At 40.9% G+C, this 57671-nt stretch carries 58 protein-coding genes and 1 pseudogene (2 of these 59 running past the window's edge); all 59 read right to left on the bottom strand.

The features are described 5' to 3' along the window. On the bottom strand, positions 1–261 hold the 5' end (the start) of the coding sequence (locus V3595_RS12755) for a M16 family metallopeptidase (protein ID WP_485907506.1). Its footprint begins 966 nt before the window's first position; only the first 261 of its 1227 coding nucleotides appear in the window; its start codon is at positions 259–261; its stop codon lies beyond the left edge, outside the window. A 46-nt stretch (positions 262–307) separates the two neighbouring features. After that, positions 308–1267, bottom strand: coding sequence for a polysaccharide deacetylase family protein (locus V3595_RS12750; protein WP_352921399.1), 960 nt, complete (start codon positions 1265–1267; stop codon positions 308–310). Between the two features lie 157 nt (positions 1268–1424). After that, a complete protein-coding gene (gene pnp, locus V3595_RS12745; RefSeq protein WP_485907504.1) occupies positions 1425–3542 on the bottom strand; it encodes a polyribonucleotide nucleotidyltransferase in 2118 nt (705 codons plus the stop codon). Between the two features lie 319 nt (positions 3543–3861). Further along, the gene (gene rpsO / locus V3595_RS12740) at positions 3862–4131 is read right to left on the bottom strand and encodes a 30S ribosomal protein S15 (protein ID WP_053345367.1); all 270 of its coding nucleotides are present in this window, start codon (positions 4129–4131) and stop codon (positions 3862–3864) included. Between the two features lie 135 nt (positions 4132–4266). Next, positions 4267–5217, bottom strand: a complete 951-nt coding sequence (ribF, locus tag V3595_RS12735; protein WP_485907502.1) for a bifunctional riboflavin kinase/FAD synthetase — start codon at positions 5215–5217, stop codon at positions 4267–4269. Positions 5218–5250: 33 nt separating this feature from the next. Next, entirely contained in the window at positions 5251–6171 is a 921-nt protein-coding gene (truB, locus tag V3595_RS12730) for a tRNA pseudouridine(55) synthase TruB (RefSeq protein ID WP_350302028.1), read from the bottom strand. Between the two features lie 169 nt (positions 6172–6340). After that, on the bottom strand, positions 6341–6700 hold the full coding sequence (rbfA, locus tag V3595_RS12725) for a 30S ribosome-binding factor RbfA (RefSeq protein ID WP_101224680.1): 360 nt from the start codon (positions 6698–6700) through the stop codon (positions 6341–6343). Positions 6701–6717: 17 nt separating this feature from the next. Then, positions 6718–6999 carry a DUF503 domain-containing protein gene (locus V3595_RS12720; RefSeq protein WP_057913375.1) on the bottom strand — a complete coding sequence of 94 codons (282 nt, stop codon included), beginning with the start codon at positions 6997–6999 and terminating at the stop codon, positions 6718–6720. Continuing rightward, positions 6996–9146 (bottom strand): translation initiation factor IF-2, encoded by a 2151-nt coding sequence (infB, locus tag V3595_RS12715; protein ID WP_101224678.1) that lies wholly within the window; start codon positions 9144–9146, stop codon positions 6996–6998. Before infB ends, V3595_RS12720 begins: the two co-directional genes overlap by 4 nt. Before the next feature lie 19 nt (positions 9147–9165). Continuing rightward, on the bottom strand, positions 9166–9471 hold the full coding sequence (locus tag V3595_RS12710; protein WP_034313614.1) for a YlxQ family RNA-binding protein: 306 nt from the start codon (positions 9469–9471) through the stop codon (positions 9166–9168). 4 nt (positions 9472–9475) lie between these two features. Next, positions 9476–9751: an RNase P modulator RnpM gene (rnpM, locus tag V3595_RS12705; protein WP_061462443.1), complete on the bottom strand. Its 276-nt coding sequence runs from the start codon at positions 9749–9751 to the stop codon at positions 9476–9478. 16 nt (positions 9752–9767) lie between these two features. Beyond that, on the bottom strand, positions 9768–10898 hold the full coding sequence (gene nusA / locus V3595_RS12700) for a transcription termination factor NusA (protein WP_076366463.1): 1131 nt from the start codon (positions 10896–10898) through the stop codon (positions 9768–9770). 43 nt (positions 10899–10941) lie between these two features. Then, complete coding sequence (gene rimP, locus V3595_RS12695; RefSeq protein ID WP_048684765.1) at positions 10942–11415, bottom strand: ribosome maturation factor RimP; 474 nt, start codon at positions 11413–11415, stop codon at positions 10942–10944. A gap of 193 nt (positions 11416–11608) precedes the next feature. Next, the gene (locus V3595_RS12690) at positions 11609–15931 is read right to left on the bottom strand and encodes a PolC-type DNA polymerase III (RefSeq protein WP_485907499.1); all 4323 of its coding nucleotides are present in this window, start codon (positions 15929–15931) and stop codon (positions 11609–11611) included. Positions 15932–16096: 165 nt separating this feature from the next. Next, positions 16097–17797 (bottom strand): proline--tRNA ligase, encoded by a 1701-nt coding sequence (locus tag V3595_RS12685; RefSeq protein ID WP_485907497.1) that lies wholly within the window; start codon positions 17795–17797, stop codon positions 16097–16099. Between the two features lie 266 nt (positions 17798–18063). After that, positions 18064–19332, bottom strand: coding sequence for an RIP metalloprotease RseP (rseP, locus tag V3595_RS12680; RefSeq protein ID WP_101224674.1), 1269 nt, complete (start codon positions 19330–19332; stop codon positions 18064–18066). 7 nt (positions 19333–19339) lie between these two features. Beyond that, entirely contained in the window at positions 19340–20500 is a 1161-nt protein-coding gene (gene dxr / locus V3595_RS12675; RefSeq protein ID WP_485907495.1) for a 1-deoxy-D-xylulose-5-phosphate reductoisomerase, read from the bottom strand. 43 nt (positions 20501–20543) lie between these two features. Next, positions 20544–21341 carry a phosphatidate cytidylyltransferase gene (locus V3595_RS12670; protein WP_485907493.1) on the bottom strand — a complete coding sequence of 266 codons (798 nt, stop codon included), beginning with the start codon at positions 21339–21341 and terminating at the stop codon, positions 20544–20546. A 25-nt stretch (positions 21342–21366) separates the two neighbouring features. Beyond that, positions 21367–22140, bottom strand: coding sequence for an undecaprenyl pyrophosphate synthase (uppS, locus tag V3595_RS12665; RefSeq protein WP_485907491.1), 774 nt, complete (start codon positions 22138–22140; stop codon positions 21367–21369). A gap of 399 nt (positions 22141–22539) precedes the next feature. Beyond that, positions 22540–23097, bottom strand: coding sequence for a ribosome recycling factor (frr, locus tag V3595_RS12660; protein ID WP_101224671.1), 558 nt, complete (start codon positions 23095–23097; stop codon positions 22540–22542). A 3-nt stretch (positions 23098–23100) separates the two neighbouring features. Continuing rightward, positions 23101–23823 carry a UMP kinase gene (pyrH, locus tag V3595_RS12655; protein WP_034313639.1) on the bottom strand — a complete coding sequence of 241 codons (723 nt, stop codon included), beginning with the start codon at positions 23821–23823 and terminating at the stop codon, positions 23101–23103. 125 nt (positions 23824–23948) lie between these two features. Then, positions 23949–24833 (bottom strand): translation elongation factor Ts, encoded by an 885-nt coding sequence (gene tsf / locus V3595_RS12650; protein WP_485907489.1) that lies wholly within the window; start codon positions 24831–24833, stop codon positions 23949–23951. Between the two features lie 309 nt (positions 24834–25142). Beyond that, positions 25143–25856, bottom strand: a complete 714-nt coding sequence (gene rpsB, locus V3595_RS12645; protein WP_034313644.1) for a 30S ribosomal protein S2 — start codon at positions 25854–25856, stop codon at positions 25143–25145. 154 nt (positions 25857–26010) lie between these two features. Next, positions 26011–26649: a hypothetical protein gene (locus tag V3595_RS12640; RefSeq protein ID WP_485907487.1), complete on the bottom strand. Its 639-nt coding sequence runs from the start codon at positions 26647–26649 to the stop codon at positions 26011–26013. A gap of 204 nt (positions 26650–26853) precedes the next feature. Then, positions 26854–27618, bottom strand: coding sequence for a FliA/WhiG family RNA polymerase sigma factor (locus V3595_RS12635; RefSeq protein WP_101224668.1), 765 nt, complete (start codon positions 27616–27618; stop codon positions 26854–26856). Positions 27619–27738: 120 nt separating this feature from the next. Beyond that, positions 27739–28242, bottom strand: a complete 504-nt coding sequence (locus V3595_RS12630) for a chemotaxis protein CheD (RefSeq protein ID WP_485907485.1) — start codon at positions 28240–28242, stop codon at positions 27739–27741. Next, a complete protein-coding gene (locus tag V3595_RS12625) occupies positions 28235–28873 on the bottom strand; it encodes a chemotaxis protein CheC (protein WP_485907483.1) in 639 nt (212 codons plus the stop codon). Before V3595_RS12625 ends, V3595_RS12630 begins: the two co-directional genes overlap by 8 nt. Positions 28874–28877: 4 nt before the next feature. After that, positions 28878–29333, bottom strand: a complete 456-nt coding sequence (locus V3595_RS12620) for a chemotaxis protein CheW (RefSeq protein WP_485907481.1) — start codon at positions 29331–29333, stop codon at positions 28878–28880. 108 nt (positions 29334–29441) lie between these two features. Further along, positions 29442–31484: a chemotaxis protein CheW gene (locus tag V3595_RS12615; protein ID WP_485907479.1), complete on the bottom strand. Its 2043-nt coding sequence runs from the start codon at positions 31482–31484 to the stop codon at positions 29442–29444. Between the two features lie 21 nt (positions 31485–31505). Then, positions 31506–32603, bottom strand: coding sequence for a protein-glutamate methylesterase/protein-glutamine glutaminase (locus tag V3595_RS12610; RefSeq protein ID WP_485907478.1), 1098 nt, complete (start codon positions 32601–32603; stop codon positions 31506–31508). 10 nt (positions 32604–32613) lie between these two features. Beyond that, positions 32614–33480 (bottom strand): MinD/ParA family protein, encoded by an 867-nt coding sequence (locus tag V3595_RS12605; protein ID WP_485907476.1) that lies wholly within the window; start codon positions 33478–33480, stop codon positions 32614–32616. Continuing rightward, the gene (gene flhF, locus V3595_RS12600) at positions 33464–34621 is read right to left on the bottom strand and encodes a flagellar biosynthesis GTPase FlhF (RefSeq protein ID WP_485907474.1); all 1158 of its coding nucleotides are present in this window, start codon (positions 34619–34621) and stop codon (positions 33464–33466) included. The genes V3595_RS12605 and flhF overlap by 17 nt, the downstream gene beginning before the upstream one ends. After that, the gene (gene flhA, locus V3595_RS12595; RefSeq protein WP_485907472.1) at positions 34618–36654 is read right to left on the bottom strand and encodes a flagellar biosynthesis protein FlhA; all 2037 of its coding nucleotides are present in this window, start codon (positions 36652–36654) and stop codon (positions 34618–34620) included. Before flhA ends, flhF begins: the two co-directional genes overlap by 4 nt. A gap of 41 nt (positions 36655–36695) precedes the next feature. Further along, positions 36696–37778: a flagellar biosynthesis protein FlhB gene (gene flhB, locus V3595_RS12590; RefSeq protein ID WP_485907470.1), complete on the bottom strand. Its 1083-nt coding sequence runs from the start codon at positions 37776–37778 to the stop codon at positions 36696–36698. 1 nt (position 37779) lies between these two features. Next, complete coding sequence (fliR, locus tag V3595_RS12585) at positions 37780–38556, bottom strand: flagellar biosynthetic protein FliR (RefSeq protein ID WP_485907468.1); 777 nt, start codon at positions 38554–38556, stop codon at positions 37780–37782. Positions 38557–38559: 3 nt separating this feature from the next. Continuing rightward, on the bottom strand, positions 38560–38829 hold the full coding sequence (fliQ, locus tag V3595_RS12580; RefSeq protein ID WP_101224658.1) for a flagellar biosynthesis protein FliQ: 270 nt from the start codon (positions 38827–38829) through the stop codon (positions 38560–38562). Between the two features lie 14 nt (positions 38830–38843). Further along, positions 38844–39509 carry a flagellar type III secretion system pore protein FliP gene (gene fliP, locus V3595_RS12575; protein WP_485907467.1) on the bottom strand — a complete coding sequence of 222 codons (666 nt, stop codon included), beginning with the start codon at positions 39507–39509 and terminating at the stop codon, positions 38844–38846. After that, on the bottom strand, positions 39510–40169 hold the full coding sequence (locus tag V3595_RS12570) for a flagellar biosynthetic protein FliO (RefSeq protein WP_485907465.1): 660 nt from the start codon (positions 40167–40169) through the stop codon (positions 39510–39512). A gap of 15 nt (positions 40170–40184) precedes the next feature. Beyond that, a complete protein-coding gene (gene cheY, locus V3595_RS12565; RefSeq protein ID WP_485907463.1) occupies positions 40185–40547 on the bottom strand; it encodes a chemotaxis protein CheY in 363 nt (120 codons plus the stop codon). A 17-nt stretch (positions 40548–40564) separates the two neighbouring features. Next, positions 40565–41782, bottom strand: a complete 1218-nt coding sequence (fliY, locus tag V3595_RS12560; protein ID WP_485907461.1) for a flagellar motor switch phosphatase FliY — start codon at positions 41780–41782, stop codon at positions 40565–40567. Next, entirely contained in the window at positions 41772–42770 is a 999-nt protein-coding gene (gene fliM / locus V3595_RS12555) for a flagellar motor switch protein FliM (RefSeq protein ID WP_485907459.1), read from the bottom strand. Before fliM ends, fliY begins: the two co-directional genes overlap by 11 nt. Before the next feature lie 52 nt (positions 42771–42822). Continuing rightward, entirely contained in the window at positions 42823–43251 is a 429-nt protein-coding gene (gene fliL, locus V3595_RS12550) for a flagellar basal body-associated protein FliL (RefSeq protein ID WP_485907457.1), read from the bottom strand. Next, entirely contained in the window at positions 43248–43463 is a 216-nt protein-coding gene (locus V3595_RS12545; RefSeq protein ID WP_241591309.1) for a flagellar FlbD family protein, read from the bottom strand. The genes fliL and V3595_RS12545 overlap by 4 nt, the downstream gene beginning before the upstream one ends. 49 nt (positions 43464–43512) lie before the next feature. Next, positions 43513–44772, bottom strand: coding sequence for a flagellar hook protein FlgE (locus V3595_RS12540; protein WP_485907455.1), 1260 nt, complete (start codon positions 44770–44772; stop codon positions 43513–43515). 72 nt (positions 44773–44844) lie between these two features. Then, positions 44845–45192: a TIGR02530 family flagellar biosynthesis protein gene (locus tag V3595_RS12535; RefSeq protein ID WP_485907454.1), complete on the bottom strand. Its 348-nt coding sequence runs from the start codon at positions 45190–45192 to the stop codon at positions 44845–44847. Positions 45193–45242: 50 nt separating this feature from the next. Continuing rightward, positions 45243–45878: a flagellar hook assembly protein FlgD gene (gene flgD, locus V3595_RS12530; RefSeq protein WP_485907452.1), complete on the bottom strand. Its 636-nt coding sequence runs from the start codon at positions 45876–45878 to the stop codon at positions 45243–45245. 8 nt (positions 45879–45886) lie between these two features. After that, the gene (locus V3595_RS12525; RefSeq protein WP_485907451.1) at positions 45887–47194 is read right to left on the bottom strand and encodes a flagellar hook-length control protein FliK; all 1308 of its coding nucleotides are present in this window, start codon (positions 47192–47194) and stop codon (positions 45887–45889) included. A gap of 25 nt (positions 47195–47219) precedes the next feature. After that, complete coding sequence (locus tag V3595_RS12520; protein WP_485907450.1) at positions 47220–47837, bottom strand: MotE family protein; 618 nt, start codon at positions 47835–47837, stop codon at positions 47220–47222. Positions 47838–47841: 4 nt separating this feature from the next. Then, positions 47842–48288 carry a flagellar export protein FliJ gene (fliJ, locus tag V3595_RS12515; RefSeq protein WP_485907448.1) on the bottom strand — a complete coding sequence of 149 codons (447 nt, stop codon included), beginning with the start codon at positions 48286–48288 and terminating at the stop codon, positions 47842–47844. A 2-nt stretch (positions 48289–48290) separates the two neighbouring features. Further along, entirely contained in the window at positions 48291–49610 is a 1320-nt protein-coding gene (gene fliI, locus V3595_RS12510) for a flagellar protein export ATPase FliI (protein WP_485907446.1), read from the bottom strand. A 2-nt stretch (positions 49611–49612) separates the two neighbouring features. Next, positions 49613–50203: pseudogene (gene fliH / locus V3595_RS12505) on the bottom strand (flagellar assembly protein FliH). Positions 50204–50369: 166 nt separating this feature from the next. Continuing rightward, positions 50370–51389: a flagellar motor switch protein FliG gene (gene fliG, locus V3595_RS12500; RefSeq protein WP_485907444.1), complete on the bottom strand. Its 1020-nt coding sequence runs from the start codon at positions 51387–51389 to the stop codon at positions 50370–50372. Between the two features lie 13 nt (positions 51390–51402). Continuing rightward, positions 51403–53001, bottom strand: coding sequence for a flagellar basal-body MS-ring/collar protein FliF (fliF, locus tag V3595_RS12495; RefSeq protein WP_485907442.1), 1599 nt, complete (start codon positions 52999–53001; stop codon positions 51403–51405). Positions 53002–53095: 94 nt separating this feature from the next. Further along, on the bottom strand, positions 53096–53404 hold the full coding sequence (gene fliE, locus V3595_RS12490; RefSeq protein WP_485907440.1) for a flagellar hook-basal body complex protein FliE: 309 nt from the start codon (positions 53402–53404) through the stop codon (positions 53096–53098). Positions 53405–53427: 23 nt separating this feature from the next. Then, positions 53428–53886: a flagellar basal body rod protein FlgC gene (gene flgC / locus V3595_RS12485; RefSeq protein ID WP_485907438.1), complete on the bottom strand. Its 459-nt coding sequence runs from the start codon at positions 53884–53886 to the stop codon at positions 53428–53430. Beyond that, positions 53886–54281 (bottom strand): flagellar basal body rod protein FlgB, encoded by a 396-nt coding sequence (gene flgB / locus V3595_RS12480; protein WP_402900280.1) that lies wholly within the window; start codon positions 54279–54281, stop codon positions 53886–53888. The genes flgC and flgB overlap by 1 nt, the downstream gene beginning before the upstream one ends. 759 nt (positions 54282–55040) lie before the next feature. Next, positions 55041–55820, bottom strand: coding sequence for a GTP-sensing pleiotropic transcriptional regulator CodY (gene codY, locus V3595_RS12475; protein ID WP_057278408.1), 780 nt, complete (start codon positions 55818–55820; stop codon positions 55041–55043). A 107-nt stretch (positions 55821–55927) separates the two neighbouring features. Next, on the bottom strand, positions 55928–57337 hold the full coding sequence (gene hslU, locus V3595_RS12470; RefSeq protein WP_048684871.1) for an ATP-dependent protease ATPase subunit HslU: 1410 nt from the start codon (positions 57335–57337) through the stop codon (positions 55928–55930). A gap of 12 nt (positions 57338–57349) precedes the next feature. After that, positions 57350–57671 carry the 3' portion of an HslVU peptidase proteolytic subunit gene (gene hslV, locus V3595_RS12465; protein WP_048684874.1) on the bottom strand. Its footprint extends 206 nt past the window's final position, so only the last 322 of its 528 coding nucleotides appear in the window; its start codon lies beyond the right edge, outside the window; its stop codon occupies positions 57350–57352.

The raw sequence follows: 57671 nt of genomic DNA, 5'->3' as shown, positions 1-57671 counted from the left end.
ATAATAGCATGTATACTCTTTTGAAGTGAATGCATTCACCTGTCCGCCAATACTATCGAATGACTCGGCAATTTCACGCGCATTTCTCTTAGCTGTCCCTTTGAAGAACATATGCTCCAAGAAATGTGAAACCCCATTCAATTCCGGTGTTTCATTTCTTGAGCCTGTTTTGATCCATACTCCAATTGCTGCAGAGCGTACAGTTGGAATATTTTCCAATACAATTCTAACTCCATTTTGACACGTGTATTTCTTAATCAACTAACATTCCTCCCAATCATTCTATGCTGCTATCTTAACCAATACATTATGGATTCGATCGCTCTTCATCTACTGCTTCCGAAACGGTAACAACATCTAAGTCTTTCTTTTTTATTTCAATTATTAACGTTTCCAATGATTTTGCAGTAGATTCTGTCGGATGCATCAATATAAATGCTCCTGGGTGTACCTTAGAAAGCACTCTTTGTTGAAGGACTTCAGGGCTTGGCTTTTGCCAGTCGATCGTATCCACACTCCACATGACGGTCTCCATACCGAAAGAATCCGCGATTTTCACCGTTTCGTCCCGGTAGCTTCCACTTGGTGGTGCGAACCATTTCATTTTCAAACCCGTCACCGCTTCAATGACTTCGTTCGTTTTTCGAATTTCCTCACGTGTAGCTTGTGCGGAGATGTTTTTCATATCGGGATGTGAATAAGAATGATTTCCAATTTCATGTCCGCCACCCTTAATCATTTTGGCCAAATCTGGGTTTTTCTTGGTCCAATTGCCTTCTAGGAAAAAAGTGGCCTTGACATTATACTTTTTTAACACGGCCAACATATCTTGTAAGTATTCATTCCCCCAGGCCACATTGATTAAAAATGAAACGACTGGCTTTTCGGGATGGGCCCGGTAAATCGGAGCCGGATCCAGATCCTCCATATGTATCTTCGCAGGAACCTGCTGAAACACCAGCTTATCCTTATCGAACACGCCCTCCTTCTTCATGGCTTTATACGAATCATCAATATTTACCTTCAGGCCGTTATATGCAGGAACGGTTTTCCAGACAGAATCTATTCGTGCATCCTGTGGTGCAATCTCATATTTTTTTGTTGATTCTTTTATTTGTAAAAGAAGCTCGTCTTCTTGCTTCATTGAAGCAACTGAATCATCGGTTAATTGGGTCAAATAAATTTGTGTATATGGATTTTGCACTAATAACCATGATATACCTGCAATGGCACTTATCGCAACTATCTGCTTCCATTTATTATTCATTTTTTACGCCCCCTTCATACCAAAATGTATGAAGAAAACGGACAAGGTAGAACTTGACATCCTTTTAACGCCATTCATACTATGGATATTTCCATACTTTTAAACAAAAAAAGCATGCAGATTCACAAGGAACCGCATGCCGGATTTTCATTTTTCATTACGATTGAGAAGGGTTGGCTGCCTCTTTTTGCTCTTTCAAGACCGCTTTACGGGAAAGGTTTACCCTTCCTTGCTTATCGATCTCAGTAACTTTGACCAATAATTCATCGCCAAGTGAAACGACATCTTCCACTTTTCCGACTCTTTCTTCAGCCAGTTCAGAAATATGTACCAAACCGTCTTTACCGTTGAAGATTTCAACGAAGGCACCGAACTTTTCGATACGTTTAACTTTACCTAAGTATAGTTCGCCCACTACGACTTCACGTACGATATCCTCAATGATTTTCTTCGCTTTTTGAATCATTGGTTCATCAGTAGAAGATATGAATACCGTTCCATCTTGTTCGATGTCGATTTTCACGCCAGTTTCTTCAATGATTTTGTTGATATGTTTTCCGCTCGGTCCAATCACATCACGGATCTTATCCGGATTTATGGACATTGTAACGATTTTTGGAGCATATTTGGATAACTGCTCACGCGGTTGATTGATTGTTGACATCATTGATTCCAAAATATGCATCCGGCCATGTTTGGCTTGAAGTAAAGCTTCTTCAAGGATTTCTCTTGAAAGACCCTCAATCTTAATATCCATTTGTAGGGCAGTAACACCTTTTGAAGTACCTGCGACTTTAAAGTCCATGTCTCCCAGATGGTCTTCCATGCCTTGAATATCCGTTAAGATTGTATAGTGCTCACCTGATTTGACAAGACCCATGGCAATACCGGCAACTGGAGCTTTCAATGGAACACCTGCATCCATCATTGCCAACGTGCTTGCACAGATACTTGCTTGTGATGTTGAACCGTTTGATTCAAGCACTTCAGAAACAAGTCTGATTGTATAAGGGAAGTCTTTATCGTTTGGAATAACAGGCTCCAATGCCCTTTCACCAAGTGCACCATGACCGATCTCACGGCGTCCTGCCCCACGGATAGGGCCAGTTTCACCGACACTGAAATGCGGGAAGTTATAGTGGTGCATAAAACGTTTTGACTCTTCGGTCCCAAGTCCGTCCAGAATCTGCACATCACCAAGTGCACCTAATGTACAGATGGATAGAGCTTGGGTTTGTCCGCGTGTGAACAATCCGGAACCATGTGTACGTGGCAGAATGGTAACTTCTGATGATAATGGTCTGATTTCGTCAGGATTACGGCCATCCGGACGCACTTTTTCTTCCGTGATTAAACGGCGGACTTCGGATTTGACCAATTTATTCAGGATTTCTTTGATTTGCTTTAATTTTTCTTCATCAGTTTCTTCTGCATAATGACCCAATACACGATCTTTTACTTCTTTGATCGCGTCTTCACGAGCATGTTTTTCCTGAACTTGTACAGCTTTGTTCAAGTCTGCTTCACATAGGCCTTTCACTTCTGCTTCCAGTTCTGCATCCACTTGATATAAAGTGACCTGCATTTTTTCCTTGCCGATTTCAGCAACGATTTTCTCTTGGAATGCAATGATCTTCTTGATTTCATCATGTCCAAACATGATTGCTTCAAGCATCGTTTCCTCTGGTACTTCATTTGCTCCGGCTTCAACCATGTTGATAGCATCTTTAGTGCCGGCAACCGTCAGATTGATGTCACTTTTAGCTAGTTGGTCGACAGTAGGGTTAATAATGAATTCATTATTGATCCTCCCCACTACAACTCCGGCAATTGGACCTTCGAACGGAATATCGGAAACTGAAAGTGCAAGTGAAGAACCTAGCATAGCTGCCATTTCCGTAGAGCAATCTTGATCGACACTCATGACCATGCTGATGATCTGAACATCATTCCTGAAGCCATCGGCGAAAAGCGGACGGATTGGACGGTCAATCAAGCGGCTTGCAAGAATTGCCCTTTCACTCGGTCGTCCTTCACGTTTAATGAAGCCTCCCGGAATTTTACCGACTGCATAAAGTCTTTCTTCGTAGTTGACTGTCAAAGGGAAAAAGTCGACATTTCTAGGTTCCTTCGAAGCCGTTGCTGTACTTAATACAGCAGTTTCTCCATAACGGACTAAAACTGCCCCGTTCGCTTGTTTGGCCAATTGCCCTATCTCTACCGTTACATTACGGCCGGCCCAGTCAAATGAATACGTATGTTTTTCCTGTCCCATTTATTAAACCCCTCTCTGAATCTTCACTTAGAGGCTTAGTTTACCTAAACCTTTATTGGATAAATCATTTATATGTGAAAAGTAACTGAACTCGAGTTAAAACCAAACTATTCCTATTATGCACGAAAAAAACAAGCATTAACAGTAAAATGAATAAAAATTTCATTCATTTGATTATGTATATCCCGATCATTTATAAATGGAAAAGGACCCGGCTCCTGCCGAGTCCCAAGGACGAAGGCCCAGCCTTAAGTAGAATACGTCCAAATCATTTGATTAACATCAAAAAAGCGGGAAATTTCCCGCCTTCCTGAAAAAATTATCTACGTAGACCTAATTTGTTAATTAGTGTACGGTAACGAGTAACGTCTTTGTTACGTAGGTAAGTTAAAAGGTTACGACGTTTACCTACCATTTTTAGAAGACCGCGACGTGAATGGTGGTCTTTTTTGTGTGTGCGTAAGTGACCGTTCAAGTTGTTGATTTCTTCTGTTAATACTGCGATTTGAACTTCTGGAGAACCAGTGTCAGTATCGTGAGTTCTGAACTCAGCGATAAGTTCGTTTTTGCGTACTTGTGTAATTGCCATGTTATTATTCCTCCTAAAATTCTGTAAAATCACCTATTACCGAGCCAGCGTCGGAGTCTCGACTAGCCAAGCAATGGTTATTTTCATACATACAATAGAATACATGTTTTTCATTAAAATTGCAAGTCTTGTCTTTTATCCTTCAAGCTTTGCAAAATAGGCTATGGCATTTTGCTTATCCGTTTCGATCTGAGCAACCAATGCTTCAAGTCCGGAAAATTTCTGCTCACTCCGAAGTCTTGTATGCCATTCAACCGAGACCTGGTTGCCATAAATATCTCCCGAGAACTCCAAGGCATGAACCTCTACAGTCGGATATTTAGGTTTTTCTTCGTGGAATGTAGGTTTGTAGCCGACATTGCAAACCCCTTTATACCATTTACCGCTTATTTTGATCCTGACGGCATATACGCCTGCAGCAGGAAAAATATAATCATCACCCACTTCAATATTAGCGGTGGGGAAACCCAATTTCCTGCCCCGCTTTTCACCGTGAACGACATGACCTTTCGTTAAATAGCGGCGGCCAGCCAAATGATAAAAGTCGATAAAGCTGCCATTACCGAGAGTTTCCCTGATTCTTGTCGAGCTAACCTTTTCATCTTCAATTGTCTGTTTTGCGACGACTGTCTGTGAAAATCTGCCCTGTGCATAAACAGGCAAATCTTCCATCGATCCTTGACCATAGCGACCATACGAATAATCAAAGCCTGCAACTACGTGACGGACATTCAGCCCGGCAATGTATTCGTCAACGAACCGTTCCGGCAGTACCGAAGCAAACTCCTTGCTGAAATGGACAATGAATAAATAATCTATCTCCATCGACTCTATGATATCCACTTTATCTTCAAGTGGAGTGATATAGCGTATATTTTCCGTTTTCCTACCCAGTACTGCAGAAGGATGCGGGTCAAATGTCATTACTGCTGACTTAAGATTCATTTCATCGGCTTTTTGCTTGGCGGTCTGAATAACAATCTGATGACCTTTATGTATACCATCAAAAAATCCAAGCGCCATTACAAGCTCGGGAAAATCATCCGAATTAAATTGATGAGGATGCTCTATTGCGATCACTTTCACCTTTCAATCTCCTCTTTCCGGCGGTAAAACGGTCTATAATTCTTGTGCCAATACTTTTACAGGTTTAATTAATCCCTCTTTTGTCGGATGTATTTGATAAATGGCAATGGCCTTATCTGCAGGGTCGACCATAACAAAAGGCATCCCTTTATCAACAACAACATCCTTTGTTTGTTCCAATACCGCACCGTTAAGTACTTTCTTTGCTACTTTATCACTAATCTGAAATTTGGGCAAATGAAATAATCCCCGTTCCAAAGGCAGCAGAAATTTATCCGTTTGTCCACTTTCCATGAAGTCTTCCACTTCAGAAAATGTGAAACAATCCTCCTGCTTAAAACCTGCTGATTCAATACGTGTCAAGTCTGACATATGGGCAGGAAAACCCAATTCTTCCCCCATCATGACTGCAAGCGTCCGAATATATGTTCCTTTGCTGCATTTGACGCGAAACCGAAAAGAAATGGTTTCCCCTTTAAATTCAGAACGATCATCGAGAAGGGTAATATCATAAATGGTGACCTCCCTTGTCGGCCTCTCCACTTCAACCCCTGCACGGGCATATTCATATAACTTCTTCCCGTTTACCTTTACTGCTGAATACATTGGCGGCGTCTGTTCAATCTTTCCAGTCAGTGATTCCAGCACTTCCAGAATCCGTTTACGCTGAATCACTTGATCAACCTTTTTCTCTTCCACTTTTTCACCGCTTGCGTCTTCAGTTGTTGTGGAAAAACCAAGGGTAACTTCCCCTTCATACGCTTTACCGGCTTCTGTCAAATATTCGGCTATCTTGGTTGCCCTACCAATACAAATAGGTAAAACCCCTGTTACATCAGGATCTAGAGTACCTGTATGCCCAACCTTTTTTGTCTTTAGGATCTTTCTTAATTTAAAAACACAATCATGGGATGTCAATCCCTTGGGTTTCCATAATGGAAGAATACCGTTCACACTTTCACCTCATCATTTATAAAACACCCTAAATTACTATCATAAAGCAAAATGAATTCCAATTCCGATAGGTGTTTTTCGCTTTTTTACATATCCATTTTTCAAAAAAAAGAGACCGACTTCAAGAAGTGCAAAGCACTTATTGAGTCGGCCACCTTTTACTGCTTGCTTATTCCTCGTCTTTTTCAGCCGGTTTATTGATTTGGGAAATCAACGACTCGATACGATTACCATAATCGACCGATTCATCAAATTCAAAAAACAGCTCAGGGGTTTTGCGGAGGCGGATCCGCTGCCCAATTTCTGAACGCATGAATCCTTTCGCCTTAGCTAGACCTTGCAGGGTTTTCTCCCTTTGTTCCTGGTCACCCAAAACGGAAATATAAACTGTTGCCTGTTGTAAATCGCCTGTAACCGCGACATCCGTCACAGTAACAAATCCGATTCTTGGATCTTTAATTTTTCGGCCGATAATTTCACTCAGCTCTTTTTTCATTTGTTCGCCAACACGATTTGAACGAAGGCTCATAATATCACCTCGATAGCCTAAAGCCAGTCTATATCTGTTATTGTTCGCTCTAGTTCCGGAAAAGAATCTAGAAATTTAAGGGCATTTTGAAGTTCCCGTTCAGTAGCCTTCCTCGAGGATGTTACGGTAACGATAGTAATCTTTGTCCGCTGCCATAAATCCTGAAAATCGGTTTCTGCTACAGAAATATTGAACTTCTGCTTAAGCCGTGTCATGACACGCTGAAGCACGGCCCGTTTTTCTTTCAAAGAATGGGTGTCATGGATGATGCATTCACATTGGACAGAGCCAACGATCATTTACGTTCAATCTCTTCCATAACATACGCTTCAATTACATCGCCTTCTTTAAGGTCGTTGTAATTTTTAATCGTAATACCGCACTCATAGTTCGTTGCCACTTCTTTTACATCATCTTTAAAGCGTTTCAATGCATCAATTTCACCTTCGAAAATGACGACACCTTGACGAATTAAGCGAATTCCGCTGTCACGGGTAATTTTTCCTTCTGTAACGTAAGAACCGGCAATCGTACCCACCTTGGATACTTTGAAAGTCGTACGGACTTCAGCCTGACCGATAATTTTTTCTTCGAATTCAGGGTCAAGCATCCCTTTCATAGCCGACTCGATCTCTTCGATCGCTTTATAGATGATGCGGTGAAGGCGGACATCAACATTTTCTGATTCAGCTGCACGCTTCGCATTCACGTCAGGACGGACATTGAATCCGATGACGATTGCATTCGAAGCTGTAGCAAGGATGATGTCAGACTCTGTGATAGCACCGACGCCAGTGTGTATGATTTTCACTTTAGCGCCTTCCACTTCTATTTTATTCAGGGAAGCGGCTACTGCTTCCGCAGAACCTTGAACATCAGCCTTTAAAATGATGTTCAATTCTTTTATTTCCCCTTCTTTCATTTGCTCGAACAATGTATCTAGGGTTACACGGGATTTTTCATTACGTTGTGAAGCAAGTTGCCTTTGTGCACGCACTTCCCCAACTTGACGGGCCGTTTTCTCATCTTCAAAGACAATGAAACGATCGCCGGCCTGTGGCACTTCGTTCAATCCAGTGATTTCAACCGGTGTTGATGGACCTGCATCCTTAACACGGCGTCCAAGATCGTTAACCATAGCACGAACACGTCCGAATGTATTACCGATAACAATCGGATCGCCGATTTTCAACGTTCCGTTTTGAACTAGCAAAGTGGCAACCGATCCGCGCCCTTTATCCAAACGTGCTTCGATGACAGTTCCATTTGCTTTACGAGATGGATTAGCTTTATACTCTTCCACTTCACTGACAAGAAGAATCATTTCAAGCAAGCTGTCGATGCCTTCACCGTTTTTAGCTGAAATTGGTACGAAGATCGTGTCTCCGCCCCATGCTTCAGAAACTAAACCGTGTTCTGTCAATTCTTGCATGACACGGTCCGGATTGGCAGCTTCTTTATCCATCTTATTGACAGCGACGATAATTGGAACTTCTGCCGCTTTAGCATGGTTGATCGCTTCAATCGTTTGAGGCATAACGCCATCATCCGCAGCGACGACAAGGATAGTGATATCGGTAACTTGTGCACCGCGGGCACGCATTGTTGTAAAAGCAGCATGGCCTGGTGTATCCAGGAATGTTATTTTCTTATCGTTAACTTTAACTTGATAAGCACCGATATGCTGAGTGATTCCGCCCGCTTCGCCTTCAGTTACTTTTGTATGGCGTATAGAATCAAGCAATGTCGTTTTACCATGGTCAACGTGACCCATGATCGTCACGACAGCCGGACGTTCGATCAAATCTTCAGAAGCGTCCTCAGTGACAAGTGATTCCAGGTCTGTTAGGTCGATACGAATCTCTTCTTCGGCCACTACACCGTATTCCGCACATATCAATTCAATTGCATCTTTATCCAAAGTCTGGTTGATTGTTGCCATAACACCAAGCATAAAGAGCTTTTTAATGATTTCAGAAGGTTCACGGTGAAGTTTTTTTCCAAGTTCCATAACCGTCAAAGACTCATAAAACGTAATTTTCTCTGGAAGTTCCCTTTCTTTACGTTTTGTTACAGGTGCCTGAGGCGCTTGTTGTCTTTGTTTATTATTTTTATTCTTGTTATTGCGACCTTTGTTGAACTGACCTGTTGGTTTTTTCGTCCCTACAGGTTTAACTGGTGGTTTCTTCTTCAGTTTTTCTTTATTGACTGTGCTCTTTTCATCCGCTTCAGCTTCGTACTTCGCAACCGTAGCGTTAGCTTTTGGTTCTTGGCTTTTATCTTCGTTTTTAGGTTTGATTGAATCGTTTAATTTATTTACAGTTGAATCGTCTAATGCTGTCATATGGTTTGTTACCTCTATATTCATTTCTTTAAGTTTATTTATTACATCCTTGCTTGAAACGTTCTTTTGTTTTGCATATTCATATACACGCAATTTTGTCATACGTTCACCCCCGTAAAATTTAATCGAGCAGCGTTCGGAGTTTTTGTGCAAAACCTTCATCCAGAACTGCGACGGCAACTCTAGCATCCTTGCCTATCGCATGGCCGAGCAATGACCTGCTTTCGACTCTTTTTAAAGGAACCTGATAAAATGCGCACTTATCAGATATTTTTTTTTCAGTGTTTTTTGAAGCGTCCGCGGATAAAATAACAACTTTGGCATTACCGCTTCTAATCTCTTTAACCACTAATTCTTCACCCGAAATTAGCTTGCGTGCTCGATTGGCCAAACCTAATAGAGACATCCATTGTTGTTGTTGGGTCATGGTGTTAGTTTTTCTCCTTATTCACTAATTCAAGCAATTGTTCATAAAGGGAAGAATCGATTTGGGTACTAAGGTGATTAGCCAGCACATTTTTCTTTTTGGCCAGCTCGATAACATCCCGATCAAGAGTCAAATAAGCTCCCCTTCCAGATTTCTTTCCGGTAGGATCCAGGCTGACTTCCCCTTCTTTAGATCGAACGATGCGAATGAGTTCTTTCTTCGGCTTCATTTCGCCTGTAGCCACACATTTACGCATCGGGATTTTTTTTCGGCTATTCATCTTTTTTCACCTCGAATTACTCGTTATCCTCTTCGAAATCTGTTTCCTCTTCAGTAACATAACTATCTCTGCTCAAAAGGAATTCCTGTTCTTCCACAGGATAAATACCAGCTTCGCGGGCTTCCGTTTCACTCTTGATATCAATTTTCCAGCCTGTAAGCTTGGCAGCTAAACGGGCATTTTGTCCACGCTTACCAATTGCCAGGGAAAGTTGATAATCCGGAACGATTACAGTCGTCGCCTTTTCCTCTTCTTTAACAATAACTTCAAGTACTTTTGAAGGGCTTAAAGCATTCGCAACGAAAATGACCGGATTCTCCGACCATTTAACGATATCGATTTTTTCACCTTTCAATTCATTGACGATAGCCTGGACACGCTGTCCTTTTTGGCCTACACAAGAACCGACTGGATCTACTTCTTCGTTATCGGAGTGCACGGAGATTTTTGAACGGTCGCCTGCTTCGCGGGCAACTGACTTAATTTCTACTGTACCATCAAAAATTTCAGGCACTTCAATTTCGAATAAACGTTTTAAAAGACCAGGATGTGAACGGGATACAAAAATTTGCGGGCCCTTGGAAGTCTTTTCAACTTTAGTGATGAAAACTTTAATGCGATCATGTGGCTTATACTGTTCATTCGGCATTTGCTCATTCACCGGGAGCAAAGCTTCGATTTTACCTAGGCTCACATAAATGAATCGGGAATCCTGGCGTTGAACGATGCCAGTCATGATATCCTCTTCACGATCGATGAATTCGGCATAAATGATGCCCCGTTCCGCTTCACGCACCCTTTGAGTGACGACTTGTTTTGCTGTTTGTGCAGCAATACGGCCGAAATCCTTAGGTGTTACTTCCATTTCGACAATATCCTCTAACTGATAGTTGGGATCAATTGCTCTTGCTTCTTCAACAGAAATTTCCAGACGTGAATCGAACACTTCGTCAACAACGTCTTTTCTGGCAAATACACGCATAGTTCCTTTACCAAGATTCAAGTCGATACGTACATTTTGTGCTTGGTTAAAGTTACGGCGATATGCCGATATAAGGGCAGATTCAATCGCGTCGATCAAAACCTCCCTGGAAATTCCTTTTTCGTTTTCTAAAATATAGAGAGCATCCAATAACTCATTGCCCATGGTGATCCCCCTTACGGATATTTAAATTAATGATTTGCTTGACTTAAGCGAAGGTAATCGCCAATCTTGCTTTCGCTACCTTTTCGAATGGTATGACGATCGTTTTCTTTCTTGTCTTGATTCTGACTTCGAGTGTCACTTCTTCACCATCGAAACTGGTTAAGATTCCTTCGAATTCTTTTTCATCTAAAATGGGCTCGTATGTTTTTATGTAAACATTTTTACCGATAGCATTAAGGAAATCCTTCTCTTTTTTCAGAGGCCTTTCAGCTCCGGGTGATGAAACTTCGAGAAAATAATTTTGTGGAATCGGATCAACCTCATCAAGCTTTTCACTGAGTTTTTCACTCACATTTCCGCAATCATCAATATCTACGCCTGTTTCTTTATCAATGTACACTCGAAGGAACCAGCTTTTACCTTCCTTCACATACTCCACTTCGACTAATTCAAGCTGCAATTCTTCAAGAATTGGTAATGCTAATTCCTCTACGACTTCCGTTACCTTTTTACTCATTTGTTTCCTCCATACGTGCGTTGTATGCGCTTGGTTTCGGATTCAAAATTAAATGGTCAATACAACACGAAAGAGTGGGTTTCCCCACTCTTTCCATTGGTTCCTCTTAGTATTTCCAATAAAAATATACCATAATCAAGATATTTATGCAAATATCATGTCTGTTTCTTCCTTTTTGAAATCAGTTTCCCCTTTAAAATAATGATAACTGATTTTGTTCAGGCAATGATTCCAGACAGCCTTGTTTATCAAGGTATTCAAGGATGGTCTTCGAAACCTTCCCACGTTGCTGAAGGTCTTCTTTGGAGAGGAATTCACCATTTTTCCGTGCATTGACAATATTGATCGCAGCATTCGTCCCAAGACCCGGTATCGAATTGAAAGGAGGTATCAAAGTATTTCCTTCAATTAAGAATTGATCTGCACTGGATTTGTACAAGTCAACTTTAGCGAAGGAATATCCGCGTTCACACATTTCCAAAGCAAGTTCGAGAACCGTCAATGTATTCTTTTCCTTGGTGGATGCATCCAATCCCTTTACCATGATTTCTTCCATTTTTGATTTGATGGCCTGCGATCCCCGTGTCATGGCGTCGATTTCAAAATCATCAGCACGCACTGTGAAATAGGCTGCATAATACAATAAAGGCAGATGGACTTTAAAATAGGCAATCCGGACAGCCATTAAGACGTAAGCTGCAGCATGGGCTTTCGGGAACATGTATTTAATCTTCTTACATGAATCGATATACCATTCGGGTACCTCATTTTTCCTCATTTCCTCTTCGAATTCCTCAGAGAGCCCTTTCCCTTTACGTACAGATTCCATGATTTTAAACGCCAGGGAAGGATCAAGACCTTGATAAATCAGATAGACCATAATATCATCCCGGCAGCCTATAACCTCACTTAGTGTACATATCCGGTTGTGAATCAGTTCCTGCGCATTGCTCAGCCATACATCCGTACCGTGGGAAAGCCCCGAAATCTGAACAAGCTCGGAAAATGTCGTAGGTTTCGTATCTTCAAGCATTTGCCGGACAAAACGCGTACCAAATTCCGGGATGCCAAGCGTACCCGTTTTACACATGATCTGTTCTTCGGTAACTCCTAAAGATTCAGTGCTGCTGAATATTTTCATTACTTCTGGATCATCGGTAGGAACGGTCTTTGGATCGATGCCGCTTAAATCTTGAAGCATCCGGATTACAGTCGGATCATCGTGTCCAAGTATATCAAGTTTCAAAATATTATCGTGAATGGAATGGAAATCAAAGTGAGTAGTTTTCCACTCGGAATTCCTGTCATCCGCAGGGAACTGAATAGGTGTGAAATCATAGATATCCATATAATCCGGAACAACGATGATTCCGCCCGGATGCTGTCCTGTCGTCCGTTTCACACCAGTACAGCCGGCAACAAGGCGATCAGTCTCGGCTCCACGCATATGGATGTTATTATCAGAGGAATACCCTTTTACATATCCATAAGCCGTTTTTTCAGCGACCGTACCAATCGTTCCGGCACGATATACATATTCTTCACCGAATAAGACCTTCGTATAGTTATGGGCCTTCGGCTGATATTCACCTGAGAAGTTCAAGTCAATATCCGGAACCTTATCCCCTTTAAATCCAAGGAAAGTTTCAAATGGGATATCATGCCCGTCTTTTGTATAAGCGATGCCACAATCGGGACAGTCTTTATCGGGCAGGTCAAACCCGGAACCTACAGAACCGTCATTGAAGAATTCGGATTTCTTGCACTCAGGACATACATAATGCGGCGGAAGAGGGTTCACCTCTGTAATTTCAGTCATGGTGGCAACGAAAGATGATCCAACCGATCCCCTTGAGCCAACTAGATAACCATCATTCAATGATTTTTTAACAAGCTTGTGAGAAATTAAATAAATAACGGCAAAACCGTGGCCGATGATGCTTTTCAATTCTTTCTCAAGACGGGCTTCCACGATTTCCGGCAGGTTTTCTCCATAAATCTTCCTTGCCATGCCATAACTCATTTCACGCATCTCTTCATCTGCACCTTCAATTTTAGGTGTGTATAACTCATCCTTGATTGGCTTGATTTCTTCAATCATATCAGCGATTTTATTCGTGTTGGTTACCACGACCTCTTTGGCTTTCTCGGAACCGAGGAAGGAAAATTCCCGCAGCATTTCATCTGTTGTCCGAAAATGTACGTCAGGAAGCTTATGACGATTCAGCGGGTTTGCGCCGCCTTGTGAATTCACAAGGATTTTACGGTAAATTTTATCATTTGGATCCAAATAATGCACATTTCCCGTGGCTACGACTGGCTTGTCCAGCTTTTCACCAAGCTTGACGATATTGGAGATGATCGTTTCTAATGATTTATCATCCCGTACATATTCAAGCTCAATCAAATGCTGATACACTTCCTTCGGATGGATTTCAAGATAATCGTAGAATTCGGCGATATCGACGACTTCCTCAAAGCCCTTCTGCATCATCCCTTCAAAAACTTCCCCTTTATCACATCCCGATCCGACCAGGATTCCTTCACGATACTTTTTAAGTTGTGAGCGCGGTAATCGCGGCACACGATAGAAATAATCGATGTGTGATATTGAAATTAATTTAAAAAGGTTTTTTAAGCCAGCCTGTGTTTGCGCGATCAACGTACAATGGGACGGCCGGGAACGCTGGTAAGCATTTCCTTTACCCATATTGTCATTAAGTTGATCATGATGGGTAATCTCCTTTTCCATTGCATCCTTCAGCATCTTCAGCATAAGGTACCCTGTAGCTTCGGCGTCATAAATGGCCCTATGATGCTGGGTCAAATCAATATCGAACTTTTTACATAATGTATTTAACCGGTGATTTTTAAACTCCGGATATAAGAAACGGGCAAGCTCCAATGTATCAAGCACAGGATTGGAAGCTTTAGGATAACCCAAGTTTTTATAACCTATATTCAAAAACCCCATATCGAAGGCTGCGTTGTGGGCAACCAGGATCGCATCGCCCGCCCAGTCCTTGAACTTTTCCAGCACTTCCGAGACTTCTGGAGCATTTTCTACAAGATCATCAGTGATTCCAGTCAATTCTATCGTCGTATTGGATAATGGGTGATGCGGATTAGCAAATGACTCGAATCGATCAATGATGTCACCGTCACGGATTTTCACTGCAGCAAATTCAATGATCGTATCATAAACGGCTGACAGACCCGTCGTCTCTACGTCAAACACAACATAGGTGGCATCTGCCAAAGCGATATGCGCCTCATTATAAACGATGGGTACACCATCATTTACAAGATTCACTTCGACGCCATAAAGGATTTTGATACCATTCTTTTTCCCGGCACTATAAGCTTCAGGGAATGATTGTGCTCCCGCATGATCTGTAATGGCAACAGCCTTATGCCCCCACTTTGCAGCCTGGGCAACAAGCGCTGAAGTAGGTGTCACTGCATCCATCGAGCTCATTGGGGTATGCATATGCAGTTCTACACGCTTTTCTCCTTCTGGGGCCTTATCCTGCCGTCCTTGTTTAGAAATTTCATTAATATCATTTGCGATCATTACAAGGTCACGTACGAATGTATCATTTTGGATGCTGCCTTGGGCACGTACCCACATCCCTTTTTTCACGCGGGCAAGTATGGCAGCATCTTCTTTATCACGCGAAAACATTTTGACCAATATCGAGCTCGTATAATCCGTGACTTTAAATGTCAACAGGCTTCGTCCGCTTCGCAACTCACGCACTTCTGCATCAAATACGAAGCCTTCGATAGCAATCCTGCGCTCTTCATCGATAATTTGTTCGATTCTGCGGAAATCCGCATCTTCTTTAATCGTATAGCCAATTTTAACCGGTCCTTCGTAGACGCCATCGTCGCCGCCTTTTTCCGATTCTTTCTTCTGCATTTCCACTAGCGCAGCAAGTCCTTTTTCCGCGTCTTCCTTTTGTTTCTCTTCCAAAAACTTTTGGTAATCAGGATTCGACACCGTTTCCTTCACTTCCGCTTCAAGTGTCAACGGAGGAAAACCGAATGTTTGGTAGATATTTGAAATGATGCCGGAGTATTTTCGTTTCAGCTGACCAGCTTCCGTATCATTTCGGGCGCTTACGATAAGCTTATATCCATTCACCGTTGGCACTTGTTCATTCAGGAGCGATAACAGTGCTGGAGACATGCCTTCAAGCTCGCCAATGCAGTTTTTCCAATACTCTTTTACCAATTGTTCGGTCACTTGCGGATTGGCCACATTCAAGTTGAATGTGACCTTTGCAATATGGGAAAACGTACTTGCTAGATGAGTAGCAAGTCTTGTATGAACACTGCAAGGAATCAATGCAGGTATATTAAAGACAAAATGCCATGTTTTGGACTCCCTCTCGATTGAGAGTTTATCAATTTCGGCACCTATGAAATAATTCACAAAGGCATCCTCGGTCAAGTCCATTTGCTGGAGCAAGAGTTGAAATCTCTCTCTACCGCTATTTGGATTTTGATCCATTCCCTCTCTCCCCTATCTACTATCTCTTTAGATATTATTCACTATCATTTTCGTTTTGATATCAGAGGCTATTATAACATATCATGAATGTTTCACTAGTATCCAAATCCATGAAAAGGAAAGGCATCATCCAATTGAATGATGCCTAGTTCCCCCATTTTTAAATTATCCCAGTATTTCGTGAAGCTTTTGAGTTAGTTCAGCTCTTTCAAGTTCAAGAACCTCACCCGTTTTGCGGATTTTCACTTCGACAATTCCGTCGGATGCCTTTTTACCAACAGTCACCCTGACAGGAAGACCGATCAAGTCGGAGTCTGCGAATTTTACGCCCGCACGTTCTTGACGATCATCCATTAGAACTTCCATGCCTTGTGCCTTTAAATCTTTATATAAATCTTCTGCCAGGGCAGCCTGAGCCTCATCCTTCATATTGATTGGAATCAAATGGACTTGGTATGGCGCTAAATTCTCTGGCCAGACCAATCCTTTTTCATCGTTGAATTGTTCAGCGACAGCTGCAAGTGTACGGGAAACCCCAATACCATAACATCCCATGATCATTGGCTGCGACCGTCCATTCTCATCCAGGAATGTCGCATTCATTGCTTCGGAATATTTTGTTCCTAGTTTGAATACGTGGCCTACCTCAATCCCTTTGGCAAATTTAATTTTTCCGTTTCCGTCGGGTGATGGGTCACCCTCTTGGATGAAACGAAGATCTATATAATTGGCCACGTTAAAATCACGAGCGGGATTCACGTTCACATAATGGTGGTCTTCCTCATTTGCACCACAAACTCCATTAACCATGGCTTCGACGGCAAGATCCGCAATCACTTCCACTTCAGAAGTGACATTTATTGGTCCAAGAGATCCAATTGCACATCCCAAGATTTCCTTCGTCTCATTTGGATCGACCAAATCAACGATTGAAGCGTTATAGAAATTCTTCAGCTTGATATCATTGACTTCATGATCTCCTCGTACCAAAACTAGCACATACTTTTCATCCACTTTAAACAATAATGATTTTATTAGTTTCGCTGCATCAGTATTCAGGAATGACGAAACTTCTTCTATCGATTTTTGACCTGGTGTATGAATTTTTTCAAGTGCAATTTGTTCTTCGGAGCTTTTTTCATATTTTACATTCACAGGTGCCATTTCAATATTGGCTGCATAATCGGAAGTATCCGAATAAGCGATGGTATCCTCCCCTATTTCAGACAGGACCATGAATTCATGTGTATCCTTACCACCCATCGCCCCAGAATCGGCAATGACGGCACGGAAGTTCAACCCACAACGGCTAAATATATTCGAATATGCCGCATATAAATTTTTATAAACAGCATCCAGGCTTTCTTGATTGGCATGGAAAGAATAAGCATCCTTCATGATGAACTCACGTCCACGCAGCAATCCGAAACGCGGTCTTTTTTCATCACGGAATTTGGTTTGGATTTGGTAAACCGTTAATGGAAGACGCTTATAGGACTTCACCTCATCACGAACTAAGCTGGTTATAACTTCTTCATGTGTGGCACCAAGCGCAAATTCACGGTTGTTGCGATCCTTAAGCCGCATCAATTCTGGACCATAGGTATACCAGCGTCCAGATTCCTGCCAGAATTCGGCTTGTTGTAAAGCCGGCATCAACAATTCTACTGCACCAGCATTTTCCAGCTCTTCCCGAACGATCGCCTCAACCTTTTGAAGCACCTTTTTTCCAAGCGGCATAAAACTATAAACACCGCTGGAGTTTTGTCTCATAAATCCTGCACGTAATAGCAGCTGATGGCTTTTGATTTCAGCATCTGCAGGCACTTCCCTCAATGTAGGGATCAACGTCATACTTTGTTTCATATCTGCACCTCTTCAATATTTCCTTTAAATTACTTGCAGCTACGGTAAATTTAATCCCGCAACATTAATACGGTCATTTCATACAAAAAAGACTTTCCGCGTTATTCAGAAAAGCTAATTTAATATACTCATTCTCGATTATACTTACGATTTCCCTAGAAAACAAACAATTTCCCCAAAACGGTTAAAAAACTAGTAAATCCTTCAGATAAGAAAACGGCCAACAGATAAATCTGCTGGCCTGTTTTGCATTATCCAAACATGTCTTACAGGAAGAAGCGCTGGATGTCATTCCATGTGACGACAATCATCAATAACATCAGCAAAGCAAAGCCGATGAAGTGGACCATTCCTTCTTTTTGACGATCGATCGGTTTCCCTCTCAAGAATTCGACCACAAAGAATAACAGTCTTCCTCCATCCAATGCCGGTAGCGGAAGCAGGTTCATGATTCCCAGGTTAATGCTGAGCAGCCCTGCCCATTTCATTAACGTGAATAAACCTTGTTTCGCCACTTCCTCAGTTGATTTATATATTCCTACAGGACCAGATAAACTGTCGATCGTAAACCCACCCGTTACGAGGTCACCAAGGATGATGAAGATTTGTTTTGTCCAAAAATACGTTTCTGTAAAACCATATTGTATAGCTTTAATCGGTGCTTTTTCAACCGGAGGGTAGACACCGATAATCCCGATTTTCTTCCCTTCCCTCTCCACTTCTTGCGGAACAACCGGAACTTCTAATGTTTTCCCGTCCCTGTCAACGACGAACTCGATCTCTTGCCCAGGGTTCTTTTGAATGCTTTCCTGAACATCTCCCCAAGTGGAGACTTCCGTCCCTTCTATGGATTGAATGACATCCCCCGATTTTAAACCGGCATTTACAGCCGAGCCATCCGGTGTCAACTCACCAAGTTTCGCTTCATCCACCACGACTCCTTGAAACAAGCCGATCAATACAAAAATAACAAAAGCCAAAACGAAATTCATTGCCGGTCCAGCTACAATCGTTAGAAAACGGTGCCCAAGCGACTTTGAGGCAAATTGCCGGTCAAAAGGAGCAATCTGGTTCTCTACACCATTTTCAACGATCACCGCTTCTTTATGAATGGCAAACGTTTTTAGTGTTTCTTCCTCTCCCTCTTCATAACCAGTAAGGATCAGTTTATGATCAAGGTCGATCACTTCAACTTCCACAAGACGAATATCAGGATATTTATCTTTATTGTTCAAAATGATTTTTGTAACATTCTCTTCATTATCAAACATTAATCCCACTCGATAGCCGGGCTTCAATTCTATATTCTCTGCGTCTTCACCAGCCATACGCACGTAGCCGCCAAGAGGAAGCAATCGAATGGTATAAACGGTTTCTTTCTTTTTATATGTGAATACTTTTGGCCCGAAACCGATTGCGAACTCACGGCATAAAATTCCTGCTCGCTTTGCAAACACTAAGTGCCCAAGCTCATGGAAAAATACTAGAGCTCCAAAAATGATGATGAACGCTATAATCGTTTCTAAAGTCTGCATGTTCCGGTCACCTATCTTTCACTAAAGATTCTATATACTGCCTTGTCATATTATCAACTTCCTGAATCGTTTCTAAATCTGGTAGGGCTATGACGGAATGCTGATTCAGCGCTTTTTCAATCAATGTTTCAATATCAAGGAAGGTTACCTTTCCAGATAAGAATGCAGAGACTGCGGCTTCATTGGCGGCATTTAGCACAGTAGTCATCGTTCCGCCCATTTTACCCGCTTTATAAGCGAATTGCAAACAAGGATATCTGGTGAAATCCATATCGCTAAAATGCAGTTTGCCTGCTTCAGCAAGGTTAAGCCGTTTGCGCCCTGCCAGCGGAACGCGGTCTGGATAAGTAAGTGCATATTGTATCGGCACCCGCATATCCGGTGTCCCCAGTTGTGCTATCACGCTGGAGTCATGAAACTCAACCATGGAATGGATGATGCTCTCCTTATGTAGCAATACATCAATTTTATTGTAGGGAAGATCGAATAGCCAGTGGGCCTCAATTACTTCCAATCCTTTATTCATCATTGATGCCGAATCGATCGTGATTTTAGCTCCCATTGACCAGTTCGGATGGTTCAGTGCCTCTTCCACCGTTACATCCTTCAATTCTTCCCTGGTCCGATCTCGAAAACTGCCTCCTGAAGCAGTAATGACAAGTCGTTCTATATTTTTTTCCTTTTCACCTTGCAATGCCTGAAAAATAGCGGAATGCTCACTGTCAACCGGCAGCAATCTAACCCCCGCTTTTTTTGCTTCACTTATGACCAAATGACCTGCCGTCACCAAAGTCTCCTTGTTGGCGATAGCAATATCTTTTTTAGCCTTTATTGCTTGAAGTGTAGGATAAAGACCCACGCTTCCGATTACGGCATTGACCAATATCGTCGCTTGACCATAAACGGCAACAGCAGTCAAACCCTCATCCCCATACATGAATTCGATATCTTTGCGGCTGGAGAATTCACTTTTCAAAACATGATAATCTTCTTCCGTCTGGACTGAAACCAGTTTCGGTTCAAACTCTTTTATATAAGTCCTGACCAATTCTATATTCTTTCCAGCAGAAAGCGCCACGATCTTGAATTGATCTGGATGGGACCTTACTACATCCGCTGTTTGTTGACCAATCGATCCTGTCGCGCCCAAAAGGCTGATATTTTTCAAATTGTTCATCTCCTAATTCAGATAACACTTGCCTATATTTATATTATAAAACGTTCAATAAATGCAAAATCGGTAAAATGAATATCACGCTATCAAGCCTGTCCAAAATTCCACCATGTCCCGGGAGAAGCGTTCCTGAATCCTTAACGCCATAATGCCGTTTATACGCCGATTGGACGAGATCGCCCAATTGGCCGAATACCCCAATGATTAATGAAATCAATAATAATTGTAATAACGTGTAATCAAGGCTGGAGAAGGCGTAAAATAGAACCCCCACTACCATCGCGGAAAATAACCCGCCGATAAATCCTTCCACCGTCTTGTTTGGACTTATTTCTGGCCATAGCTTTCTTTTACCAAGCGATTTACCAATGAAGTAGGCCCCGGAATCGGTTGCCCAGATCGTAAATAGGGTAAGCAGGATATAGATCAGCCCCAACCCCAATGAGTCACGTGTTTCAAATAGGTAATAGAAGCCTATCCCCAAGTATAGGATTGAAATCACTAGAAAGCCTGCGTCATCAAAAGTAAAACGGTTTTTTGAAACGACTGTATAAAGCAACAGCAGCAAAACCCCGATTAAGAAGACTTGAACTTTATCGTAATTTATTTCTGCTAAAAAAGCGGTATGCTCATTAGGCAATAAAAGCACCCACAATAATATGTAGGAAAGAAATGCTTCAAAAGACAGTACACGTAACTTTTTCATTTTCATCAGTTCATACAAACCAATTGACCCTAACAGATATACCGTCAGTAAAAAGGGAGTGCCCCCTAAAATGACTAGTGGAATGAAGATAGCGGCAACTACGACCGCCGTAATAATTCGTTGTTTCATTATTCCATTTTCCTCGCCTTCTACATTAAACGCCACCGAATCTTCGTGAACGCTTTTGATACTCCTCAACTGCCTGCAATAAATGCTCTTCACTAAAATCCGGCCATAGCACCTCAGTAAACCACAGCTCAGTATAAGCCGCCTGCCAAAGCATGAAATTACTTAAACGGATTTCACCGCTTGTACGGATCAGTAAATCAGGATCCGACAAATGTTTGGTCATCAGGTAACTGGATAGCATTTCCTCAGTTACATTTTCCTTTATTATACCATTCTTAGCATCATTCAAGATGCTATTCACTGCAGATACAATCTCCCCACGGCTTCCATAGTTCAGGGCAAAATTCAGAATCATTCCATCATTGTCTTTCGTGTCTTCCATTGCCCGTTTAACGGCACTTTGAGTATGTGACGGAATGATTGACAAGTCCCCTATCGTTTCAACTCTTACATTTTCTGAAATGAGCTCTGGTAAAAATGTCCCTAGAAATTCCTGGGGAAGCTTCATCAAAAAGTCGACTTCACTTTTCGGACGTTTCCAATTTTCAGTGGAAAACGCATAGACTGTCAAAGTTTTGACCCCTAATTTATTGGCAACTTTCGTAATTCTACGAACGGTTTTCATTCCTTCATGATGACCCGCCACACGTGGCAATGCACGCTTTTTGGCCCAACGGCCGTTCCCATCCATAATGATGGCGATATGCTGAGGAACATCAAACTGTTTAATATGCTGAATCCTATTTGTTACATCGGAAGAAGCATCTTTTTTAACGAAACGCTTCCAAAGTGAATACATATGTTAGTCCCCCATCAGGTTGTACTTATCTCTCTACAAAGGCAAAGTTTTCGTGCACTATGTATATCAAGCTTTCTGCCGCTTAAAAAGAATCTATATTATAATATCAAAAAAAAACTGGTTCTCATATTATTAATATGAAAATTATTTCTTCATTAGAAGCTAGAAAGGGAGAAATCATTACTTCTTTTTTTCTAAAACCGGTTATGATTACCATGAAAAATGCAAAAAAAGGACCACCTCCAACGTTTGCATGCAACATACTAACTCAAGGAGTAATCATTATCGGAGAAACCTTATTATAACAGTTTTCTCCTTTAAGCACACCTATATGTTAGAACCAAGACATGACCCAGTATGGATTCGGCCCTCTTTATTTAATCAATTCTTCAGTGGGAATTATACTTCCATAATTTCTTTTTCTTTATCTTTTGTAATTTCATCGATTTTCGTGATATTGCCATCTGTCATCTTTTGGATGTCATCTGCATAGCCACGTAAATCATCTTCGGTGATTTCACCACTTTTTTCAAGCTTTTTCAAATCATCATTAGCATCACGACGCACATTACGGACAGCTATTTTCGCTTCTTCCGCTTCTTTTTTAACGACTTTCACAAGCTCTTTTCTGCGCTCTTCCGTTAAGGCTGGGATGGCTATCCTGATGACCGATCCATCATTAGAAGGATTTAATCCCAAGTCTGATTTCAAAATCGCCTTTTCGATTTCACCCAAAACCGTTTTATCATATGGTTGAATGACTAATAGTCTAGCTTCCGGGACAGAAATGCCTGCCACCTGATTGACTGGTGTCGGCGATCCATAATAATCGATCGAGATTCTATCAAGCAATGAGGCATTTGCCCTTCCGGCACGGATGCTTGCTAATTCACGTGTGTACGCTCCAATGGCTTTTTCCATTTTCGTTTTCGCATTCGAAATAACTTGTTTCGGCATCTTTTATTTCCCCCTTACAATAGTACCAAGCGTTTCGCCTAATACGGCCCGTTTAATATTACCTTTTTCCATGATCGAGAAGACAATCAATGGAATATCATTGTCCATGCATAGTGAGGACGCAGTTGAATCCATTACTTCTAATCCTTCTTTAATCACATCAAGGTAGGAAAGTTTATCATACTTCACTGCATTTTTGTCCTTAACCGGATCTGCATTGTATACGCCATCCACATTATTCTTCGCCATCAAGATGACATCAGCTTCAATTTCAGCAGCACGCAGGGCGGCAGTGGTATCCGTTGAGAAGTATGGATTACCTGTACCAGCTGCAAAAATCACTACTCTCTTTTTCTCTAGATGCCTGATAGCACGGCGTCTAATGTATGGCTCTGCGACTTGCCTCATCTCAATGGAAGTTTGCACGCGCGTTTCAATTCCAAGCTGATCAAGGCTGTCTTGTAATGCCAATGAGTTCATGACTGTAGCCAGCATACCCATATAATCGGCATTAGCACGATCCATGCCCATTTCACTGCCTATTTTCCCGCGCCAAATGTTTCCGCCGCCGACAACAACAGCCACTTCCACATCAAGCTCAGCCACTTCCTTGACTTGTTCAGCAATAGATTTAATTACTGCAGGGTTAATTCCAAATCCTTCTTCACCGGCTAATGCTTCGCCACTTAGTTTTAAAACGACACGTTTATATTTAGCGTTACTCATGAGAACCTCCAACTATGTAATCTTTTCATTCGTTCATCATGCTTTCTTGCAATACTACCAAAAATTCATGACATTTCAAAAAATAGGGAACACCAGAGTGTTCCCTATTATTAATTATCTGACAATTAGTCTTTTTTAACTTGGTTCATTACTTCTTCAGCAAAGTTTTCTTGACGTTTTTCAAGACCTTCCCCTACTTCATAACGAACGAATGATTGGATTTTTCCGCCTTTTGATTCAACGAATTGTCCCACTTTTTGATCTGGGTTCTTAACGAAAGCTTGTTCGTTAACACAAATTTCTTCGTAGAATTTATTGATACGTCCTTCAACCATTTTTGCAACGATTTTTTCAGGTTTGCCTTCATTAAGCGCTTGTTGCGTAAGAACTTCGCGTTCGCGTTCTAATTCGCTAGCATCTACTTGGTCGCGAGAGATATATTTAGGGTTGATTGCAGCGATATGCATTGAAACGCCTTTAGCTGCCTCTTCGTCAGTTGTACCTTCAAGAACTGATAGTACGCTGATACGCCCACCCATGTGAAGGTATGCACCAAATGCGTCGTTATCTGTTTTAGAAACGACTTGGAAACGGCGAAGAGTTAATTTTTCCCCGATTTTAGCAACAGCAGCATTGATATGATCTGCAACTTTTGCTCCATTTTCCATTGTTTGCTCAAGAGCTGCTTCAACGCTTTCAGGTTTGTTAGCAAGAAGGAATGCAGCCAATTCTTTAACAAGAGTTTGGAAGCCTTCGTTTTTAGCAACGAAATCAGTTTCTGAGTTCACTTCAAGAATAACCGCTTGGTTTCCTTCTACAACGATTGAAGTTAAACCTTCAGCAGCAATACGGTCGCCTTTATTAGCAGCTTTTGCAATTCCTTTTTCACGTAGGAAATCGATTGCCTTTTCCATATCGCCTTCTGTTTGTACAAGTGCCTTTTTACAGTCCATCATACCGGCACCAGTTTTTTCACGCAATTCTTTAACTAATTGTGCAGTGATTGCCATAATATATATCCTCCTCAAATTAAATGCAGTTTATTCAATCTTTACCCATTATTGCCAAAAAATACTTGTTATCCTCAAAGAAAATAACGAGCCTTGACAATATTTCAGAAAAAACATCCACTTTTTCAGTCAATTTGACGGTACTAAACCAGCTGATGATTTTCATCCCTTAAAAATCGCCCATACCTTTTAAAAAAGACATTACGTACAGCGATTTTATGTATGTTTATTTAGTGCAAAAAAAAGGGATAAAAGGCATTATCCTCTTATCACCTTTTTTCTTACTGAATAAGCAACCTTTTTTACTTATTAAGCAGTAGTTGTTTCAGTTGCTGTTTCTTCGCCTTGTTTAGCTTCTAAGATAGCATCTGCCATTTTACCTGTTAATAATTTAACAGCACGGATTGCATCGTCATTCGCAGGAATAACTACATCGATTTCATCCGGATCACAGTTTGTATCAACGATACCAACAAGTGGAATGTGTAATTTGTGTGCTTCCGCAACAGCAATACGCTCTTTGCGTGGGTCGATAACGAAGATCGCATCTGGAAGAGTCTTCATATCTTTAATACCGCCTAAGAATTTCTCTAAGCGATCCCATTCTTTTTTAAGTTGGATAACTTCTTTTTTAGGAAGTACTTCGAAAGTTCCGTTTTCTTCCATTTTTTCGATATCTTTAAGACGAGCGATACGTTTTTGGATTGTTTCAAAGTTTGTTAAAGTTCCACCTAACCAACGTTGGTTTACATAGTACATACCAGAACGGATAGCTTCTTCTTTAACAGATTCTTGAGCTTGTTTTTTAGTTCCGACGAAAAGAACAGTACCACCGTTAGCAGCTAGTTCTTTCACGAAGTTATAAGCTTCTTCAACCTTTTTAACTGTTTTTTGAAGGTCGATGATGTAGATGCCGTTACGCTCAGTGAAGATATATTTCTTCATTTTCGGGTTCCAGCGACGTGTTTGGTGTCCGAAATGCACACCAGCTTCAAGCAATTGTTTCATAGAAATGACTGACATTTTAGTTCCTCCTAAATGGTTTTGTTTTTCCTCCGCACCGATCATTTTCATACAGAAACTGTGGTAACAGCACCATCTGCAAGAATCACGGGGCGTGTGTATTAACACCATTTCATAATATATCATAATGACTCTGCACAATCAAGAGATAACTTTATCTATTCATGCGAAACTTTAGTAATAGCTCTATCTCCGTTTGACCGCGACCTAACTTTTTGGCGATTTCCTCTACTGAATTCCCTTGATCCGCTAACATATCCACTTTTTCATTTAATGACCGTTCATTTAACGAAGCCTGCAGCATGTCCGAAAATTCCATGCCAGCCGGCTTCCCTTCGTTTTTTGGAGAAGCGGCTGCCGATGAAAACTCCAATTTGTCCTCGACTTTTACTGGTAATGCATTGGTTTCATTTTCTTCAGGCATAATTTTATAGGCGTTGATCGCCTGCTTTTTAGCAGCGGCGCGGCTTCCCTCTTTATACTCTAGCAGCATGTTTTGTTCTTGTTTTTCTTCTTTATCTTCCTTTGTTTCTTTGATCGAGCCATGTACTTGTCCTTTTTGACCATGCTCATGATCCATTGCCACCGAATTGGTGAATGCCTTTACCAATGTCTCGTTATCCTCTTTCATCTCCATTAAATAACCAGACAAAAGTTGTTCCATTTCTCCAATGATGGCTTTTTGGTCTTTTTCCAACTTACTTAAACGATTTTGCCGAAGATATAAAACGATGATGGCGAAAATGGTGATTATGTTTAATACAAACAACAGAAATATAAAAAATGCTGTCATGCTGCCTCCTAATTAACCGGAATAGTCAATCTGTTGTTTTGCTCTTATTGACTAAGTACAGTTCAAACATTCTGTGATTTCGCAGCATTTATTGATGCGGGTACCCGTATCAATTCTTTCAAGCTGGCAGGGGGCTTTCTTCGTTCAATTGGGATTTTATGCTTCCTAGACACCGTAGCCCTCTTCAATAAAATATCATCATGATTAATTTTTTTGATCTTGCATCGTGTTTCTTAATTTATATATCGCTTTTGAATGAATTTGGGATATCCGGGACGTAGACAGGCTCATCACTTGCCCGATTTCGGTCAATGTTAGTTCTTCTTTATAAAAAAGCTGTAAAACCAACTGTTCTTTTTCATTAAGGGTTTCTATGACTTTGGCTAATTCAACATACAGTTCATCCCTTAATACATGTTCCTCAGGTAAATCCGCCTTTTCATCTTTAATATGAAAATTCGCGCTTTCTTTATCGTCTTCTTGGGGATTTTCATCCATTGATAGTACATTGGCAAAGAAGTTCTCATTTAATGCTGCGTATACTTCATCTTCCGGAATATTCAATTCAGCGGCAATCTCGTTTGGCGAAAGGTTCCTCATGTATTGCTGCTCCAGCTTTTCTATTGCAGCTTCAATTTTCTTAGCTTTATCTCTTGCGCTCCGCGGAAGCCAATCCTCTTTTCTTAATCCATCTAAAATAGCACCACGTATTCTAAATGATGCATATGTGTCAAACTTCAGGTCACGCTTCGTGTCAAAACGTTCCAGGGCATCGAATAACCCCATCATCCCTAAACTCCTTATATCATCCCGGCTCACATTTTTAGGAAGACTTACTGAAATGCGTTGAACATGATACGATACGAGAGGTATGTATTTCTTCACCAAAATGTCCCCGGCTAGCGGATCTCTGCGATCCACCCAATTCTTCCAACATAACTGCTCTTCTTCGATGGTCAGATGAGACATTGGACATCCTCCTAACATTGTTATACGATTTGTGATCGATACGGCCCCTAAAGCCATAAATGCAATAATAATTCGATTGCAACTGTCATAATTTTGGCTTTTCAAAAGCCAAATCCGATCCTATATGTTTTTAGTCCCTTTTGTAACGGTCCGTATATTTAGCAAACAATCACTTAAATTGAATTCAATCGTTCTTCCGCTATTCCCGCCAACATCTTCGGCAACGACTCTAATGCGCAAGTCAGATAACTCTTTCCGGACAGCTTCCACATTCCGGGGTCCTATTCTCATTAAATCTCCTCCGGAGGCAAATTGAAACATTTGTGCTCCGCCAGCCAACTTCGCTTTTAGGAATGGCATTCTTGCGCCTACTTTTACTAAGAGCTGCACTAATTCCTTTATCGCCGTATCTGCAAATTTGGCAACGTTGATCTGCCCCGATTTAGCTAGTGAAGAGTCAGGCAGCATAATATGTGCCAAACCTGCAATTTCTTTTTTCTCATCATAAATTACAACACCAACACACGACCCCAACCCGGAAGTGCGAATCGTATAGGGAGGCTTTATTATATTCATATCCGCTATTCCAACCTTAACAACCTGGACCTTTAACAATTCAGTCATTAGGTGACACTCCTAAAGCGGAAAAAATGATATCAAAAAATTCGGGATCAGGTAATAAAAAGAAATGACCATTAATGGAGTCAGCGAAAAGCTGGTCTTTTTCAAGCACAGTATCAATGACGATGGCTGCGTCACTTACTATGGATAATTCCAATAATCCGTAACTGATCGTTGCCCCTACCATATCGATGCTCAAGGATGGAACCGATGGATAGATATTCAATCGGGTGAAATCAGCAAGGGAAGAGAGATAGGATCCCGATAAGATATTCCCTAATTCCTGAAGGCAAGAAAGCGCCAATTCAGTATAGGGTGCGGATTCCATCAAAAAGGTCTCATTACCAGTCATTTTACGAATCAAGTATTCAGCTACAGGAAGCGAAAGGATAAAAAACATACTCCCTGAAGCATCACCTTCTATTCTAAGGAAAACGCTGGCAACGACGTGATCTGCCCCGCCAGCCATTTCCATCATTTCATCAAAGGAAACGATTCGGACATTAGGAACATTCATATCAATTTTCCTATTAAGGATGGCAGAAAGCGCAGTTGCTGCGTTCCCTGCACCTATATTGCCGATTTCCTTCAAAATATCGAGTTGAAAAGGGTTGATTTTCTCAATGAACGACATATGATTATCCTTCTCTTAACATATTTTCAGTCATTTCCAGACTTAGAGCCTTCTCCAAATTGATTAGGACGAGCAGTCGCTTTTCAATTTTAGCCACTCCGCTAATGTATTCTGAAGCCAGATGTCCCACAACTTCAGGCTGAGGTTCGATACTCTCCACTGGAATATCCAAAACATCATTGGCAGAGTCCACTATTAACCCAACTTCCATATCATCCAGAATGACGATGATAATCCTTGTTGATTCATCGTATTCCACCTCTTTGAAACCAAAACGCACCCGTAAATCAATAATTGGAGTGATTACATCTCTTAGATTTATGACTCCCTTAACAAACTTTACAGCCTTTGGAACTCTGGTAATATGCAGAATCTTTTCGATACCGCTGACTTTATCCACTGGAATTGCATATTCTTTATCTTTAATTTGAAATACGATTACTTTCATATCCTCCGACATCTATTCCTCTCCTTTTAATAAACTCATGATTGTTGTGCAGTCTTAACGAAAACCTGAATCGAAACGGTTGAACCAACGTCTCATTCCCCTGCCCCATTTATCTATCATTCAATGAATCAATGTGTTGCAATCTATGATTAAAGCAACTTGCCCATCACCAAGAATCGTTGCCCCCGATATTGCAAATGCGCTATTTAAATAATTACCTAGTGATTTCATAACGATTTCCAGCTGTCCGATGAATGAATCAACGACTAATCCGGCTAATTTATCGCCTTTTCTTACAATGACCACAGAGAGGGACTCTTCTTCTTCCTGACTGATAGGCACTTCAAATATATCTTTCAAGAACAGAAGCGGCAGAATCTTCCCCCTGAAGTCAATAACCTGTTGATTATGGGCATTCAAGATATCTGCTTTTTTTATGATTGCTGTTTCTATTATGGAAGAAAGCGGTATGGCATATTTTTCGTTTTGGATTGCAACCAGCATGACAGAGATAATGGACAATGTAAGCGGAAGCTGAATAAGGAAGATGGATCCTTCATTCTCTTTGGAATCGATCGTGACAGATCCACCGAGAGACTCAATAGTATTTTTAACCACATCCAGTCCAACACCGCGCCCCGATACATCTGAAATGGTTTCCGCTGTTGAGAAACCAGAAGCGAATATCAATTCATAGATTTGCTTATCCGTTAGGGTGGCGGCAGTTTCCTTGGTTAATATCCCATTGGATAGCGCCTTGTTCAAGACTCGATCTTTATTGATTCCTGCACCGTCATCCTCGATTTCAATGAAAACATGATTGCCGCTGTGGTAGGCTTTTAACAGGATTTTACCTTCTTCATTCTTTCCTTTCACCAAACGTTCTTCAGGTGTTTCAATTCCATGATCCATGGCGTTTCTTAATAAATGGACGAGAGGATCACCGATTTCATCAATGACTGTACGGTCAAGTTCCGTTTCAGCACCGTTGATTTCCAAATTGACTTTCTTGTTTAAATCCCTTGCTAATTGACGAACCATTTTAGGAAAACGATTGAATACAGTTTCAATGGGCACCATCCGCATATTCAAAACGATTGTTTGTAAATCACTTGTTATACGGGACATTCTTTCTACTGTTTCATGCAATTCTTGATTATCCAAATCACTGGAAATTTGGTCAAGTCTGCCTCTATCGATTACTAGTTCCTCGAATAGGTTCATTAATATATCAAGCCGCTCAATGTTCACCCGAATGGTCTTACTTGATGCCGGCTTAACGGGTGCCTGTTTTTTCTTATCATCATTATCAGTTGGAAGCACGGCTTTATTTGTCTCTTGTTCCGGTATTTCAGCAACTTGATCCTCTATAGAATTGGCTGCATGCCTCAAGCCCTCAAGATCAAGGGCGTTTACCACAACTTGATCCACTTCGGAAACCTTCATGATTTTTTCCTTTATCTCATCACTCGATTCTGTTGTTACCATCGTGACCGTAAATTGCTGATCGAATTGCTCTTCTTCTAAAAGTTCGACTTGTGGGTTTGACTTGATTACTTCACCTGACTTTTCAAGCACCTCGAAAACCATAAACACCCGGGCAGCTTTTAAAAGACAGTCCTCACACAACCCTATCGAGATTTCGAAGCTGTTGAAGCCTTGATCTTTGGACTGCTGAAGCACTGTCCATTCAAATTCATCGTACTCTCCCGCAGTCATTTCCTCTTTTTCAAGGACGGCAGAAGCTGCTGCAATCTCTGCAATGGTGAAAGAAACGGGCGACTCCCCTTTTTCAATCATTTCCAGCTGATGGACAACCTCCTCCACATTTCTTTTTCCATCTCCTCCTTCAGCAATGGACATGACCATCGCTTCTAAATCATCAACCGCTAAAAATATCACATCAAATAATTCTGGAGAGAGAGCGATTTGACTATTTCGGATCGCATCCAACACATTCTCCATTTTATGAGTTAAATTGGTTAGATCCTCATACCCCATAGTCGCCGACATCCCTTTTAAGGTATGGGCGGAACGAAAGATTTCGTTTACGATCGAGAGGTCTTCCGGGTTCTTTTCGAGTACCAGCAACTGTTCGCTGCACGTTTGAAGATGTTCTTTACTTTCTTCTATAAAAACCTCTAAATACTGATTCATATCCATACAATCTCACACCTCCACGTGTTAACAATAGCTTATTATCGCTTTAGCTATTTTTTCTACATCCTCTATGCTATCTATTAACTTGGTATTGATTGCCGCCTTAGGCATACCAAAAACGATTGATGTCTCCTGTGATTCGGCTATCGCTTTTGAAGGACCCTCCTGTTTAAGCTTCATGAGTCCCATCGACCCGTCCATCCCCATCCCGGTCATGATAACGGCTATTTTCGCAGAATCATTCATTTGACTTACCGATTCAAATAGCACATCAACCGACGGGCGATGTCCATTACGCAATTCGGATTGATCCAAAAGGATTGCCCAGCTCATTCCGACTTTCCTCACTTTCAAGTGAAAACCTCCAGGTGCGATATAGGCGACACCTTTTTGAATCAGTTCCCCTTCTTCAGCTTCCTTCACTTTAATCTTGCATAATGAATTCAGGCGTGTTGCCAAGGATTTTGTGAAACCGGGGGGCATATGCTGGACAATGAGTATGGGAGCATCAACTTCTTCCGAGAGTCCTGCCAAGACGGTCTGCAGAGCTCTCGGGCCTCCTGTTGATGTACCGATGACTATTATCTTTTTGTATCCATAGGACCATTTTTCTTGATTTTTTTCAATTTTCGACGATTCTTTTGAATCTATTTTACTATATTTTTCCCAAACGGATGGGCTTCTTTCAATATTCATCGCATTTTTTTCTAGTTTGTGAACATTTGCCCTGCTGGCAGCCATAACTTTTTCATGGAGTTCTTTCTTGATTTTATGTAAATCCAATGAAATGGCACCCGAAGGTTTAGCCACAAAGTCAAAGGCTCCACTGTTCATGGCGGCAAATGTATTTTCCGTTCCTTTTTTCGTTGTGCTTGATAACATGACTACAGCGGTTGGACATTCATTCATGATCCGGCTTAATGCTTCCAACCCGTCCATAATCGGCATTTCCACATCCAAAGTCACGACATCGGGTTTTAAAGCCTTTATTTTGTCTATGGCATCTCTTCCATTCCTGGCAGTCCCGATGACTTCCATCCTGCTATCTTCTGCTAAAAACTCTGAAATTAACTTTCTCATAAACGCAGAATCGTCCACTAACAGCACTTTTACTTTACTCATATAAGGAGACCTACTTTCCCAAAAAATATCTCTTCATATTTTGGAGGAAATGGCTTTTTTGCAAAGTCAATTCTTCCCCAAATGAATGATTTGCATATCTCGAAGCAATGTCCATAATGGCTTTGGATACATCGGCTTCAGAATCGAAAAGGAGAAAGGGGATTTGTTTGGTAACAGAATTGGGTACGGTTCTATCATCTGGCAAATACCCAAGAGCTACAGTTTCCAGTCCCAAAAATTTCACTAGTGCATTTTGGAGGCGCTTAATCGTTTCTTTGCCGTCCTTACTCGTGAAAACCCGATTGCAAATCAGGAACAATGGAATCTCTTTATTTACTGAATGGATATATTTCATTGCGGAATATGCATCCATGATAGAAGTGGGTTCAGGTGTCGTGATAACGACTAATTCATCCACACATAACAGGAATTTCATGGAATCCTGAGTGATGCCTGCACCCATATCAAATAAGATATAATCGTAATTCGCCAACAATAAACTGAATTCCTCATTAAACCGGGTATACTTTTCTTCATCAAGTGAAAAGAGATTCGTCAACCCCGTTCCACCTGTAATGATTGAAATGTTTCCCGGTCCTGCCATGATGATATCCTTCAAACTACAATCGTTTTCAAAAAAATCAATAATGCTGCTGGGAGATTGTTCCCCGATCAAAATATCAATATTCCCCATACCGATATCCATGTCGAACAACAGTACTTTTTTGCCTCTTTGGGATAAGGCAATCGAAAAATTCAAAGAAAAGTTTGATTTTCCCACTCCACCTTTCCCGCTTAAAACGGCAATCGTTTTGGCCATTGATCGATTTTGGCGGGCTTCCAATCTTCTTCGTAAATTCTCAGCTTGATCTTTCATATTTACTAGCCTCAATAGCCATTTTCAATAACTGTGATGATGTAGCTATTTCAATATCGTCTGGTACATTCTGTCCATCTGTTATATAGGCGGCTCCTAATTTATGAGTGTGTATAAAATTGAATATCTGCCCGAAAGTGGAGGTTTCGTCCGCTTTTGTAAAAATGACCTGTTTAATAGGTATGGCAGTAAACTGTCGATAAATATCTTCCATATCCTTTTGTTTAGAGGTCAATGACAATACTAAATAGGTTTCCATCTCATCTGTAAAATGGATGATTTCATTAAGATCCTTGACATATTGCGGGTTACGGAAATTCCTTCCGGCCGTATCAATAAAAACAAAATCATAATGGGAGAAGCGTTCAGCAGCCCTTTTGAAGTCTTCCAAATTATAAGCGACTTCAATTGGAACGTTTAAAATCTTGGCATATGTCTTAAGTTGATCTATTGCAGCAATCCTGTACGTATCCGTCGTAATGAAAGCCACCTTTTTATCATGCTTCAACATGGTTTCCGCAGCTACTTTTGCCAAGGTCGTTGTCTTTCCCACACCTGTTGGGCCAACAATATTAATATATTTTTTTTGCAGCCCGGGTTTTCCGTTTTCAACCTTTTCCAAAATCCCGAGCATGGCTTCTTCCAACCAAACTTGAACCTCTTCATCAGTGGATTGCTGTTTAAAAACGAACCATTTTTCAAGCAATTCATCCATGATTTGGGACCGAAGTGATATATCCACTTCCTGCTCGGTTAGGTATTCGTGGATTTTCTCCAGCTTCCCCGGATATTTTTTATCAGTTGAATAGATTTGCAAACTCTTTATCATATCTTTCAAGCCTTCGATTTCTTTTAATAAGTCAGCACTTTCCCTATTCCCTTCATTAGGTTCAGGGGCATGACTTGCCATTTCCAGCTTTGATGGCAACTTCTTCGATTTTTGCTTGGTTACGGCTTGGATAGGCTGGGACACAGGGTCTATGGCTGCAATGACTTCAATATTCCTCTTTTTGAATAATCCTAAGAAACCACCATTATATACAGCCTTCGAACTTAAGATTACTGCATCACTGCCTAGTTCCGCCCTTATTCGCTTCATTGCCTCGTTCATTGATGGCGCCAAATATTTCTTTACCTTCAATCGATATTCACCACCCCTACACTTTGTACTTCTACATTCGATTCGAGTTCATTGTATGAAAGAATCGGTACATTAGGAAAATAACGTTCAGTTAATTGCCGGGCATACATCCTTACTGCTGGAGAGCAGAGTAAAATCAGTTGGTGATCCATTAGGGTCAGCTCTTCCAATTTGGCTGCAACTGCCTCCAATATGGATTGCGATAGAGTTGGATCCAATGATAAAAAATTACCATGTTCGGTTTGCTGCACACCATCCGCGATGGTCTTTTCAACTTTCCCCGATAATGTTATGACTTTAATTCTATTTTCATCCGAAATAAAAGAATTCGTTATTTGTCTGGCTAAGTTCTGCCTTACATATTCAGTAAGCAAATCTGTGTCAGTCGATAACTTGCCATAATCAGCAAGCGTTTCGAAAATGATCGGTAAGTTCCTTATCGAAACTTTTTCCTTCAATAATTTTGCCAATACCTTTTGTACATCTCCTATAGACAAGGGATTCGGAGTGACTTCCTCTACTAGTATAGGTGCCGATTCGTGGAGATGATCGATCAATTGTTTCGTTTCCTGCCTGCCCAATAATTCCTGCGCATTGGACTTTATGACTTCCGTCAAGTGGGTGGATACAACACTTGGGGGGTCGACAACTGTATAACCCAGCATCTCGGCATGTTCTTTCATATCATCCGTAATCCACTTGGCCGGTAAACCGAAAGACGGTTCTATCGTATCGATTCCTTCTATTGAATTATCCTCCATCCCTGGACTCATGGCCAAGAAATGATTAAGGAGCAATTCCCCCTTTGCCATGACACTTCCCTTAATCTTCAGCCGATACTCATTAGGATTCAACTGAATATTATCACGTATTCTGACGACAGGGATCACGAGACCCAACTCAATTGCAAGCTGCCGGCGGATCATGACGACCCGGTCCAGTAGGTCTCCCCCTTGATTGGCATCCGCAAGCGGAATCAATCCATATCCAAACTCAAATTCGATCGGGTCGACACTTAAAAGGTTAACAACGCTTTCTGGACTTTTCATTTCATCGGTTTCCAGCACTTCTTCCATTTCTTGTATTTCACTTTCGTCCTGCTTCGGTATCCTTGAAATTGTATACCCTCCAACGACTAATAAAGCAGCGATCGGAATGGTGAACAAGTCGGAAATGGGAGTGAATAACCCTAAAAGGAAAATGGTTGCTGCTGTTAGGTAAAGCATTTTGGGAAATTGAAATAACTGTTCAACAATATCCGCTCCGAGGTTTCCATTCGAGGCTGCCCGGGTTACGACAATTCCCGTAGCTGTAGAAATCAATAAAGCTGGTACCTGACTCACGATACCGTCACCAACCGATAACATGGAAAAATGGACGGCTGCTTCTCCAAAGCTCATGTCCAATTGCATGACGCCAATGATCATACCGAAAATCAAGTTAATGATGACAATGATGATGCCCGCTATGGCGTCCCCTTTAACAAACTTACTCGCCCCATCCATGGATCCATAAAAGTCTGCTTCGTTACTAATTTTTTCCCTTCTGGCACGCGCTTCGTTTTCGGAGATCATCCCAGCATTTAAATCTGCATCGATGGCCATCTGTTTCCCCGGCATCGCATCCAGCGTAAACCTTGCCGCTACCTCCGAGACCCGTTCGGAACCTTTCGTGATGACGATGAAATTGATGATGACCAAAATGATGAATACAACTAATCCTACAAGCACGTTACCGCCGACTACAAACGACCCAAAGGTTTCTACAACTCCCCCAGCATCACCATAGGTCAAAATGGCACGAGTCGTCGAAACATTCAACCCCAGCCTGAACAATGTCAGTAAAAGGAGCAAGGAAGGAAAGATTGAAAATTCGAGAGGTTCTTTCATATTCATCGTAGTCAATAGAACCAGCAACGCAAGAGAGATATTTAAAAGGAGTAAAATACTTAACAACCATGTTGGCAATGGAATGACCAACATGGCAACAATCATGATGACGCTCGATATAACAACTAAATCTCTTGCTCGCATGTTTTTTTCTCTCCTAACTAGCGGGTTACCCTATTACTTCTTTACAGTTTACCTTTGGTTTTATATACAAAGGCCAGTATTTCAGCGACCGCCTTAAAGAACTCTTCAGGTATCGCCTGGCCTAATTCAGCTTGATCATATAAAGACCTGGCCAAAGGCCGATTTTCCACCATGATCACATCGTTTTCTTTGGCAATGAATTTAATTTTCTGGGCAACAAAATCAACGCCCTTTGCCACTACATACGGAGCCTCAGATTTTTCTTCATCATATTTTAAAGCAATAGCAAAATGCGTCGGGTTAGTGATGACGACATCCGCATTGGGAATTTCCTGTATCATTCTTTGAGCGGCCATCTGCCTCTGCTTTTGCTTTATCTTGGATTTGATGAGCGGGTCCCCTTCGGAATTTTTATACTCATCCTTAATATCCTGTTTGGACATCCGGATGTTTTTTTCAAAGTCATATTTTTGATACAAATAGTCTAATAGAGCAATGAACAATAAAGCCACGGCAGCATAAAATCCTACTTTAATCGTAATATCCGCCAATGTTGCCATCGCTTCTTCCACAGAAATCTGTGATAAAATCATAATCTCGTCCATGCGCTGCCATAGTACATAAAAGGCAACAAAACCAACAAATGATATTTTAAGAATGGATTTCAATAATTCAACAATAGCCCTCATTGAAAAAATACGTTTGAATCCTTTAATGGGATCCAATTTATCAAGTTTGAACTGTATGGATTCAGTCGAAAACAAAAACCCGACTTGCATGACATTAGCCAATATCCCAGCCACTATCGCTGCTGCAAAAACGGGTCCTAGGATAAGGCCCATCTCCTTTAAAACCTCTATCATGATAATTTGCATATTCTCCTCACTGAATCCAGCCAAGGTAAAATGCTGCAGATATTCTTTCATAAGACCGAGCAAATGATTATGCATGTACGGTCCCATAAGCAATAACACTGAAAACACTGCAATTAAATTGACAGAGGTATTTACATCCTGACTCTTTGCCACCTGACCTTTTTTCTTCGAATCCTGACGTTTTTTGGGAGTCGCCTTTTCGGTCTTTTCTCCAGCGAAAAACTGCAAATCCAGCTGAAACCTCTCCATATCAAATGCCTCCAATCAACTGCATTAGGTGACGCATGGTCAAAAGCAAGAAATTGAAGAGTTGGGTAACAACCGTCATCATCATCCCCATTACCAGTATGATAACCGCTAATCCGGCAATGATTTTCACTGGAATCCCAACAACAAACACATTTAATTGAGGAACTGTCCTGGCAAGTATTCCTAGCGTGACATCCACTAAGAAAATACTTCCCACCACAGGTATGGACATTTGAAAAGCAATCATGAAAGCTTTGCTGAAAGCTTTGGCCAAATATTCTATCAGCGCATGATCTCCGAATGGTACAAATAATTGGTCAATCGGGATGAACTGATAACTATAAAAAATTCCATCCAAAAGCAAATGATGGCCATTAGTACTCAATAGGAATAATAAAGCGATTGTATAAAGGTATTGTCCCATCAACGGGCTTTGTGCCCCCGTTTGGGGATCGATGACATTCGCTATTGAAAAACCCATTTGAAAATCAATCAATCCGCCAGCGATTTGAACGGCCGATAAAATCATATACGCTGCAAACCCAATGAAAAGGCCAACAAGCGCTTCCTTCATGATCAATAAATAAAATGTGACATCCAATTCCAGAACCGGAGCATCAATGGTGTAGTACATGATCCAGGCAAGGAAGATTCCAAGCCCGACCCGATGTTGTACCGGTATTGAACGGTACGAAAAAATCGGCATGGCCACGAAAAACGTAGTGACCCGGACCACAATTAATAAAAAGGCGGGAAAGTGCGGAAACAATTCCTCCATGCCCTACCCTACAAATCGATTCAGATTACCGAATATTTCATTTGCATATGATAATAGGTGGCTCAACATCCATGGAGCCAATAAAATGAGTCCCAATAAGACTGCCACGATTTTCGGAACAAATGCCAAGGTTTGTTCCTGAATCTGTGTAGTCGCCTGAAAGATGCTTACTAATAGTCCTACAATAAGAGCGATTACCATCAATGGGCCAGCGATAATCAAAACCATATAAATTCCTTTTTCTGCTATATCAATAACAAAATCTGCACTCATTTTTTCTCACCTACTTAAAAACTCTGTAATAAAGACTTCACCACTAAATACCATCCGTCTACAAGAATGAAAAGGAGGATTTTAAATGGCAGGGAAATCATGACTGGCGGCAACATCATCATCCCCATCGACATCAGGACACTTGCAATGACCATATCAATAACCAAAAAGGGAATGAAAATCATGAAACCTATTTGAAAAGCTGTTTTGATTTCACTGATTGCAAAAGCTGGTACAAAGGCAGTCAAGGGAATGTCCTGTATCGTTTCAGGCTTATCCACCTTGGCATATTCCAAGAATAGCTCAAGGTCCTTCTGCCTTGTATGGGCACTCATGAATTCCTTAAATGGTATCGAGGCCTGTACATATGCTTCTTCTAAATCTATCTCTTCATTAAATAACGGGGTTAATGCCTTTTCATTCACTTCCTGTAAAGTCGGTGCCATTATGAAAAATGTCATGAAAAGTGCCAGGCCGACCAACACCTGATTCGGCGGCATCTGCTGTGTAGCTAGCGATGTTCTCACAAAGCTCAGGACAATGATGATTCTTGTAAAACAGGTCATCAAGATCAATATGCTTGGAGCCAGCGATAAGACAGTCATCAGTAGAACAAGTTTGACGGAAGTAGAGACATTAGTGGGATCACTGTTATTAAAAAACTCCATGAACTCATTCATTCATTCATTGTCTCTTCCTTTCCTATCAAGCTCCTTTAACAGCTTTTTCCTGCTATCAGACAATTGATCAAGTTGACTTTTGAACTCTGCAGAGAAACTGGCGGTTTCGGATCCGCTTTTCTTCAACCACTTATTTTTCAACTTCATTGCAAGTTCCCCAGGCTGGATCATTTGATCGATCTTATCGTTGTGATCTTTCAAAAGCTGTTCATATTCCTCGGGATCATCTATTTCTTTCAAGAGCTGAATATTTTCACCGACCCCGATCACCAATATTCTCCCGCCGACTTTAACAAGCTGGACAGAACGATTTGCGCCAAGGCCCGTACCGCCTAAATTCTCCACTGAATTTGCCTTTTGATACGACTTACTTTTTTTATTGATGAACTTTAATAGGATATATAGAAGGGCCACTACAAAAATAGTAGCAAATATCATCCTCAGAAACTCCCAAACGGTTATCCCCACTTTGTCAGGATTCGTTGTCTGTTTGGTAAATTTCGAGCCTTTTGATTCACCTTTATCCACCTTTAAATCATCTGGCTGTTCATAAACATCCTTCACTGTTTTTTCAAGATCTTCCGCATGGGCCTGTATGGCCCCAGAGAAGAATACTGCTATCATCAGTGAGACCTGAAGCCATTTTTTAATTAAAAACAATATGAAGACACCCTCTTAACTTAATACTTTATTTATGGCTTCCAAAACACGGTCTGCCTGGAATGGCTTCACGATAAAGTCTTTTGCACCCGCCTGGATCGCATCAATGACCATGGCTTGCTGTCCCATCGCTGAACACATGATGACCTTAGCTTGAGGATTTACCTTTTTAATTTCCTTTAATGCTGTAATTCCATCCATTTCAGGCATGGTAATATCCATCGTTACAAGATCCGGATGAGTTTCTTTATATTTTTCCACTGCTTGGGAGCCATCTGCTGCTTCCCCGACTATTTCAAAACCATTTTTTGAAAGGATATCCTTAATCATCATTCTCATAAATGCTGCATCGTCCACAATTAAAATTCTATTAGCCATAATTTTCGTCCCCCAAATTATCTTATTTTATTTAATCGGTCACTTTGACTCATGATATCTGTAACACGTACTCCAAAGTTTTCATCAATCACCACTACCTCGCCTTTTGCTATCAAGCGGCTGTTTACTAGGATATCCACTGGCTCTCCCGCTAACTTATCCAATTCGATGATCGATCCGGAGGACAGCTCCAAAATATCCTTGACGGAGCGTTTCGTTCTTCCAAGCTCCACTGTTACCTGCAAAGGGATATCCATCAGCATGCTGAGATTTTTCGTTTCAGACTCCTGAAGCTGATAAGGCTGAAAACTGGTGAAACTGGCAGGCTGAACATTTACCGGCTGTCCTGTTGGTACGGATGAAACTCCAAAATGTTGTGGTACATTCGGTATTTGGTTCTTAGATTGGGTTTGGTGACCTCTTTGTCCATAAGTTTCATTTGACGATCGATCAGACCGGGTGTCCTGGAATTGTGCCGGCTCCTGAGTTGGAATGTTTGTTACTGGTTCACTTAGTACGTTTTGCGTTTTCATCTCGGCAGGATCGCTTTCGCTCGTCCCATTTAATAATTCAGAAACTAACCCTTTAGCAAATTCTATCGGCAGCAATTGCATGATACTGGAATCAATTAAGCTGCCGACACGGAGACGGAATGAGATTTTTGCAAATAAATCCTCGTCCGGTATCGCATTTTCACCTTCACCATTTAAAAAGTTAAGTAAATCTATGCTAGGTGGAGAAATATCCACTTTTTTACTGAAAATTGTCGACATGGATGTCGCAGCAGAACCCATCATTTGGTTCATGGCTTCCTGGACAGCACTCAATTGAATTCCCCCAAGCAGGTCAGAAGGATTCTCCCCATCTCCGCCAAGCATCAAATCCGCAATGATAGCAGCATCGCTCTGCTTGATGACCAGCATATTTATACCTGAAAAACCTTCTGTATATTGCACTTGAATCGCTACATACGGATGCGGGAATTCTTCCGCGATCTGTCCCCTTTCAATCAATGTAACCGTCGGAGTGGTGATATCCACTTTCTGATTCAACAAAGTGGATAGGGCAGTGGCCGAACTTCCGAAGGAGATATTACCGATTTCACCGAGGGCGTCGAGTTCCATCATCGATAAATAATCGTCAATCGAGAGAGGGTACACCTCATCTTCTATATCACTTGTACCTTTTAAAAGGGCATCTATCTCGTCTTGTGAAAGCATTCCATCACTTACCATCTTCGTCTCCCCCTTTCAAACTATCAAGAATCTGGATAGCATGTTTTTTTCCTACTTTTCCTGGCTGCCCGCTGTATTTTGGGATCCCTCCAATGGTAATCGTCAAAGGTTCATCGATTGCCTTATTTAAATCGATGACATCGCCAACATCAAGCAGCAAAAAATCCTCGATGGTGATGTCTGTGGAACCAAGTTCGGAAATAATGGGAAGATCTGCGTTTCGGATACGCTTTTCCAAAATCATGATTTCCTCCGGGATTTTTTCCTTTTGGGAATTTTCCATCCAATAATGAGCGGATAACTTTGGTATGATCGGTTCCAATACGACGTGAGGAATGCAAACATTAATCATTCCGATCGTTTCGCCGATTTGTGTATTCAAGGAAATGACCACAACAGTATCGTTGGGTGAAACCAGTTGTAAAAATTGTGGATTCACCTCGAACTCTGTCATCACCGGTTCGATTTCAACAATCGTTCCCCAAGCCTCCTGTAAATTTTCAAAAGCCTTCTCGAATAAATTCGACATGATTTTCGTTTCTATTTCAGTTAAACTATCCACCTTATTCACGCTTATGCCCCGCCCGCCCAAAACGCGATCCATCATGGAATAAGCGATATTCGGGTTGACCTCAAGAATGATTCGGCCATCCAAGGGCGGCACCTCAAAAACATTCATGATGGTCATTTTAGGAATCGATCGGATAAACTCTTCGTAAGGAAGTTGATCTGCCGAAGCAACGGATATTTGGACATATGTTCTAAGCTGAGCAGAAAAGTATGTGGTCAGCAGCCTTGCAAAGTTCTCGTGTATCCTGGTCAAACTCCGGATTTGATCCTTAGAAAACCGAAGCGCCCTTTTAAAGTCGTATACTTTCACTCTTTTTTCTACTTCTTCTTTTTTTAAATCATCTGCATCCATTTCACCTGTGGAAATGGCCGATAACAAAGCATCGATTTCATTTTGCGATAATATTTCCCCGGACATTAACACTCACCTCCAAAGCTTCTCCTTCTTATTTAATGAAGCAAGGATGTTCTTATTGCAGAATCGAGGAGGTTATATAAACCTTTTCAACTTTTCCTTCTTCCATTAAGTCATTCATTCTAGTCTTTAACGCTTCTTGAAGCTTTTCCTTGCCTTTTTTACCGGTTAACTCTTCCGCTTTCATTTCTGATAGTTCGGTAATGATGATATTCTTCACTTGAAAATTTCTTTTTTCCAACTCTTCTTTTGCTTTTTTATTTTCTGTTTGGACCATAAATGAGATTTTGATATAATCATTGCCGGCAAGATTCGTAGTAATTTCAGGAATTTCAACTGATGATTTGACAATTTCGTCAATGCTAGGTTTATCTTCGGCAGATGTGGGATCAGATAACTTTGTCACAACCACGACCGCTATGACACCAACAAGCGTTATAGCCACGAGTATAATCAACATAATGGTCAATAGATTTTTTTTCATGAACTTTCCTCCACATCCTTACGAAAACCGAGAATATTAACGGTACGATAAAATTGTATAATAGCTTCAACCAGTTCCTCTTCCTTCTCTAGCACAACGATTTTCTTACCATTTGTAAAAGTAATGGTCGTATCTGGCAATGACTCGACTGTGTCTATGTACAATGCATTGATATAAAAGCATTTTCCATTGAGCCTTGTGACTTTGATAATGATATTTAGGAGCCAGGGCAAAAAGCACCTGGCTCCTCCCTCCCTTAACCTATCGTTTTAAGTTAACCAATTCCTGTAAAATTTCATCCGACGTCGTGATGATCCTCGAATTCGACTGGAAACCACGTTGAGCAACGATCATTTCAGTAAACTCTTCGGATAAATCCACATTGGACATTTCCAAAGAACCTGATGCAATAACACCGCGCCCCTCACCTGCGATATTGATATTTGCAGTACCTGAATTTATTGATTCCTGAAAAGTATTGCCTCCTGTTTTCGTCAAGCCAGACGCATTGGAAAACTTGGCGACGGCCAGTTGGCCTAAGGTAATGATCAGACCGTTGGAATAAACGCCATTTATTTCCCCTGATGACCCAATATTAAAGCTTTCCAGTTTACCTTCTTTATTACCATCCGGATTGACAAGAGCAGTGGTGGAACCTTTAACTTGAGTAAGATTCGAGAAATCAAAATCCAAATTAACTTTTTGTACGCTTTCATCAACTGGTGTATCCGAGTCATCCTCTTTGCCGCTTGAAATGTTTATGGTTGCCTGGGTTTTATCAGCAGCCACTATCTGACCATTTGCGTCGAAATTAACCGTAGTGAACGGTTTTGGTTTAGTAGCTGATGTATCCCCCAAAGCAGCAGGTTCTTCATCAAAAAGCTCCCATTTATCATCACCGTTTTTTTGGAAATAGATAGTTGCCGTTTGTTCTTTACCCTTGTCATCCACAACTTTCATTTGCTGGCTAAATACGGTACCATCAATTGCGTCAGCAGCTAGATTTCCACTTACTGATATTTTAGTAGTTGTAATGGCAGGTAAAATCGCATTGACGTTAACAGCAACGTCGCCAATCGTTTTTGATCGTTTCCCGTTTTCATCAACCTTGTAAGCCTGCACTTTCAAACCATTCGCGTTGACAAGCGTACCATTATCATCCAGATAAAAGTTTCCTGCACGTGTATATGAAAGAGAATCTCCTTGCTTGACGACGAAATAGCCATCACCAGATATTCCTAAATCAAGATCGCGGCCGGTGGTTTGCAGGCTTGACTGTGTATGGATCGTATCGATAGTAGCAATCGTGGAGCCCAATCCAATTTGTTTAGAATTGGTTCCTCCTTTATTGGCTGTTGCTGCACTTGCACCAGATACCGTTTGGTTCATCGCATCGCTGAATGTCACACGGCTTTTTTTGAAACCATATGTATTGACATTGGCGACGTTATTACCGATAACATCCAATTTTGTTTGTAAGTTTTTTAATCCGCTTATTCCCGAATACATTGAACGAAGCATGTAAAAGCTCCCCTTTCATATAAAGACTGCTTCCGTCATTCCGCAGTCCAGGCTTCCTATTTCAGGTCCAGCCTATTTATCTAAAATTATGGTTCCATTGATGTTCGTGAAAATTTGTGATGTTGCTTCTTCCCTGTCCATGACTGTGATGACCTTATTGTTTTTCGTGCTTACAATCAGTGCCGCATTCTCTGTAATGATAAGAGATTCGGTTACACCCATTTTTTTGGCCTCATTGGCTTTAAGGGCTATTTTGTCCCAGGTTTGTGACGCTATTTCTATACTCCTTTGACTCATGCGAAATTGAGCATGTTTACTGATGGTCATTTTTTCATTTGTGGAGACAGCAGCTTGAAAATGCTGTTGAAAGCCTTGCTGGATCATCTGCCTTTGCCTTAACGGTAATTTTGTTTGCGGCAAAAGCTGAGCGAAATTTGCTTAAAAACCAAGTTTATTCATATTCCCGCCCCTTAAGCTTCAGCGATTTTTATCAATTGCTCTGATGATAACTTGGTTTTATTTTCATCATCCACTTCAATTTGCAGTTTGCCATTACTCATGGATACCGAGATTACGACAGCTGATGTCTCTCCATTTTTTTCATCCATCCAGGAAACGCGCTTGCCTATTAATTCACTTGCCGCCGTCAAGCTATTCGACGTGGAACTTGTTTGTTTCATTGCCGAGATATTTGCGGGTTCAAGCTTTGTGCCATCTTCTAAAAGAAAATAAACGCCATAACCCTTATATTGGATCGATTTAACGATGCCTGTTCCTTCTTCTATCGCAAGGTCATCATCGCCTTCATCCAATTTGTGCCAAGTGACTTCCTTTCCGACAAAAGAGTTATAGTTCATTAAACTATTTTGTTGATTGATCCCGATTATTTCTTCCATTTGGGCTCCCATATTCATCATCTGTTCCAGAGAAGAAAAAGTGGCCATTTGGGCGATGAATTCCGTATTGTCCATCGGACTTGACGGATCTTGGTTTTGAAGCTGGGTAAGCAACAATTTCAAGAAATCATCTTTTCCCAATGCATCCCCGGTTTTTCTGTTTTCAGTTTGAGATTTTGATAATAATAGTGACGTATCGATGGTCGTCATTTTTTCACCTACACTTCCAGATTTAACAGAGCATCGGCAAGGGATCCCGTAAACTCGCTTTCCGTCTCATCATTGCTTTCTTCCTTACTCTCCTGTTGTTCATTATGTTCATCCGCATCTTTCTGGCTGAATTTCTCAGAGTTAAAAGCATTGAAGGCTTGTGATATTTCAATTCTTTCAATTTGAATGTTTTGTCCGCTAAATGCTTGTTTTAAACCATGAATCTGATTCTCCAGCATATCTTTGGCCTGTGCAGTAGTAGCCAGAATCTTAGCTGACAACAAACCATCCTTTTGAATCAGCTCGATTCTTAGGGACCCTAAATGTTCAGGATTCAATCTGATCAACAGTTTATTTACACCGTTAGTTCCGCTAAAGTTCGCCTTACTTAAAATATTTTCAAATTGCTTAACATACTTATCTTGACTGGCAGTTTGCTCAACTTTGGGAGCCGCCAAGACGAATTGCTCAAGCTTTGTCATGAGAAAAGGCATACCAGACCCCTGATGTTTACCGCTATCCGGACTTTGCAAAGTCACACTGCTAGCGACTGCTCCGTCTTTATTTACCTTGTCACTCCCAGATAAATGCGAGAATGCGCTTTTAAATGTTTCTATTGCTTTAGTTTGCCCTTTCTCCAAAGTGTTGGATTGGTCAGGTTCTGTTTTTGATTTTGACTGATTGGACAGCCATTTCTCCAGCTTCCCCGTTATCCCTTCAAGCAGGTGTTTCATTTGTTTCTGGATGGCCGCTTCATCTTGTGTCATATCCTTATTCTCCGAGAGAAGATCTTGAATTTTCACCAGTTTCAAAAGATTCACCACACCAGATAATGGGAGGTCATGCCATTTTTCTTCGCTCAATACAGTAACTTTTTTCAGGGTGGTATACAGTTCCATGACATTGGCTGATAACAAACTTTGTGGATTCAGACTGAAGTCATCACCTTCTTGTTCTAAATCCAGTTCCTCGATGCTCGCAAAGAAATCATCAAGGGCACCCTCATCATTTCCAACTATATTTTTTAGCACCTGTAAAATAAAGTTGCTGTCTTGTTTGTTAACTGAAGGGGCAACGGCTGCACTCTCTTCCCCTGTATCACTTAACCTTTCAAGTTTCAAAAAACCAAGCAAATCGTTTATTTCAGACATTCGTCCTTCAGGGTTGCCACCTATATCCGATGGAATGGGAGGTTCTGCCCCTATCGCTGATTGAAGGACTGACCCAAACCCTGAATTAGTTTGCTGATTTAGCTTAATTGGTTCCTTTAGACTTAATGATGCCAAGGGAAGTAAAGAATTAATGGTAGAATTCATATATTCACCTCCTAACTCTTTCTACTTAAGAACTTTGTTCCGTTAGTTTCTTCGTTAACCTTGCAGCATCAGGCGTTGTCATTTGCTCCAAAACCTTAGCTAAAGTGGCTGCTTTCATACTTGAGAGTATCTCCACTGCATCTTCATCATTCATTTCGGTAATGATAGGTGCAGCCTTCTTGGGAGCCATCGTTTCATAAGTACGGATTATATCTTTGAACGCTTGTTTACTATTATTCTGACTATCTTTAAGTTGATTCATTTCTGTTTGAATCTGCTGTTTTTCCGCTTCTGCTTTTTCAATGGCCTTGTCACGTGTATCGATGATGCTCTCAAGCTTTTCTATCTCTTTTTCCTTGTTTTCAATCTCGGTTTCTAATTTTTCTAGCTTCATGGAAACTTTCTCATCACTCTTGGCTGGTTTATCTTTCTCTTCATCCTTTTGATCCGATTCAATGAAGGGTATTTTCGCAGACATATCCTTTGCCTTTTCCACTACATTCACCCCTGCAACTGTAAAAACGAGCAACGCTACAGTTACCGCAAAGATTAACGGAATGAAGATGACAAGAAACCATTGAAACTTACTTATCTTGCTTTCTTCCAATTCTTCCAATCCATTAGATTCACTTTTTTTACGCATTCCATCACCTTACGCCTTTGCTTAAGAATTGCCGGATTGATATTTCATCCATTTGTTTGTTCTCAGCTTCCTTAATGACATCGAGGAATTTAAGAAAATCATTTTCTTTCATTTTCTCGTACTTTTTAACCTCGATATTTCTTTTCATTAATATATCCCGTTGAATATTCATCTTGTATCGCGCTTCAATGACTTCCTGTTGACAGTGGTTTAAGAGTTTTTCCAAGTTGTCCATAAATAACTGATGATGACGAATTTCCTGTATGGATAATCCATTTCGCAGCTTTTCCTGTTGAAACTCAAGCAACTCTTCCTTTTTCTTTAAAAGCTTATATAACTTTTCTGCCACTTCTTCAAATTTTTTTAAAGCAGCATTATATTTAGCTAGTGCATCGGTTTTTTCTTTTTCTTTGATGGTCAGGATCTTCTCGAATTTATATTGATAAATCATTATTAATCACCTTTCTCCATCAATTCGACAAGGGCATTGATACTATTATCTTTGGTAGCTTTTTCATGGGTTCCTTGCTTCAAAAATGAAATGATTTCCGGATAGCGTGTAATCGATTTATCAATTTGTTTGGAAGAACCCTTCTTATAAGCTCCTATATTAATCAAATCTTCCGACTCCATATAGGTTGATAAACTTGCCCGTAATTTTTCCGCGGCGTTTTTATGCTTGTCACCAACTATATTGTTCATGACACGACTAATGCTCTTTAATACATTGAGCGCTGGAAACTGTCCTTTATTGGCTAAGTTTCGGTCCAGTATGAAGTGACCATCCAAAATTCCCCTGACAGCATCAGCAATCGGTTCATTCATATCATCACCGTCGACGAGTACCGTATAAAAAGCTGTAATGGTACCGAGCTGATTTGTACCCGTTCTTTCGAGTAACCTTGGCAGGATGGCGAAAACGGAGGGGGTATACCCTTTGGTCGTCGGCGGTTCCCCGATGGCAAGCCCAATTTCCCTCTGGGCCATCGCAACCCTCGTGACCGAATCCATCATCAGCATCACATTCAATCCCTTATCACGAAAATATTCCGTGATGGCAGTTGCTGTCAAAGCACCCTTTATCCTCATCAACGCTGGCTGGTCAGATGTCGCCACTACAACGATTGATCGTGCCAGCCCTTCCGGCCCAAGATCTTTCTCAATGAATTCACGAACTTCACGGCCACGTTCTCCAATGAGACCAATTACGTTTAAGTCAGCCGTCGTATTCCTTGCTACCATACCAAGCAACGTGCTTTTCCCTACGCCGCTTCCTGCAAAGATACCAACACGTTGTCCTTTACCAACTGTTAATAAACTATCAATCACCCGGACTCCTACATCTATCGGTTCATTAATGGGAGGTCGTTTCATCGGATTCGGCGGATCTTGATCCACAGAAATTGTCGCCAGACCTTTTGGAAGAAGTGAGTCATCAATGGGATGTCCCAATGGATCGACTACTTTGCCAATAAGCCCGCTTCCCACCTTTATCTCAAGGCTTCGTCCGCTTCCTTCCACGATACAGCCCGGAGCAATATCACTAACTGCTGTAAATGGCATTAAAATAACCATTTCATCACGGAAACCGACCACTTCTGCTAAGATTCGGTTTTTCTTTTTTTGTATGCCTGTATGGATATAACAAACATCACCTACAGAGCTTTCAGGGCCTTGAGATTCTATCATTAACCCCACGACACGTTTGACCCGTCCATAATGTTTGAATGGATCAACTTCATCAACCAAGGGCAATAGGTCTCTAGTTTTCATCTTTATTCCCCTTCCAGCAATTCAGTTAGTTTCACTTTTATTTCCTGCAGCTGACTGTCGACACTCGCATCCATCCTTCCGTTTTCGGATTCGATGATACAGCTGCTTTCTCCAAGCTCATCATCCGGAAAGATATACAGCTCAGTATCTTTCGGAAAGATTGCCATCAACTCATCTTTATGAGAAAGAATCGATTAATATCGGATCGGATGGATATGCAATTGCACTTCACGGTAATCCCTCACTTCTTTGATGGCTCTTTTGACTATGGATAAAAAAGACTCTTCATCTTTTTCAAGCTGTTGCCCGATAATTTTCTCTGCCACCTTCAGGGCAAGATTCAAAATAACGGTTTCAGATGATTCGATATGGTGCCGATAATCTTTTTTAGAGGACTCCACCACTTCTTTTGCGAAAGCTATTTCCGCCGCAATCTCGCTATAACCCTTTTGGATCCCATCTTCGACGCCCTGCTGATACCCTTCTTTTTGAGCTTGTTCGATAAACATTGCTTTTTCTTGATTCTCCCATTGTTCTCGGTCTTGCTGGATTTCAGCAGCAATCGCTTGGGCTTTTTGCTTAGCATCGAGCAATAACGTTTCCGCTTCCTGTTTGGCATCTTTGAGAAATTCATCAGATTGAATATAATGAAGGTTTTTTCGCTCATCTGCATCATCATTTTGAAGAAAGTCAAAAGGGCGAACTTTTATCGCTATCTTTTTGCTTTTCTCCTGGTTAGCCTGCTGGGATTTGATAATCCTAGACAATGATATCATCCCCTCCGCCGCGGGCAATCACGATGTCTCCAGTTTCCTCCAGTCGTCGAATGACGGCAACAATTCTTGATTGTGCTTCTTCTACATCACGCAAACGTACTGGCCCCATATATTCCATTTCTTCCTCGAACGTTTCAACCATACGTTTTGACATGTTTCGGAAAACGATTTCCTTCACTTCATCACTAGCCACTTTAAGAGAAAGTTTAAGATCTTCGTTATCGGATTCCCTGACAACGCGCTGAATCGCTCTGCCATCAAGGGTCACGATATCTTCAAAAACAAACATTCGTTTCTTGATTTCCTCAGCAAGCTCCGGATCTTGGATTTCAAGTGCATCCAAGATCGTTCTTTCCGTTGAGCGGTCAACACCATTCAACACATCTACAACGGCTTCCACTCCACCAGTCTGTGTATAATCTTGGGTTACAGTAGCTGAAAGTTTCCTTTCAAGTATTTGCTCCACTTCATTGATGATTTCCGGAGAAGTGCTATCCATTAAAGCAATCCTTCTTGCAATATCGGCCTGCACCTCTTGCGGAAGCTCAGACAATATTTGTCCAGCCTGTGTGGGATCAAGATAGGACAAGATCAATGCAATGGTCTGCGGATGCTCGTTCTGAATGAAATTCAAGATCTGTCCAGGATCTGCCTTTCTCGCAAAGTCGAATGGACGAACCTGCAAGGATGATGTTAAACGGTTAATGATGGCGGTTGCCTGATCAGTACCTAATGCCTTTTCAAGTACCTGCTTGGCATATCCTATCCCGCCCTGGGAGATGTAATCCTGCGCTAAAGCAATATTATGGAATTCTTCCAGAATTTCCTCTTTATCTTGGGAGTCCACTTTCCTCACTCCCGAAATTTCAAGGGTCAATCTCTCAATTTCCTCTTCGGAAAGATGCTTATAAACGGATGCAGAAACATCCGGGCCTAAGGAAATAAGGAGGATGGCAGCTTTCTGTTTGCCAGTCAATCCGGCTTTTTTTTTTCTATCTGTCATTTTCTTAAGCCTCCTAGTCTTCTGCTATCCAGCTTCTTAATAATTTTGCAAATTCATCCGGCTTTTCTTTTGCCAGCTTCTCCAGTTGTTTTCTTTTTAAAGATGCTTCCGTTTCCTTCTCTTTGTTCAGATCCGGAACATCGAATACGACTTCTTCCTCTTCAACCACGTATTCCTCTTCCATTTCAGCTTGCTTTCGGGAACGGAGGAATAAGATTAAGAGAATGATAATGGCAAGTATTAGCACTCCGCCGACGATGTATGCCCATATTGGTAACGAAGGTTTCGTTTCATCTTTTTGCAACTTCATTTTTCCGTTAAACGGCTGAACGGAAATCGCAATTTTATTATTAAGCTCCTCGTCCGTCAGCTCTTCCCCTTCAGCTTTTTTCTCGATTGTCGTGCGGATTATCGTACCAAGGATTTGTGTAATATCATCCATACTCTGTTGAGATAAAGAATTCGGATCGTCAGCTGTGGGCGGTTCGACCATGACCTGAATACCTAAATCTTGGACTTTATATGGGCTTTCTACTATTTCTTTCTTGATTCGGTTCACTTCATTATTTATCGTTTCATCCACTTTTTCATAATCACCGGATCCGTTTGTGCCTTCAACGTAACTCGATCCCAATGAATCTGAGGAATCCTCACTTTGCGGAACGCCTCCTGCACCTGCTGCGTCACCGCTATACGATTCATTGATCCTTTGCGCAGAAATTTCAATTCCAGCCATATTTTCTTCATCGACCGGTTCCACTAAATTCTCTTCCCGATTTTCTTGAGTGAAATCAATGTCTGTCGTGACTGAAACAACCACTTTGTCTCTCCCCATTATCGTTCCTAGCATATTTTGTACCTGTCTTTGAATATCGCGTTCTATTTCTTTTTTTATTTCGTTTTGGGTAGCAAATGCGGACGCGAAAGAAGAATTTTCATTTTCAAGATCGAAGTACTCAAACTCTTGGTTCATAATGACGATATTATCTGTAGGGAGATTCGGAACACTTTTTGAGACCAGATGATAAAGGGAATTGATTTGACTTTCTTCAAATTTATAACCGGGTTTCGTATTCAATACAATGGATGCTGACGCTTCCCCAGCTGAATCACTGACAAAAACTCCTTTATCAGGAAGAGTGATCATAACACTGGCATCTTCTACTCCATCAATCTTTTTTATTAAACTGGCCAATTCCGTTTGCATCGAGTCAAGTTTAATGACATTGAATTCATTTTCGGTCATTCCGATACCGGCACTTTGACTAAAAAAGGAATAGTCGATACTGCCTGATTCCGGAATTCCTTCAGCTGCCAGCTCCACTTTAAGTGAATCCAGTTTTTCTTCTGGAACTTTTATGGTCGTTCCATTTTCAGAAACTTCATTCATAATCCCTTGACTGTCTAAATTTTCTTTAATGCTCCCCGTTTCCGAAGGAGTTAAGTTGGAATATAAGGGCACCAGCGTCGTACGCGTGGTTAAAATTGAAACTGCCGTAATGATGATGATAATTAATGCCGCTGAACCACTCATCATGAATTTTTGTTTTTTACTGCGGCTGGTCCAGTAAGCAGTTATTTTGTTTTTAAAGTTCACTAGTACTTCATTCATTTAAATCCCCCGGTCAGTCTATGAATTTATGATTGGGGGATTACTTTTCCCCCTGGTCATTTTTCTCTATATAAATGAGGTTAAAAAATGAATGCTATATACTCATTCTCATCATTTCCTGGTAGGCTTCCACAACCTTATTCCGAACCTCTAATGTAGCCTGCATGGTAACGCTGGCTTTTTGTGAAGCTATCATCACCGAATGAAGCTCAACATCCTCCCCATTAACCAATTTGGTTGTAAGATCATCAGATGCCACTTGTGTTTCGTTAACTTTATTCATTGATTCTTTTAATACCGACGCAAAATCTCGCTGTGCTTCGTATGGTGTATTAGTATTGTTTTGCTCTTTTTTCAAAACATTACTTGCATTGTTCACTGCAGAAAGAGAAATCCCCTCCATATCAACAATCCCCTTTCAAACTTTTATTTCCCGATTTCCAAAGCTTTCAACATCATTCCCTTTGATGCATTTAAAACTGTCACATTTGCTTCGTATGAGCGTGTGACACTCATTAAATCAACCATTTCCCGAAGCGGGTCGACATTTGGCATTTCAACATAACCATCTTCATTGGCATCAGGATGTTCGGGATTGTAATCCAGTTCAAAAGGTGTTTTATCTTTTACTATTCCAGTCACCTTCACTCCATTCCCTACCTCGCTCGTTTTTCCTGATGCTGCGTTTAAGAAACTCGAAAAACCGTTTTCCTTACTTTGCAGCACAACCGATTTTCTTGTATATGGCTTCCATGTTTTTGATTCAGCGTCATATTCCGCCCTGGTAGTATCGGCATTAGCCATATTAGCGGAGATTACATCCATCCTTACCCTTTGACTCGTCAGGCTAGATCCGGTAATGTTTATACTTTGGAAGATTCCCATCACTTACCTCCTCTAATTACATTCTGCAATGATTGAAACTTACCTGAAAGCCTGTCGGTTACTGCATTATAATAAATCTGGTTGGCAGCAAGATCCGTCATTTCCTTATCAACGTCCACGCTATTTCCATTATTGTTATATCGGACATTTTTCTGCGTCACGATGTGAGAAGCATGCCTCCCCTCTGATTTGAAGGTAAAATGTCGTTCATCGGTACGATATGACTCCAGGGAAGATTCCAGTTCTCCCTTAAAGGATTGTATTTTGTCGACCTCTTTAGCTTTATAATTAGGCGTATCCGAATTGGCTATGTTCTGTGAAATGACTTTTTGTTTGGCATTAGAATAATCAAGGGCATTTTCAAGTGATTGAAAAGTATTCGAAAATAATTCCACATCGATCACCTCTTTCTATAATTAACAGATAATGACTTTATCAATAAATTAACCCAGCGCATTTACGTTTTAATTTTAAAGAAACATTATAACTATGTCCATAAACAACACATGGACTTTAGACCCATTATCGTCGAAAATTGTCACAAATTGCTCAAATTTGTCGTTTTTATTAGTATAATTACAGGATTAATATGACGTTATATTACATTTTATTATGATATTCTACATATTAACCAAATTTTACTTCTATTAGATTATATATCATATCGAAAAACAAATCCATATACCTGATACTTTAGAACTAATTTTCAACTTTACTTTAAATTAATTATTTCATTTTAGTTTATTTCACCCTTTTAAATAAAGGATTCTTAAGAAAACAAATGATTACTGCATTTTTTCTTTTTTTGAAAAAAACGATGTTTTTTAAAGCTTTGATCCATTCGACAAAATTCCTAGCTGGCTGAAACCCGTTATCTATAGGATTTTTATAATCAAAAAGTAACATCATTGTTCATTTTCATCATATCGACAGTTATAATGATATAATTACCCTTTTCAAGAAATATTTAACTATCTTTACTGCTTCTAATAGAAAACATGTCTATATTCACATTTCCATTTAATCCGAATTACCTCTTTTTCCTTTCTACCCCTGTCATTCACCCGCATTTGCCTGTTAGTCCCAGAACAGCAACAGATCCAAATATCACAAAAAAAAGGCAGCCCTTTTTCAAGGACTGCCTTTTTAGTATGTTAATTATTTTTAAGCTTCTCTAATTCAAGTAGGAATTTATCGTTCAATACTTTGATATAAGTACCTTTCATTCCAAGAGAGCGTGATTCAATGACTCCTGCACTTTCCAGTTTCCTTAGTGCATTTACGATAACGGAACGGGTGATGCCGACACGGTCTGCAATTTTGGATGCTACAAGCAGACCTTCATTACCTTTAAGCTCCTCAAAGATGTGCTCAATTGCTTCCAATTCGCTGTAAGATAACGAAGATATTGCCATTTGAACGACAGCTTTACTACGAGCTTCTTCTTCTATCTCTTCTGATTTTTCACGCAGGATTTCCATGCCGACTACAGTCGCACCATATTCAGCCAAAATTAAATCATCATCGTGAAATTTTTCTTGTAATCGGGCAAGTACCAATGTTCCTAAACGTTCTCCCCCACCCATAATCGGTACGATCGTTGTTAATCCAGTTGCGAAAAGCTCTTTATTTTCGACTGGGAAAGCAGTATATTCGCTTTCGATATCAAGATTCGAAGAGGTTTCGGGAATATTGAAAAGGTTTTTTGTGTACTCTTCAGGGAATTGTTTATCTTCCAACATTTTGTACATGCGTTCGTTTTCAATTTGCTGACTTACTGCTATGCCAAGTAATTTCCCGCGGCGGCTGACGACGAATACATTCGCTTCGATAACTTCACTTAAACTTTCAGCCATTTCCTTGAAGTTAACTGCTTTACCTGCTGCTTTTTGGAGCATTGCATTGATTTTTCTTGTTTTTGCTAATAAGTTCATTTGATTTGTTCCTCCTAAAAATACCATGGTTCACAATAACTATGAAGTTGTATTTCCGTAATTTTATGTTCATTGCGTAGGCATATCATTGCCCAATTGTTTCTTAATTAAAGGATAAACTGGCTTAAATCTTTGTTCCGGGCGATAGAACCAAGCTTACCTTCGACATATTGGGGGGTAATTGTAATCTTCTCCATCGTTATTTCCGGAGCTTCAAACGATAAGTCTTCAAGCAACCGTTCCAAAATGGTATGAAGTCTTCTTGCACCAATATTGTCAGTGTTTTGATTTACTTCGAAGGCCACTTCAGCTATCTTACGAACAGCATCGTCAGAAAATTCAATTTCTATACCTTCAGTTTCTAATAAAGCAACATATTGTTTTAACAAGGCATTATCCGGTTCATGAAGAATCCGTACAAAGTCGTCTACAGTCAGTTTGTTCAATTCAACACGAATTGGGAATCTACCTTGTAATTCAGGGATAAGGTCGGATGGCTTAGCCATATGAAAGGCCCCAGCAGCAATAAATAGGACATGATCCGTTTTAACTGACCCATATTTAGTCACTACTGTCGAACCTTCAACAATTGGCAGGATATCCCTTTGGACACCCTCTCTTGATACATCCGCTGATGAACTTCCAGATTGCTTACTTGCAATTTTGTCTATTTCATCAATAAAGATAATCCCATTTTGCTCAGCCCCGTATACTGCATCGGAAGTTACTTCATCCATATCAATCAATTTTGCCGCTTCTTCATTTGTTAAAACGGTTCTCGCTTCACTTACTTTCAATTTGCGCTTCTTGCTTTTTTTCGGCATCAAGCTTCCTAAAGCGTCCTGCATGTTCATCCCCATTTGTTCCATTCCCGAACCTTGGAGCATATCAAACATCGAAGCAGCCTGTTCTTCCACTTCGACCGTTATCATTTCACTTTCCAACTCACCATTAGCCAGCTTTTCAGCGACGATTTTTCTTTTTTCCTGCAAACTTAAATCTTCGGAATTTTCTTCCGGGTCCTGTTCGTCTTGATTGTTATTGCCTCCAAAAAAGACTTCAAGAGGATTCTTGAAATTACTCTGCTTTTTAGTGGATGGCACTAATAGCTCTATTAAACGGCGATTTGCATTTTCTTCTGCCCGTTCCTTTACGCTGGCCATCTTTTCTTCCTTCACGAGGCGGACGGAAGTCTCCACCAAGTCACGGACCATGGACTCTACATCCCGGCCGACATACCCGACTTCCGTAAATTTCGTTGCTTCAACTTTTACAAAAGGAGCACCTACCAATTTAGCCATTCTCCGAGCTATTTCTGTTTTCCCAACACCTGTCGGTCCAATCATTAATATATTCTTCGGAACGACTTCGTCACGAAGTTGATCCGAGAGAAGGGAACGTCGGTAGCGATTCCGAAGAGCCACTGCCACTGCCCGTTTTGCCTCACGCTGCCCTACGATATACTGATCCAGTTTTTCAACGATTTGCCTCGGTGTTAAATTAGCTTTTTTTGACATTTGCGCTCCTCCTTACAACTCTTCCACGATTATATTCGTATTTGTAAATACACAAATTTCCGCTGCAATTTGTAAAGATGATTGAGCGATTTCCTTTGCCGATAAGTGGTCACTGGAAAACCGCATTAATGCCCTGCCTGCAGCCAATGCATAATTCCCTCCCGATCCTATGGCGAGAATCCCGTCATCCGGTTCAATTACTTCCCCGGTGCCAGAAACGAGCAGTAAATGGTTCTTATCCATCACGACTAGCATGGCTTCAAGCTTTCTCAATACATTGTCACTTCTCCATTGCTTTGCCATTTCAACGGCAGCGCGCTGAAGATTGCCATTA

This window comes from Bacillus sp. CFBP9009, assembly GCF_036541465.1.
In the GTDB taxonomy this organism is placed as follows: Bacteria; Bacillota; Bacilli; order Bacillales; family DSM-1321; genus Peribacillus.
The sequence above is the reverse complement of the archived record's forward strand: the minus strand, read 5'-3'. Positions and strand labels throughout refer to the sequence as shown.

What these genes read in the sequence shown, in the direction of transcription:
- V3595_RS12620 (WP_485907481.1), bottom strand. Translation starts at nt 29,333, where the DNA reads ATGTCGGAGGATATGAAAGTAATCGTATTTCAAATTAAAGATAAAGAA.
- rpsO (WP_053345367.1), bottom strand. Translation starts at nt 4,131, where the DNA reads ATGGCAATTACACAAGTACGCAAAAACGAACTTATCGCTGAGTTCAGA.
- fliP (WP_485907467.1), bottom strand. Translation starts at nt 39,509, where the DNA reads ATGAATGAGTTCATGGAGTTTTTTAATAACAGTGATCCCACTAATGTC.
- fliM (WP_485907459.1), bottom strand. Translation starts at nt 42,770, where the DNA reads ATGTCCGGGGAAATATTATCGCAAAATGAAATCGATGCTTTGTTATCG.
- flhB (WP_485907470.1), bottom strand. Translation starts at nt 37,778, where the DNA reads ATGGAGAGGTTTCAGCTGGATTTGCAGTTTTTCGCTGGAGAAAAGACC.
- fliF (WP_485907442.1), bottom strand. Translation starts at nt 53,001, where the DNA reads ATGAATGAAGTACTAGTGAACTTTAAAAACAAAATAACTGCTTACTGG.
- V3595_RS12670 (WP_485907493.1), bottom strand. Translation starts at nt 21,341, where the DNA reads ATGAAACAACGAATTATTACGGCGGTCGTAGTTGCCGCTATCTTCATT.
- V3595_RS12635 (WP_101224668.1), bottom strand. Translation starts at nt 27,618, where the DNA reads ATGTCTCATCTGACCATCGAAGAAGAGCAGTTATGTTGGAAGAATTGG.
- V3595_RS12720 (WP_057913375.1), bottom strand. Translation starts at nt 6,999, where the DNA reads ATGATCGTTGGCTCTGTCCAATGTGAATGCATCATCCATGACACCCAT.
- fliJ (WP_485907448.1), bottom strand. Translation starts at nt 48,288, where the DNA reads ATGATTTATCAATATAAATTCGAGAAGATCCTGACCATCAAAGAAAAA.
- V3595_RS12710 (WP_034313614.1), bottom strand. Translation starts at nt 9,471, where the DNA reads ATGACCCAACAACAACAATGGATGTCTCTATTAGGTTTGGCCAATCGA.
- fliQ (WP_101224658.1), bottom strand. Translation starts at nt 38,829, where the DNA reads ATGAGTGCAGATTTTGTTATTGATATAGCAGAAAAAGGAATTTATATG.
- V3595_RS12690 (WP_485907499.1), bottom strand. Translation starts at nt 15,931, where the DNA reads ATGGATCAAAATCCAAATAGCGGTAGAGAGAGATTTCAACTCTTGCTC.
- V3595_RS12540 (WP_485907455.1), bottom strand. Translation starts at nt 44,772, where the DNA reads ATGCTTCGTTCAATGTATTCGGGAATAAGCGGATTAAAAAACTTACAA.
- rbfA (WP_101224680.1), bottom strand. Translation starts at nt 6,700, where the DNA reads ATGAGCCTTCGTTCAAATCGTGTTGGCGAACAAATGAAAAAAGAGCTG.
- rnpM (WP_061462443.1), bottom strand. Translation starts at nt 9,751, where the DNA reads ATGAATAGCCGAAAAAAAATCCCGATGCGTAAATGTGTGGCTACAGGC.
- flgC (WP_485907438.1), bottom strand. Translation starts at nt 53,886, where the DNA reads ATGGGAATCTTCCAAAGTATAAACATTACCGGATCTAGCCTGACGAGT.
- rpsB (WP_034313644.1), bottom strand. Translation starts at nt 25,856, where the DNA reads ATGTCAGTCATTTCTATGAAACAATTGCTTGAAGCTGGTGTGCATTTC.
- V3595_RS12625 (WP_485907483.1), bottom strand. Translation starts at nt 28,873, where the DNA reads ATGTCGTTCATTGAGAAAATCAACCCTTTTCAACTCGATATTTTGAAG.
- infB (WP_101224678.1), bottom strand. Translation starts at nt 9,146, where the DNA reads ATGACAAAATTGCGTGTATATGAATATGCAAAACAAAAGAACGTTTCA.
- V3595_RS12750 (WP_352921399.1), bottom strand. Translation starts at nt 1,267, where the DNA reads ATGAATAATAAATGGAAGCAGATAGTTGCGATAAGTGCCATTGCAGGT.
- fliY (WP_485907461.1), bottom strand. Translation starts at nt 41,782, where the DNA reads ATGGTAAGTGATGGAATGCTTTCACAAGACGAGATAGATGCCCTTTTA.
- V3595_RS12615 (WP_485907479.1), bottom strand. Translation starts at nt 31,484, where the DNA reads ATGGATATGAATCAGTATTTAGAGGTTTTTATAGAAGAAAGTAAAGAA.
- pnp (WP_485907504.1), bottom strand. Translation starts at nt 3,542, where the DNA reads ATGGGACAGGAAAAACATACGTATTCATTTGACTGGGCCGGCCGTAAT.
- tsf (WP_485907489.1), bottom strand. Translation starts at nt 24,833, where the DNA reads ATGGCAATCACTGCACAATTAGTTAAAGAATTGCGTGAAAAAACTGGT.
- fliR (WP_485907468.1), bottom strand. Translation starts at nt 38,556, where the DNA reads ATGGAGGAATTGTTTCCGCACTTTCCCGCCTTTTTATTAATTGTGGTC.
- hslU (WP_048684871.1), bottom strand. Translation starts at nt 57,337, where the DNA reads ATGTCAAAAAAAGCTAATTTAACACCGAGGCAAATCGTTGAAAAACTG.
- V3595_RS12605 (WP_485907476.1), bottom strand. Translation starts at nt 33,480, where the DNA reads ATGAAAGATCAAGCTGAGAATTTACGAAGAAGATTGGAAGCCCGCCAA.
- codY (WP_057278408.1), bottom strand. Translation starts at nt 55,820, where the DNA reads ATGAACTTATTAGCAAAAACAAGAAAAATCAATGCAATGCTCCAAAAA.
- V3595_RS12640 (WP_485907487.1), bottom strand. Translation starts at nt 26,649, where the DNA reads ATGACAGCATTTTTTATATTTCTGTTGTTTGTATTAAACATAATCACC.
- fliE (WP_485907440.1), bottom strand. Translation starts at nt 53,404, where the DNA reads ATGGAGGGGATTTCTCTTTCTGCAGTGAACAATGCAAGTAATGTTTTG.
- flhA (WP_485907472.1), bottom strand. Translation starts at nt 36,654, where the DNA reads ATGCGAGCAAGAGATTTAGTTGTTATATCGAGCGTCATCATGATTGTT.
- cheY (WP_485907463.1), bottom strand. Translation starts at nt 40,547, where the DNA reads ATGGCTAATAGAATTTTAATTGTGGACGATGCAGCATTTATGAGAATG.
- uppS (WP_485907491.1), bottom strand. Translation starts at nt 22,140, where the DNA reads ATGTATTCACTTTGGAAGCGTTTCGTTAAAAAAGATGCTTCTTCCGAT.
- nusA (WP_076366463.1), bottom strand. Translation starts at nt 10,898, where the DNA reads ATGGGCAATGAGTTATTGGATGCTCTCTATATTTTAGAAAACGAAAAA.
- frr (WP_101224671.1), bottom strand. Translation starts at nt 23,097, where the DNA reads ATGCCGAAACAAGTTATTTCGAATGCGAAAACGAAAATGGAAAAAGCC.
- rseP (WP_101224674.1), bottom strand. Translation starts at nt 19,332, where the DNA reads ATGCAGACTTTAGAAACGATTATAGCGTTCATCATCATTTTTGGAGCT.
- V3595_RS12610 (WP_485907478.1), bottom strand. Translation starts at nt 32,603, where the DNA reads ATGAGTAAAGTAAAAGTGCTGTTAGTGGACGATTCTGCGTTTATGAGA.
- fliG (WP_485907444.1), bottom strand. Translation starts at nt 51,389, where the DNA reads ATGACAGATAGAAAAAAAAAAGCCGGATTGACTGGCAAACAGAAAGCT.
- V3595_RS12525 (WP_485907451.1), bottom strand. Translation starts at nt 47,194, where the DNA reads ATGAATTCTACCATTAATTCTTTACTTCCCTTGGCATCATTAAGTCTA.
- pyrH (WP_034313639.1), bottom strand. Translation starts at nt 23,823, where the DNA reads ATGAGTAACGCTAAATATAAACGTGTCGTTTTAAAACTAAGTGGCGAA.
- V3595_RS12630 (WP_485907485.1), bottom strand. Translation starts at nt 28,242, where the DNA reads ATGACTGAATTGTTAAAGGTCCAGGTTGTTAAGGTTGGAATAGCGGAT.
- fliI (WP_485907446.1), bottom strand. Translation starts at nt 49,610, where the DNA reads ATGAAAACTAGAGACCTATTGCCCTTGGTTGATGAAGTTGATCCATTC.
- rimP (WP_048684765.1), bottom strand. Translation starts at nt 11,415, where the DNA reads ATGAGTAAAAAGGTAACGGAAGTCGTAGAGGAATTAGCATTACCAATT.
- V3595_RS12685 (WP_485907497.1), bottom strand. Translation starts at nt 17,797, where the DNA reads ATGAAACAAAGTATGACGTTGATCCCTACATTGAGGGAAGTGCCTGCA.
- V3595_RS12520 (WP_485907450.1), bottom strand. Translation starts at nt 47,837, where the DNA reads ATGCGTAAAAAAAGTGAATCTAATGGATTGGAAGAATTGGAAGAAAGC.
- fliL (WP_485907457.1), bottom strand. Translation starts at nt 43,251, where the DNA reads ATGAAAAAAAATCTATTGACCATTATGTTGATTATACTCGTGGCTATA.
- flgD (WP_485907452.1), bottom strand. Translation starts at nt 45,878, where the DNA reads ATGACGACCATCGATACGTCACTATTATTATCAAAATCTCAAACTGAA.